The sequence below is a fragment of the Mammaliicoccus sp. K-M42 genome (assembly GCF_022386375.1).
Classification (GTDB): domain Bacteria; phylum Bacillota; class Bacilli; order Staphylococcales; family Staphylococcaceae; genus Mammaliicoccus; species Mammaliicoccus fleurettii.
Window position 1 is genome coordinate 1 of record NZ_JAJNIS010000009.1, and the last position, 57,671, is coordinate 57,671.

General features: G+C 31.6%; 57 protein-coding genes, 1 tRNA gene and 1 pseudogene (1 of these 59 running past the window's edge). 5 read left to right on the forward strand and 54 right to left on the reverse strand.

Translation table 11 applies throughout. The features are described from left to right. Positions 1-454 precede the first annotated feature (454 nt). The 4 genes from priA to gmk form a co-directional block, all read right to left on the reverse strand. The gene (priA, locus tag LQ668_RS06660) at positions 455-2,863 is read right to left on the reverse strand and encodes a primosomal protein N' (protein WP_078356095.1); all 2,409 of its coding nucleotides are present in this window, start codon (positions 2,861-2,863) and stop codon (positions 455-457) included. Further along, positions 2,860-4,062: a bifunctional phosphopantothenoylcysteine decarboxylase/phosphopantothenate--cysteine ligase CoaBC gene (coaBC, locus tag LQ668_RS06665; RefSeq protein ID WP_078356094.1), complete on the reverse strand. Its 1,203-nt coding sequence runs from the start codon at positions 4,060-4,062 to the stop codon at positions 2,860-2,862. Before coaBC ends, priA begins: the two co-directional genes overlap by 4 nt. A gap of 166 nt (positions 4,063-4,228) precedes the next feature. After that, positions 4,229-4,429, reverse strand: a complete 201-nt coding sequence (gene rpoZ, locus LQ668_RS06670) for a DNA-directed RNA polymerase subunit omega (RefSeq protein ID WP_016911048.1) — start codon at positions 4,427-4,429, stop codon at positions 4,229-4,231. Continuing rightward, positions 4,429-5,052, reverse strand: a complete 624-nt coding sequence (gene gmk, locus LQ668_RS06675; RefSeq protein ID WP_078356093.1) for a guanylate kinase — start codon at positions 5,050-5,052, stop codon at positions 4,429-4,431. The genes rpoZ and gmk overlap by 1 nt, the downstream gene beginning before the upstream one ends. A 172-nt stretch (positions 5,053-5,224) precedes the next feature. Between gmk and LQ668_RS06680 the strand changes: the two genes are divergently transcribed. Then, the gene (locus tag LQ668_RS06680) at positions 5,225-6,916 is read left to right on the forward strand and encodes an Rqc2 family fibronectin-binding protein (protein WP_208143953.1); all 1,692 of its coding nucleotides are present in this window, start codon (positions 5,225-5,227) and stop codon (positions 6,914-6,916) included. 60 nt (positions 6,917-6,976) lie between these two features. On the opposite strand, the gene LQ668_RS06685 is transcribed toward LQ668_RS06680, so the two are convergent. The 33 genes from LQ668_RS06685 to bshC all read right to left on the reverse strand — a co-directional run bounded on the left by LQ668_RS06685 (position 6,977) and on the right by bshC (position 43,164). Then, positions 6,977-7,384: a VOC family protein gene (locus LQ668_RS06685; RefSeq protein WP_078356091.1), complete on the reverse strand. Its 408-nt coding sequence runs from the start codon at positions 7,382-7,384 to the stop codon at positions 6,977-6,979. Positions 7,385-7,755: 371 nt separating this feature from the next. Further along, on the reverse strand, positions 7,756-9,288 hold the full coding sequence (locus LQ668_RS06690; RefSeq protein ID WP_078356371.1) for an SLC13 family permease: 1,533 nt from the start codon (positions 9,286-9,288) through the stop codon (positions 7,756-7,758). Between the two features lie 257 nt (positions 9,289-9,545). Then, positions 9,546-9,824, reverse strand: a complete 279-nt coding sequence (locus LQ668_RS06695) for a hypothetical protein (RefSeq protein WP_078356090.1) — start codon at positions 9,822-9,824, stop codon at positions 9,546-9,548. A 25-nt stretch (positions 9,825-9,849) separates the two neighbouring features. Further along, a complete protein-coding gene (gene pyrE / locus LQ668_RS06700; protein WP_208143957.1) occupies positions 9,850-10,458 on the reverse strand; it encodes an orotate phosphoribosyltransferase in 609 nt (202 codons plus the stop codon). A 5-nt stretch (positions 10,459-10,463) separates the two neighbouring features. After that, positions 10,464-11,156: an orotidine-5'-phosphate decarboxylase gene (gene pyrF, locus LQ668_RS06705; RefSeq protein WP_078356088.1), complete on the reverse strand. Its 693-nt coding sequence runs from the start codon at positions 11,154-11,156 to the stop codon at positions 10,464-10,466. Continuing rightward, the gene (locus LQ668_RS06710; RefSeq protein WP_107509138.1) at positions 11,157-12,083 is read right to left on the reverse strand and encodes a dihydroorotate dehydrogenase; all 927 of its coding nucleotides are present in this window, start codon (positions 12,081-12,083) and stop codon (positions 11,157-11,159) included. Further along, positions 12,080-12,838 (reverse strand): dihydroorotate dehydrogenase electron transfer subunit, encoded by a 759-nt coding sequence (locus LQ668_RS06715; protein ID WP_078356086.1) that lies wholly within the window; start codon positions 12,836-12,838, stop codon positions 12,080-12,082. Before LQ668_RS06715 ends, LQ668_RS06710 begins: the two co-directional genes overlap by 4 nt. Before the next feature lie 12 nt (positions 12,839-12,850). Continuing rightward, complete coding sequence (carB, locus tag LQ668_RS06720; protein WP_208143959.1) at positions 12,851-16,024, reverse strand: carbamoyl-phosphate synthase large subunit; 3,174 nt, start codon at positions 16,022-16,024, stop codon at positions 12,851-12,853. After that, on the reverse strand, positions 16,017-17,117 hold the full coding sequence (locus LQ668_RS06725; RefSeq protein WP_078356084.1) for a carbamoyl phosphate synthase small subunit: 1,101 nt from the start codon (positions 17,115-17,117) through the stop codon (positions 16,017-16,019). The genes carB and LQ668_RS06725 overlap by 8 nt, the downstream gene beginning before the upstream one ends. Position 17,118: 1 nt before the next feature. Beyond that, positions 17,119-18,393 carry a dihydroorotase gene (locus LQ668_RS06730; protein WP_239775952.1) on the reverse strand — a complete coding sequence of 425 codons (1,275 nt, stop codon included), beginning with the start codon at positions 18,391-18,393 and terminating at the stop codon, positions 17,119-17,121. Next, positions 18,381-19,283 carry an aspartate carbamoyltransferase catalytic subunit gene (locus tag LQ668_RS06735; RefSeq protein WP_078358600.1) on the reverse strand — a complete coding sequence of 301 codons (903 nt, stop codon included), beginning with the start codon at positions 19,281-19,283 and terminating at the stop codon, positions 18,381-18,383. Before LQ668_RS06735 ends, LQ668_RS06730 begins: the two co-directional genes overlap by 13 nt. A gap of 19 nt (positions 19,284-19,302) precedes the next feature. After that, complete coding sequence (locus LQ668_RS06740) at positions 19,303-20,604, reverse strand: solute carrier family 23 protein (protein ID WP_107509135.1); 1,302 nt, start codon at positions 20,602-20,604, stop codon at positions 19,303-19,305. Between the two features lie 142 nt (positions 20,605-20,746). Continuing rightward, positions 20,747-21,274, reverse strand: coding sequence for a bifunctional pyr operon transcriptional regulator/uracil phosphoribosyltransferase PyrR (gene pyrR / locus LQ668_RS06745; protein ID WP_078356883.1), 528 nt, complete (start codon positions 21,272-21,274; stop codon positions 20,747-20,749). 214 nt (positions 21,275-21,488) lie between these two features. After that, the gene (locus LQ668_RS06750; protein WP_078356882.1) at positions 21,489-22,412 is read right to left on the reverse strand and encodes an RluA family pseudouridine synthase; all 924 of its coding nucleotides are present in this window, start codon (positions 22,410-22,412) and stop codon (positions 21,489-21,491) included. Continuing rightward, complete coding sequence (lspA, locus tag LQ668_RS06755) at positions 22,409-22,888, reverse strand: signal peptidase II (RefSeq protein WP_115337568.1); 480 nt, start codon at positions 22,886-22,888, stop codon at positions 22,409-22,411. The genes LQ668_RS06750 and lspA overlap by 4 nt, the downstream gene beginning before the upstream one ends. A 158-nt stretch (positions 22,889-23,046) precedes the next feature. Continuing rightward, positions 23,047-23,988, reverse strand: coding sequence for an LPXTG cell wall anchor domain-containing protein (locus tag LQ668_RS06760; RefSeq protein WP_208143962.1), 942 nt, complete (start codon positions 23,986-23,988; stop codon positions 23,047-23,049). Between the two features lie 572 nt (positions 23,989-24,560). Further along, positions 24,561-27,311, reverse strand: a complete 2,751-nt coding sequence (gene ileS, locus LQ668_RS06765; protein ID WP_078356876.1) for an isoleucine--tRNA ligase — start codon at positions 27,309-27,311, stop codon at positions 24,561-24,563. Positions 27,312-27,510: 199 nt separating this feature from the next. Next, positions 27,511-28,095 (reverse strand): DivIVA domain-containing protein, encoded by a 585-nt coding sequence (locus LQ668_RS06770; protein WP_208143963.1) that lies wholly within the window; start codon positions 28,093-28,095, stop codon positions 27,511-27,513. Between the two features lie 18 nt (positions 28,096-28,113). Next, a complete protein-coding gene (locus LQ668_RS06775) occupies positions 28,114-28,887 on the reverse strand; it encodes a YlmH family RNA-binding protein (protein WP_239700309.1) in 774 nt (257 codons plus the stop codon). 70 nt (positions 28,888-28,957) lie between these two features. Beyond that, a complete protein-coding gene (locus LQ668_RS06780) occupies positions 28,958-29,254 on the reverse strand; it encodes a YggT family protein (protein WP_078356873.1) in 297 nt (98 codons plus the stop codon). Positions 29,255-29,266: 12 nt separating this feature from the next. Further along, positions 29,267-29,845 carry a cell division protein SepF gene (locus tag LQ668_RS06785; protein WP_078356872.1) on the reverse strand — a complete coding sequence of 193 codons (579 nt, stop codon included), beginning with the start codon at positions 29,843-29,845 and terminating at the stop codon, positions 29,267-29,269. An 11-nt stretch (positions 29,846-29,856) separates the two neighbouring features. Continuing rightward, positions 29,857-30,528 (reverse strand): YggS family pyridoxal phosphate-dependent enzyme, encoded by a 672-nt coding sequence (locus LQ668_RS06790; protein WP_078356871.1) that lies wholly within the window; start codon positions 30,526-30,528, stop codon positions 29,857-29,859. A gap of 8 nt (positions 30,529-30,536) precedes the next feature. Continuing rightward, positions 30,537-31,328 carry a peptidoglycan editing factor PgeF gene (gene pgeF / locus LQ668_RS06795; RefSeq protein WP_218702750.1) on the reverse strand — a complete coding sequence of 264 codons (792 nt, stop codon included), beginning with the start codon at positions 31,326-31,328 and terminating at the stop codon, positions 30,537-30,539. A gap of 59 nt (positions 31,329-31,387) precedes the next feature. Continuing rightward, entirely contained in the window at positions 31,388-32,545 is a 1,158-nt protein-coding gene (gene ftsZ / locus LQ668_RS06800) for a cell division protein FtsZ (RefSeq protein WP_078356869.1), read from the reverse strand. Between the two features lie 28 nt (positions 32,546-32,573). Further along, positions 32,574-33,953 carry a cell division protein FtsA gene (gene ftsA, locus LQ668_RS06805; RefSeq protein ID WP_078356868.1) on the reverse strand — a complete coding sequence of 460 codons (1,380 nt, stop codon included), beginning with the start codon at positions 33,951-33,953 and terminating at the stop codon, positions 32,574-32,576. 109 nt (positions 33,954-34,062) lie between these two features. Further along, entirely contained in the window at positions 34,063-35,007 is a 945-nt protein-coding gene (locus tag LQ668_RS06810; protein WP_198644246.1) for a cell division protein FtsQ/DivIB, read from the reverse strand. 26 nt (positions 35,008-35,033) lie between these two features. Next, positions 35,034-36,383, reverse strand: a complete 1,350-nt coding sequence (murD, locus tag LQ668_RS06815) for a UDP-N-acetylmuramoyl-L-alanine--D-glutamate ligase (RefSeq protein ID WP_107509129.1) — start codon at positions 36,381-36,383, stop codon at positions 35,034-35,036. Between the two features lies 1 nt (position 36,384). Then, complete coding sequence (gene mraY / locus LQ668_RS06820; RefSeq protein WP_218702749.1) at positions 36,385-37,350, reverse strand: phospho-N-acetylmuramoyl-pentapeptide-transferase; 966 nt, start codon at positions 37,348-37,350, stop codon at positions 36,385-36,387. A gap of 73 nt (positions 37,351-37,423) precedes the next feature. Beyond that, positions 37,424-39,637 carry a penicillin-binding protein gene (locus LQ668_RS06825; RefSeq protein ID WP_239700308.1) on the reverse strand — a complete coding sequence of 738 codons (2,214 nt, stop codon included), beginning with the start codon at positions 39,635-39,637 and terminating at the stop codon, positions 37,424-37,426. Continuing rightward, a complete protein-coding gene (gene ftsL / locus LQ668_RS06830) occupies positions 39,624-40,004 on the reverse strand; it encodes a cell division protein FtsL (protein WP_078356864.1) in 381 nt (126 codons plus the stop codon). The genes LQ668_RS06825 and ftsL overlap by 14 nt, the downstream gene beginning before the upstream one ends. 19 nt (positions 40,005-40,023) lie before the next feature. Further along, complete coding sequence (gene rsmH, locus LQ668_RS06835; protein WP_078356863.1) at positions 40,024-40,959, reverse strand: 16S rRNA (cytosine(1402)-N(4))-methyltransferase RsmH; 936 nt, start codon at positions 40,957-40,959, stop codon at positions 40,024-40,026. A gap of 11 nt (positions 40,960-40,970) precedes the next feature. After that, positions 40,971-41,402 carry a division/cell wall cluster transcriptional repressor MraZ gene (gene mraZ, locus LQ668_RS06840; protein ID WP_078356862.1) on the reverse strand — a complete coding sequence of 144 codons (432 nt, stop codon included), beginning with the start codon at positions 41,400-41,402 and terminating at the stop codon, positions 40,971-40,973. Between the two features lie 145 nt (positions 41,403-41,547). After that, complete coding sequence (gene bshC, locus LQ668_RS06845) at positions 41,548-43,164, reverse strand: bacillithiol biosynthesis cysteine-adding enzyme BshC (RefSeq protein ID WP_208143965.1); 1,617 nt, start codon at positions 43,162-43,164, stop codon at positions 41,548-41,550. Between the two features lie 134 nt (positions 43,165-43,298). Between bshC and LQ668_RS06850 the strand changes: the two genes are divergently transcribed. Next, positions 43,299-43,745 (forward strand): N-acetyltransferase, encoded by a 447-nt coding sequence (locus LQ668_RS06850; protein WP_078356860.1) that lies wholly within the window; start codon positions 43,299-43,301, stop codon positions 43,743-43,745. A 49-nt stretch (positions 43,746-43,794) separates the two neighbouring features. Here the strand turns inward: LQ668_RS06850 and LQ668_RS06855 are convergent, their stop codons facing one another. Next, a complete protein-coding gene (locus LQ668_RS06855; RefSeq protein ID WP_078356859.1) occupies positions 43,795-44,787 on the reverse strand; it encodes a YdcF family protein in 993 nt (330 codons plus the stop codon). A 164-nt stretch (positions 44,788-44,951) separates the two neighbouring features. Between LQ668_RS06855 and LQ668_RS06860 the strand changes: the two genes are divergently transcribed. Then, positions 44,952-46,019, forward strand: coding sequence for a branched-chain amino acid aminotransferase (locus LQ668_RS06860; RefSeq protein WP_107509574.1), 1,068 nt, complete (start codon positions 44,952-44,954; stop codon positions 46,017-46,019). Between the two features lie 179 nt (positions 46,020-46,198). Here the strand turns inward: LQ668_RS06860 and LQ668_RS06865 are convergent, their stop codons facing one another. The 4 genes from LQ668_RS06865 to LQ668_RS06880 all read right to left on the reverse strand — a co-directional run bounded on the left by LQ668_RS06865 (position 46,199) and on the right by LQ668_RS06880 (position 50,193). After that, on the reverse strand, positions 46,199-46,435 hold the full coding sequence (locus LQ668_RS06865; protein ID WP_115337577.1) for a hypothetical protein: 237 nt from the start codon (positions 46,433-46,435) through the stop codon (positions 46,199-46,201). A 671-nt stretch (positions 46,436-47,106) separates the two neighbouring features. Next, a complete protein-coding gene (locus LQ668_RS06870; RefSeq protein WP_239700306.1) occupies positions 47,107-48,321 on the reverse strand; it encodes an NADH:flavin oxidoreductase/NADH oxidase family protein in 1,215 nt (404 codons plus the stop codon). 4 nt (positions 48,322-48,325) lie between these two features. Beyond that, positions 48,326-49,171: an alpha/beta fold hydrolase gene (locus LQ668_RS06875; protein WP_239700305.1), complete on the reverse strand. Its 846-nt coding sequence runs from the start codon at positions 49,169-49,171 to the stop codon at positions 48,326-48,328. Continuing rightward, positions 49,171-50,193 carry an NADP-dependent oxidoreductase gene (locus LQ668_RS06880; protein ID WP_115337579.1) on the reverse strand — a complete coding sequence of 341 codons (1,023 nt, stop codon included), beginning with the start codon at positions 50,191-50,193 and terminating at the stop codon, positions 49,171-49,173. Before LQ668_RS06880 ends, LQ668_RS06875 begins: the two co-directional genes overlap by 1 nt. A 48-nt stretch (positions 50,194-50,241) precedes the next feature. On the opposite strand from LQ668_RS06880, the gene LQ668_RS06885 reads away from it, so the two are divergent. Continuing rightward, positions 50,242-50,790 carry a TetR/AcrR family transcriptional regulator gene (locus LQ668_RS06885; RefSeq protein WP_115337580.1) on the forward strand — a complete coding sequence of 183 codons (549 nt, stop codon included), beginning with the start codon at positions 50,242-50,244 and terminating at the stop codon, positions 50,788-50,790. A 34-nt stretch (positions 50,791-50,824) separates the two neighbouring features. Here the strand turns inward: LQ668_RS06885 and LQ668_RS06890 are convergent, their stop codons facing one another. Together LQ668_RS06890 and LQ668_RS06895 are read right to left on the reverse strand one after the other, a co-directional pair. After that, positions 50,825-51,346, reverse strand: a complete 522-nt coding sequence (locus LQ668_RS06890) for an alpha/beta fold hydrolase (protein ID WP_239775953.1) — start codon at positions 51,344-51,346, stop codon at positions 50,825-50,827. A 9-nt stretch (positions 51,347-51,355) separates the two neighbouring features. Next, entirely contained in the window at positions 51,356-51,664 is a 309-nt protein-coding gene (locus LQ668_RS06895; protein WP_239700303.1) for an alpha/beta fold hydrolase, read from the reverse strand. Positions 51,665-52,079: 415 nt separating this feature from the next. Between LQ668_RS06895 and LQ668_RS06900 the strand changes: the two genes are divergently transcribed. Next, positions 52,080-52,718 carry a hypothetical protein gene (locus tag LQ668_RS06900; RefSeq protein WP_239700302.1) on the forward strand — a complete coding sequence of 213 codons (639 nt, stop codon included), beginning with the start codon at positions 52,080-52,082 and terminating at the stop codon, positions 52,716-52,718. Between the two features lie 437 nt (positions 52,719-53,155). Here LQ668_RS06900 and LQ668_RS06905 read toward each other — a convergent pair whose 3' ends face one another. The 10 genes and pseudogenes from LQ668_RS06905 to LQ668_RS06950 all read right to left on the reverse strand — a co-directional run. Then, entirely contained in the window at positions 53,156-53,761 is a 606-nt protein-coding gene (locus tag LQ668_RS06905; protein WP_239749799.1) for a phospholipase A2 family protein, read from the reverse strand. An 18-nt stretch (positions 53,762-53,779) separates the two neighbouring features. Further along, positions 53,780-54,049, reverse strand: coding sequence for a hypothetical protein (locus LQ668_RS06910; protein WP_078356853.1), 270 nt, complete (start codon positions 54,047-54,049; stop codon positions 53,780-53,782). Positions 54,050-54,162: 113 nt separating this feature from the next. Then, positions 54,163-54,315, reverse strand: a pseudogene (locus tag LQ668_RS06915) (hypothetical protein); the annotation flags it as partial. Positions 54,316-54,595: 280 nt separating this feature from the next. Then, positions 54,596-54,805, reverse strand: a complete 210-nt coding sequence (locus tag LQ668_RS06920; RefSeq protein WP_078356852.1) for a hypothetical protein — start codon at positions 54,803-54,805, stop codon at positions 54,596-54,598. A gap of 101 nt (positions 54,806-54,906) precedes the next feature. Further along, positions 54,907-54,980, reverse strand: a tRNA-Arg gene (locus LQ668_RS06925). A gap of 122 nt (positions 54,981-55,102) precedes the next feature. Further along, positions 55,103-55,318, reverse strand: a complete 216-nt coding sequence (locus LQ668_RS06930; RefSeq protein ID WP_078356851.1) for a hypothetical protein — start codon at positions 55,316-55,318, stop codon at positions 55,103-55,105. Between the two features lie 183 nt (positions 55,319-55,501). Then, a complete protein-coding gene (locus tag LQ668_RS06935) occupies positions 55,502-56,008 on the reverse strand; it encodes a YfcE family phosphodiesterase (protein ID WP_239700237.1) in 507 nt (168 codons plus the stop codon). After that, on the reverse strand, positions 56,005-56,589 hold the full coding sequence (locus tag LQ668_RS06940; protein WP_107509584.1) for an XTP/dITP diphosphatase: 585 nt from the start codon (positions 56,587-56,589) through the stop codon (positions 56,005-56,007). Before LQ668_RS06940 ends, LQ668_RS06935 begins: the two co-directional genes overlap by 4 nt. A 12-nt stretch (positions 56,590-56,601) precedes the next feature. Continuing rightward, a complete protein-coding gene (racE, locus tag LQ668_RS06945; protein WP_078356848.1) occupies positions 56,602-57,399 on the reverse strand; it encodes a glutamate racemase in 798 nt (265 codons plus the stop codon). Continuing rightward, positions 57,396-57,671: the 3' portion of a MarR family winged helix-turn-helix transcriptional regulator gene (locus LQ668_RS06950; protein ID WP_078356847.1), read on the reverse strand. Its footprint extends 159 nt past the window's final position; the window shows 276 of its 435 coding nt (coding positions 160-435); its start codon lies beyond the right edge, outside the window; its stop codon occupies positions 57,396-57,398. The genes racE and LQ668_RS06950 overlap by 4 nt, the downstream gene beginning before the upstream one ends.

Sequence of the window (57,671 nt, forward strand, 5' to 3'; positions counted from 1 at the left end):
TAAAAACCAAGCATATATATTTTGTTAATACCATAGAAAAACCAATGGTTGATTACATCTAAAGATATTACACAAAATTATGGACTTGACTCTAACGCCACTCTTATCACCAATTTCTACTCATATTGCTTTTAACACCACTCTTATCAGCAGTTTCTTCTCAATTTGCTTCTAACGCCATTCTTATCAGCAATTTCTACTCAAATTGCTTCTAACGCCATTCTTATCAGCAATTTCTACTCAATTTGCTTTTAACACCACTCTTATCAGCAGTTTCTTCTCAAATTGCTTTTAATGCCACTCTTATCAGCAGTTTCTTCTCAAATTGCTTCTAACGCCACTCTTATCACCAATTTCTACTCATATTGCTTTTATAAAACACGTACTAAATACTTTTTTATCCTTAAAATTAAGAAAACCCGTGAAAATCCTCGAATTTTCACGGGTTTTCTACTTACATCATCATTTGCGGATTAATATCTATTTCTAATGAGAGTTTGTCTTTCATATATTGTTCATGGTAATAATCATCTAGATATTTCAAAGCTGTTAACAAGTCTGGTTCATTCTTGAACTTTATGAGTATTTGGAATCTATGTTGGTTGTTTATTCGTGACAATGGACTTGGTGATGGTCCTAATATGAAGGACTGTGTTGTTACGTGTTGTACAAGTATGCCATGGATATGTTTGGATGCTTGCAATACTTTCCTTTTATCGACATGACTGATTGTTAAATTCACTAGATAGTAATAAGGTGGATATTTACCGACTTGTCTAAATTTCATTTCTTTTTGATAAAATGACAAGTAGTCATTCTTTGTTACATCTAATATAGCGTAATGATCAGGATTATATGTTTGAATCATTACTTCTCCTTGTTTCTTATGCCTACCTGCTCTACCTGCTACTTGTGTGAGTAATTGGAATGTCTTCTCACTTGATCTAAAGTCTGGTAAATTGAGCATTGTATCAGCGTTTAAAACGCCTACTAATGTAATATTTTCAAAATCTAATCCTTTAGCAATCATTTGAGTGCCTAATAAAATATTTGCTTCTTGATTACCAAAAGCTGTTAACAATCTTTCATGTGCACCTTTTTTAGACGTTGTATCTACGTCCATTCTAATCACTTTAGCGCGATCAAATGTTTCATATATAATTTCTTCTACTTTTTGAGTTCCGACACCCATTTGTCTAATATGTTCGCTTTCACAACTTGGGCATTTTTGTGGCATAGGTTCACTATAACCACAGTAGTGACATTTTAAGTCATCATGTGTTTTATGATATGTAAGCGAAATATCACAGTTGGGACATTGTGGTACGTGTCCACAATCTCTACATAACACGAAAGATGAATGTCCTCTTCTATTTAAGAAAAGTACAATTTGTTCACCTTTATCTATTCTTTCTTGAATGGCTTCTGTTAAATGATGAGAGAACATAGATCTATTTCCTTCTTGTAATTCTTCTCTCATATCGATTAATTCAATTTCTGGCATCTTCTGTTGATTAACTCGATCAGGTAATCCTAAATATTGATATACATTTTTTTCTGCTCGAGCAAATGTTTCTAAACTTGGTGTTGCTGATCCTAATACTACTGGACAATGGTGATATTCACTTCTCCATATAGCAATTTCTCTTGCATGGTACCTCGGATAGTCTTCTTGTTTGTAAGTTGATTCGTGTTCTTCATCAATAATAATGAGGCCTAGCTTTTCAAAAGGTGCAAACACACTAGATCTTGCTCCTACTGAAACACTCGCTTTACCATCTCTGATTTTTTGCCATTCATCATACTTTTCACCTTTTGATAGTCCTGAATGCAGTACTGCAACTTCATCACCAAATCGTGCTTTAAAACGATTGACCATCTGCGGTGTTAATGCAATTTCAGGTACGAGCATGATAGCTTGCTCACCTTTTTTTAAGACATTCTCAATTGTTTGTAAATAAACTTCTGTTTTACCTGAGCCTGTTACACCATGTAATAAAAATGTCTTAGATTCATTTGCTTTAACCGCTTCATCAATTTGAGTAAAAGCTTCTTGTTGCGCTTCTGTTAAAGCTTTATTGTGTTCTTTTTCAAAAATTCTATGCTCATAAGGGTCTCTATTTACAATGGCTTCGTATTTTTCTAGAACTTGATTTTTAACTAAAGTATTAATACTAGAATTAGAAAACCCTTCTTCTTTTAATGTTTTTAACAATACATCTTCATGTCTATGTTCTATTAAATAATTAAGGATATCTAATTGTTTTTCTCTCGTACGTAAAGATTCGATAATTTCATCCAGTCTATCTGTCGGTATAATTCTTACACACGTTGCGTACTTTCTCGTTAATTGTTGCCCTACAATCGTATCTTTAGTTAAGGCTTCTGTTTTTGCATAGCTTTCTAATTCTGCTACGATTTGTAGTGTTTGAGCTTGATCAAAAGTTAACATACCTTCTTTATTAAAATGATTTAAATATTGTGCAGGAATATCATCCGGATCTTTTATGATATATACTTTTTGATATTTAGCTTTAATAGCACTAGGCAACATGATTTCTAATGCTGAAATTCGTTTAACTAAATGAAAATTAGACATCCACTCACTTAGTTTGATTAATTCAGAAGTTAATTCTGGTTTAAAGTCTTTAACTCTAATTAAAGACTTTAATTTAGACTCGTCTATATCACTTGATAATTTTTCACTAATACCAATAACAAAGCCTTGAATTTTCCTTGAACCAAAAGGCACTTCAACTCTAACACCGACTTTAACAATATCCTCTATATCTTGAGGTATAATATAATCAAAAATTTTGTCGACGTTTTTAGCTGGAATATCCACTACAACATTTGCGATCAATCTTCCCACCTACTAGTGATTTCATTTAATATTTTAAAAGCTATTTTCTGTTTTGATTCTTTAGCTAAAGGTACTCTATCTCCATTTGCAAAAAACATTTCGACTTCATTGTCTGATGATCTAAATCCAATTTCTTGGTTTGCTACATGATTTGCAACAATAACATCAGCATTTTTCTTTTTCAGTTTGCCCATAGCATAAGTTTCCACATTATCTGTTTCAGCTGCAAAGCCAACCAAATATTGTTTATCCTTATGTTCCCCTAAATATTTCAAAATATCTGTCGTTCTTTTAAAAGTAAGCTCTAAATTACCATCTTGTTTTTTCATTTTATTATTTACAGTTTTAACTGGAGTATAATCAGCTACAGCTGCTGCTTTAATAATCATATCCATATCATCCATTCGTTCTTTAACTGCCTGAAACATTTCTTCAGCGCTAGATATTTGAATAAATTCTACTCCACTTGGTTGTGATAAACTCGTTTCACCACTTACTAATATGACATTTGCCCCTAAATTTCTAGCAGCTTCTGCTAAAGCATATCCCATCTTACCACTTGATCGATTTGTAAAATATCTTACTGCATCGACTTTTTCTACTGTTGGTCCAGCAGTTACGAGTACATTTTTGCCTTGGAGAGCAAAGGTTTGTGGATTTGATTGTTCTTTAAAATAATCATCTATAATAGTTAGTATCGTTATAGGTTCTTCCATTCTACCTTTTGCAACATAACCACATGCTAAATAGCCTTCTCCTGGTGCAATAAATTTATATCCATAATTTCTAAGTTGTGACATATTCTTAACTATTGATGGATGCTCTAGCATATGTACATTCATAGCTGGCGCAATAAATACTGGAGCAGTTGTTGCAAGCAATGTAGATGTCACAATATTATCAGCTAATCCATTTGCTAACTTGCTAATCGTATTTGCTGTTGCAGGTGCAACAATAACCGCATCTGCCCAATCTGCTAACGTGATATGTTGTATTTCACTTACATCTTTTTCATCAAAAGTGTCCGTATAAACATGGTTACGACTAATTGCTTGAAAAGCTAATGGTGTAACAAACTGTTGTGCATTCTCTGTTAACATGACACGTACAGTATAACCACTTTGAGTTAATTTGCTCGTTAAATCTATTGCTTTATAGGCAGCTATTCCACCAGTTACAGCTAGAAGTATATTCTTCATTTGTGTAATCCTCCGATAAATTCGATTCTAAATCTTTATATTTATTATACATTCTTTAAAATAGACTGTCATGAATATAAACTACTTACCTTCATTTAAATAAAAAGACCTTTTATGAAGGGATTATATTTCCCATACATAAAAGATCTTTTTTAGATAATGATAATTAGTCTTCTAGTTTAGCATATACTTTATGTGCTGCTATTTCTTCAAGTGCTTGACCTACATTTTTTAATGAACGATATTCATCTAATAATAAACTATCAGGGTGTTCTTGTAGTTCTCTGGCTCTTTTAGCTGCAGTCGTAACGACTAAATATTTAGAATTAATACTGTCTTTTAATTCATTTTGTGGTGGGTATAACATTATTTTTTTGCCTCCAATATCATTTTTCTATAGCGCGCTTCAACACGTTCTCTTTTTAAATGTTCTGCTTCTACGATTGATTGAATACGTTCTTTAGCTAATTCAACTTCATCGTTTACAACAACATAATCGTAAAGGTTCATCATTTCTACTTCTTTACGTGCTTCTAAAATACGGTTTTGGATAATTTCGTCTGATTCAGTACCGCGTCCAACTAACCTTTCTTTCAAGTGTTCTAAACTCGGCGGTGCTAAGAAAATAAATAAAGCTTCAGGAAATTTCTTCCTAACTTGTTTAGCACCTTCAACTTCGATTTCTAAAAATACATCATAACCGTTATCCATTGTATCTCTAACGTATTGTACAGGCGTACCATAATAATTACCTACATACTCAGCATACTCTATAAATTGGTCATCAGCAATTAAAGCTTCGAATTCTTCTCTTGATTTAAAGAAATAATCTACACCATCTGTTTCACCTTGACGCATTTTCCTAGTAGTCATAGAGATAGAATATTTAAAATCCGTACTAGGATCATCAAATATTGATTTACGTACCGTTCCTTTACCAACTCCAGATGGGCCAGAGAGCACTATCAGTAACCCTTTTTCAATGTTCATGTCAAACGACCTTTCCTAATGAATACTAACAATTTATTATCATTTTGTTTTTTATATCTTACCATATTTCAATTATATATGGCTAGAGAGGTTGTAAGATTAAACAGAATTATACTCATTTAATCCCTTACATGTTACAATAAATTGACTTTTGATAAAGGTGTGAGTGCAAATGGCTTTTGATGGCTTATTTACAAGAAAGATTGTTGAAGATATTCAATCGCTCGTTTCTGGGCGAATTCATAAAATTGCTGAACCAAGTTCAGATACGATTATCTTAACAATTCGTAGTGAAAGAAAAAACAAACAACTATTATTATCAACACATGCAAATTTTAGCCGTTTTCATTTAACAACGGAAAAGTATGACAATCCTTTTGATCCTCCAATGTTTTTAAGAGTATTACGAAAACATTTAGATGGAGGAATTATACAAAGTATTACTCAAATAGGAAATGATAGATTAGTAGAGATTGATATACATTCAAGAGATGAAATTGGAGATTTAAGAAAACGAACAATTGTATTAGAAATTATGGGACGACATAGTAACATTATTTTAATAGATGGAGAACGTAAAATTATCGATGGCTTTAAACATCATACTCCAAATACAAATACTGCTCGTACAATTATGCCTGGTTTCAAATATGAATATCCTCCTACTGTTAAAAAATTAAATCCATTTGAAGTAGACGATGTAAATAAATATATCAATTATAATGCAGGTAAAATAGACCGACAATTATTACAACAATTTGAAGGTTTTAGTCCACTGATTACAAAAGAAATTGTTTCTCGAAGACCATTTATGAATCAAGAAACGTTAGTAGAATCTTTTGATGAAGTAATGAACGAAGTAGATCAAACGCCTAAACCTGTAATTTATAGTGATGATTCAACAAATAAAGAAATCTTCTATTTCATGCCATTACATACTTATGGAAATAATTATATGGCATTTGATACAATTCATGAATGTTTAGATAGATTTTATGAATCACGTGGAGAGAGAGAACGCGTTAAACAACGTGCGCTAGATTTAGTAAAAATTATAGATCAACATTTACAAAAAAATAGAAATAAATTAGAAAAATTGATTAACGAAAAAGAGGCAGCTCGTACTAAAGATGAGCAACAATTATATGGTGAACTGATTACCGCTAATATGTATCAAATCAACCAAGGTGATAAAACGTTAGAAACAATCAATTACTATAATAATGAACCTATTTCTATACCATTAAATCCAACTAAATCACCTTCAATGAATGCACAATATTATTACAAACAATATAACAGACTCAAGACAAGAGAAATAGAATTAGAAAAGCAAATTAAACTTACTCATTCTAACATTCTATATTTCGAGTCATTAGAACAACAACTTGCTCATATATCAGTAGAAGATATAGACGATATAAGAGAAGAATTAGAAGACCAAGGTTTTGTAAAAAAACGTAAAAGTAAGAAAAAGAAAAAATCAAATAAAATAACAATCACGACATTTGTTTCTTCAGATGGGCAAACAATATTACTTGGTAAAAACAACAAACAAAATGATTATCTTACTCATAAAGTAGCAAGAAAAAATCAATTGTGGTTCCATACGAAAGATATTCCAGGTTCACATGTTGTTATACAAGAAGACGAACCAACAAATAGAACAATTGAAGAAGCGGCAATGATTGCAGCTTATTATTCTAAAGCAAGTCAGTCAGCACAAATACCAGTAGATTATACTGCAATAAGAAATGTCCACAAACCAAGTGGCGCAAAACCAGGATTTGTGACTTATGATAGTCAATCAACTCTGTACGTTACAACAGACTATGATGATATTAAAAAATTATTAAAACAATAAATAAGACGAAGTGCTATGTTGATTCAATAGCACTTCGTTTTTATTTTGAAAGAAAGTTTATTATTGTTGTTCTGGTAAAGCTAATTGGAAATTAACACCGTATTTATCTTGTACCCATGCAAATTCTCTGAATGTTGGTGGTAATTCAGTTTTAGGCATTAATATTGCACCACCAGATTTTAATTTAGAATATAGAGTCTCCATCTCCATAGCAGATTCACATGTTACATACAATGACATAGCTGGATTCATTTCTATTTCCACACCATTTCCTTGATCAATAGCCATAAATATTTGTCCGTTTATTTTAAAAATAGAATGTTGTACAGTACCAGGTTCCCCTGGCCCTTCTTCTCCATATTTAACCATAGTTAAAATTTCACTATCTTGAAAAATTGATGTATAAAATTTAATAGCTTCTTCAGCTTCACCGTTAAACATTAAAAATGTTGTAATTTTTGGTATCATGTAATAAACACTCCAATATCATATTTTAAAAATTTCTTATATCTTATATAATTTAGTATAATATTTATAAGAGACAAAGACAAAGGAGAGATTTTATGTCAATTTCATTATTGTTACCTATTGTTATTATGTTAGCCGTTATTATCATTGGGTACGTCTTTATCAAACTATTTATGGACTAATTCTTATGAAAATTCTTTAATTTATAAAATGGGTATCGTGCGTTTTACCTGATTTTGAACGGAATCGCACGATATCTCGAAAGTCTTCGTGCGTATTAACCTGATTTAATCCTAATTACTCAAAATAAAGACTCTCCTTGCCGTTATATGTAGTTCCACGGTATGGGAGAGTCTTTTTATTAATTATTTTTATTTAGTTGCTACAAATTCAATTCCAAATAACCATGGTACCATAAACCAAACGAATCCTACTATGATGACACAACTGATTAAGTTTAACCAAAATCCTGCTGTTGCCATTTCTCTGATTGTTACTTTATCTGTACCAAACACAATCGCATTTGGAGGTGTACCTACTGGCAACATAAATGCACAGTTTGCTGCCATTGCTGCTGGAATCATTAAAGCTAACGGATGTAAATTAATGCCTACAGCTATTGTTGCAAGTATCGGTAAAATCATTGTTGCTGTTGCTGTATTCGATGTAATTTCTGTTAAGAATAGTACAAAGAGCGCTACAATAGCAATGATTAGAATAATGTTTACACCTTCTAATCCAGAAATTTGTTTACCCATCCATTTATCTAAACCACTTTCTGTAATAGCTGAAGCTACTGCTAAACCACCACCAAAGAGTAATAAAATACCCCACGGTAAATCTTTAGCAATCGACCAATCTAAAATTCTAGCAAACTTTCTTTTAGCTGGTATTAAGAATAATATAACAGCAATAAACATTGATATCGTTCCATCTTTAACTAGCTCTGTAAAAGGTAACTGTGATAATAAGAATTCTCTTGATACCCATAAAAATGCTGCTAAACAGAATAACGTAAATACGACTTTCTCTTCATATGATGTCTTTCCTAATGCTTTTAATTCTCTAGTAATAATTCTTTTACCACCAGGTAATTCTTTCATGTCATGTTTAAACATGACAAAATTCAAATATGCCCAAGTAATTGCTAATAATATAATTACTGTTGGGACACCCATTACCATCCATTGTCCAAATCCAATTTCTTCACCAAATATTTTTTCATATTGACCTTTTAAAATAATTAAAGGTGGCGTACCAATTAATGTTCCAAGTCCACCAATTGTACCCGCATAACCAATACCTAATACAAGTGATTTTTCAAATTGAGTTAAACTATCGGAATCATTCCCGTCAGCTGTAAGTTCATTAGCTTCTTTAATAATCGCCATACCGATTGGAATCATAATCATAACAGCCGCTGTGTTTGACACAAACATTGACAATGCACCAGTTGCAATCATAAATCCTAATAAAATTCTACCAGTACTTGTTCCTATACTATTAATAATGACTAGTGCAATTCTCGTATGTAAATTCCATCTTTCCATTGCAATTGCAATAATAAATCCACCTAGGAATAAGAATACAATATCATTACCATAGGCGCTGGATACTGTTTCACTATCCATAACTCCACCTAATGGAAATAAGAATAAAGGCATTAAACTAGTGGCCGGAATCGGAATAGCTTCTGTAATCCACCATACTGCTATCCATAAAGTTGCTGCCATTACGTATACTCCAGTTTGGCTTAACCCATCCGCTTTGAAAAATAGCAATATTACTAAAAATAATAGTGGCCCTAAAATTAATCCGATTAATTGAGCTGTATTATAAGCTTTTAATTCAGGATCTGGTTTGTTTTGAGATTTTAATGCATCTGAAGAAAAGAATTTTAACATTTCTTTAGTTCTACTACTTTCTTTCCAAAGCTTTTCTGTAAATTTTTTATCTTGTTTACCCATATTATTACGCCCCCTTTTAATGTGTATTCGTTTACATTTTAACAAAGTTTATACAAAAGTAGTACTATTTTCTGAATATTCTATAATATTTATGCATATATTTACTAATTATATTTTTTGTAGTATTTTATCTAACTACCGCAAAAAAAGAAGCTAAGACAAATTAATTGTCTTAACTTCTTGTTCACTTCCCATTACTTATCAGAGTCTTTTGTATTAAAAACTCCATTTTCTTCAAGCTCTTTTTTTATGCTTTTAAATATATTTTTATCGTCTAAATCATAACTTCTCTGTCTATTTACATTAGTGTTATTCGTGTATCCAGTACGTTCATTTAAATTATGATCTCTTACTTTATAATGATTAAAGTCAGGTTTTTTATTAGTATCTTTTTTTAGAAAATCATTTATATGTTCCCATTTTTTTATCTGTTCTTTTTGTTGTTCAACAGATAGTTTATGCTGGCTACTCATAAAGACCCCCCTTATCTAGACTTTATTATAAAGTATCTTTCCATTCTTTTAAAGTTTTTATATCTTTATTTTGGATATATCCTTCTTTTTCTGCAACAGAAATAAGTTCGTCATAATTTGATAAAGTATAGTAAGGAATATCTTTTGATTCGAAAGCTTCTTCTGCCTTCTTGATTCCGTAAGTAAAGATTGCAAATACACCTATTACTTCTGCTCCGTCTTCAATTAATGCATCAACTGCATTAATTGAAGATCCACCTGTTGAAATTAAATCTTCTATAACAACTACTTTTCTCCCTTTGCTTAATGCACCTTCGATTTGATTCCCTTTACCATGCCCTTTACTTTTAGACCTTACATAACTCATTGGCAATCCTAATTGATCAGCAATGAAAGCAGCATGTGGAATACCTGCTGTAGCAGTTCCTGAAATGATTTCAACATCATGAGCATGTTCTTTAATTAATGATATAAGTCCTTTGTAAATCATTTCTCTAATTCCTGGATAAGCTAATGTGACTCGGTTATCACAATATATTGGAGATTTAATACCTGAACTCCATGTATACGGATCTTCTGGAGATAATGTTACAGCTTTAATTTCTAGTAATGATTGTGCGATATTTTGAGTCATATGAATTATCCTTCCCATCTATGTAATATTTCATGATATCTTGAAACTGGATTTTCATGCTGAGTTATAGAACGACCAACTACTATATGTGTTGATCCCAACTTTTTAGCTTCTTCTGGTGTTGTTACTCTTTGTTGGTCATGCGTTTTGTCGGATTCTAATCGTATACCTGGTGTTACTTTTAAGAAATCTTCTCCGATATTTTCTCTAATGAGTGTCGATTCTAACGGTGAACAAACAACGCCATCAAGTCCTGCTTGTTGAGTGATCTTGGCATAATGAACTACAGCATTTTCTATTGATGTTTGAATGTTTTGTTCATCTCTCATTTGTTCTTCAGTCGTTGATGTTAACTGTGTTACAGCGATTAATTTAGCTCCAGGATTTGTAGCACGTAGTCCTTCAAGTCCTGCAGCCATCATTTTCTTACCACCAGCTGCATGTACATTAATTAAATCGATATTAAATTTACCTAATCCTTTTAATGCGCCTTTAACAGTATTAGGAATGTCATGTAATTTTAAATCAAGAAATATATCATGCCCTCTATCTTTGATGACTTTTAGCGTTTCAGGACCATTTTGTAAATATAATTCCATACCCACTTTTACAAAAAGAGGTTCGTTAAATAAATCAAGAAACTGTTCAACTTCACTAAGCGTTGCAAAGTCTAAAGCTATTATTGGTGTGTTTTTCATTTATTTAACAACTCCTTGTTGATTATATGTTCGACCTTTAAGTTCTGAAATATGTTGAACACCTAAGTTATCGAGTAATGTAGGTAATTCATCTATAATATCTTTACATACAGTAGGATTCTCAAAATTAGCTGTTCCTACTGCAACGGCATCTGCCCCAACAGAGATATAATCAATTACATCTTGAGCAGTTCTAACGCCACCCATAGCAATAATCGGTATATCAATATTTTGGCTAACTTCATAAACCATTCTTAATGCTACTGGTTTAATTGCAGGACCACTTAAACCTCCAATAACATTACTAATGATAGGTTTGCCGGTTTTAGAATCTATTCTTAAGCCAACGAGCGTGTTAATCATCGTAATACCATCAGCATATTCTGAGATAGCTTTTGCCATTTCAACGATATTCGTAACATTCGGTGATAATTTCACATATACTGGGACTTCAGAAACTGCTTTTACTTTTCTTGTTAACTCACGTGCAACTTCTGGTACAGTTCCAAATTGAATACCACCTTCTTTAACATTTGGACATGAAATATTTAACTCTAGCGCATGAACATTTGGTGCGTTAGAAATATGTTTTGCTACATATACATATTCTTCTTCAGTAGAACCTGCCACATTTGCAATAATCGGTACATCGAATTGCTCTAAATATTTAAGTTCATGTTCTAAAATATGATGAACTCCCGGGTTCTGTAGACCAATTGCATTAATCATACCGCTAGCAGTTTCAGCAACACGAGGTGCCTCATTACCATATCTAGCATGCTGAGTTGCAGCTTTAATCATAATAGAACCCAACTCAGATAAATCATAAAATTGACTAAATTCCTTACCAAAAGCAAAACATCCACTTGCTGGCATAACTGGGTTTTTTAAATTTAGACCTGGTAAAGTTACATTTAATCTACTCATATGATCACAGCTCCTTTTTCAAATACTGGTCCATCTGTGCATACTTTTACATAGCCCGCTTCATCATTCGTATGACAAACACATGCATAACAAGCTCCAATTCCACAACCCATACGTTCTTCTAATGATATATAACCTTTAATATCACTTAATTGTTCTGTTAATGCTTTAAGCATTGGTTTTGGTCCGCAGCTATAAAAAATGTCGAAGGGTGTTTCAATATTATCAATAACAGTTGTAACAAATCCTTTTGTACCTAAACTTCCATCAACAGTTGCGATATACGTGTCACCGAGTGCTTTAAATTCTTCAATATAGAAAGCATCTTTAGCACTTTGGAATCCTAACACATGGATTGTCTTTATACCTCTTTTATTTAATTGTTTAGATAACTCATAAAGTGGTGGCACACCAATACCACCTCCAACTAACAAGGCAGTATTTTGTGCTTCTTCTACAGGGAAGCCATTCCCTAAAGGTGCAATCACATCAATTGGATCTCCAGATTTCAAAGTAGAAATCATTTCAGTACCATGACCTTCTTTTCTAAAAAGCATTGTGAATGTCTCTTCTTCATGGTTTACTTCACAAATAGATATTGGTCTTCTCAACATATGTTCAGTACCTGTACCTGCTTTAATATGAACGAATTGTCCTGGGTTTTTCATATTTTTCGTGAGATTTCCATGTACTTTTAATTCAAAGATAGCATCTGCTATTTGATTGTTTGATACAACTGTCATTATTTTAGACATAATACTCCCCCTCTACATTTGTTCGGTTTTGAAAGTCATACTTTCAATTACATCTGCAAGTGCATTTGCAGTATCAAGTGAAGTCAAACATGGTATGCCATTTTCAACTGATTCTCTTCTAATTTGGAAACCATCTCTATCATATAATTTCCCTTTCGTCATCGTATTCACAACTAGTTGAACTTCACCTTTTTGAATAACTGAAAGTAAGTCATGTTCTCCACCAATTTTTCCTACTGTGTATACTGGAATGTTTTGTTCGTTAAAGTATTTTGCAGTACCAGCTGTGGCAAAAATACGATACCCAATTTCATGGAATCTTTTCGCTATTGCTAAAGCTTCTGCTTTATCTTTATCACTAACCGTAAATAATGCTGTGCCTTGATCTTGTACCTTTAACCCGCTAGCTGTTAAGCCTTTGTATAATGCTTTTTCTAAAGTACTATCTTTGCCCATTACTTCACCTGTTGATTTCATTTCAGGCCCTAATGTTATGTCTACATTTTTAAGTTTGCTAAAGCTGAATACTGGTGCTTTTACGTATACACCTTCTTTATAAGGTGCTAATCCACTTTCATATCCTTGTTCTTTTAATGAAATGTTAGCAATTGCTTTTGTAGCAATTTTAGCCATTGGGATATCTGTGATTTTACTTAAGAAAGGTACAGTTCTACTTGCTCTAGGGTTTACTTCTAGAACAAATACCTCACCTTTAGACAATACAAACTGAATATTGATAAGACCAATTATGTTTAAGCCTTTAGCTAATCTCGTTGTGTAATCTACTAATAAATCAATTTCTTTATCAGTTAAAGTTTGAGGTGGATAAACTGCGATTGAATCACCTGAATGAACTCCAGCTCTTTCAATATGTTCCATAATACCTGGGATGACAACTGTTTCACCATCTGATATTGCGTCCACTTCTATTTCTTTGCCTGTTAAGTAACGGTCGATTAATACAGGATGTTCTGGACTTGCTTTAACAGCTTGTTCCATATAATTTTTCAATTCTGGTTCTGCATAAACAATCTCCATTGCTCTTCCACCTAATACGTAAGAAGGTCTTACTACAACTGGATAACCGATTTCATTTGCATTGTCTATTGCTTCTTGAACTGAAGTAGCTGTTTTACCATGAGGTTGCGGAACATCAATTTTTTGTAATAATGCTTCGAATTCTTTTCTATCTTCTGCTCTATTAAGATCTTCTAATGACGTTCCTAGAATTTTAACACCTTTTTTAGAGATTTTGTCAGCTAAATTGATAGCGGTTTGACCACCAAATTGAACAACTACACCTTTAGGTTGTTCATGATTAATAATACTCATTACATCTTCTTCAGTAAGTGGTTCAAAGTATAATTTATCTGATATAGAGAAATCAGTAGAAACTGTTTCTGGGTTGTTATTAATAATAATTGCTTCGTATCCAGCTTCTTGTATTGCCCAAACTGCATGAACAGTAGCGTAATCAAATTCAACGCCTTGTCCAATTCTTATTGGTCCGGATCCTAGCACAATAATTTTTTCTTTTTCAGTCACTACAGATTCATTTTCTGTTTCGTAAGTGCCATAAAAGTATGGTGTTTCAGATTCAAATTCAGCTGCACATGTATCAACTGTTTTATAAACTGGATTAATTTCATTTTGTTGTCTTAACTCATATATCTCTAGCTCTGATTGTTCCCATCTATGTGCAATTACTTTATCACTAAAGCCATATTGTTTTGCCCATAGTAATGCTTCTAAGTCACCTTTATTATTTTTTAAGTCATGTTCTATTTCGATGATGTGTTTAAATTTATTTAAGAAGAAATAATCAATTTGAGTTAATTCATGAATTCTTTCTAAAGAAGTTCCTCGTCTTATTGCTTCACCAATAAAGAATAATCTTTCATCATCTTGTGCTTTAATTCTTTCTTCAATAAAATCAAGTTCAAATTCATCACCATTTGGTAATCCTAAATGGTGTACACCATATTCTAATGAACGAATGGCTTTTAATAGTGACTCTTCATAGGTTCTACCTATTGCCATTACTTCTCCAGTAGCTTTCATTTGTGTACCTAAATGACGTTCCCCTTTTTCAAATTTATCGAATGGGAATCTCGGTATTTTAGATACGACATAATCAAGAGCAGGCTCAAATGCAGCATAAGATGTTCCTGTAACTGGATTTAACATTTCGTCTAAAGTCATTCCGATTGCAATCTTAGCTGCAAGTTTAGCAATTGGATAGCCTGTTGCTTTTGAAGCTAAAGCTGATGATCTTGAGACACGTGGATTTACTTCTATAATATAATAATCTAATGAGTCTGGATCTAGTGCAAGTTGTACGTTACATCCACCTTCAATTTTCAATGCACGAATAATTTTTAATGAAACATCTCTTAACATTTGATACTCAACATCAGATAATGTTTGACTCGGCGCTACAACAATTGAGTCCCCTGTGTGAATACCAACAGGGTCGATATTCTCCATGTTACAAACAACAATAGCATTATCATTTTTGTCTCTCATCACTTCGTACTCTATTTCTTTAAAACCTGCTATAGATTTTTCTAATAAACATTGTGTAACAGGGCTGTATTTCAAACCATTCTGAACGATTTCACTTAGTTCTTTTTCATCGTGACAGATTCCGCCACCAGTACCACCCATTGTGAATGCTGGTCTAACTATTAGTGGGTATCCTATTTCATTAGCAAATTTTAATGCGCCTTCTAAATCATTCACAATATCGCTTTCTGGTACCGGTTCATTTAGTTCATTCATTAACGTACGGAATAAGTCTCTATCTTCAGCTTGTTCGATTGAAGTAAGTTGTGTACCTAGTAATCGGACATTATTTTCTTCTAGTATACCATTTTCGTGCAATTCAATTGCCATGTTCAAACCAGTTTGTCCACCTAATGTTGGTAATAATGCATCTGGCTGTTCTTTACGAATAATGCGACTTACGAAGTCTAAAGTTAGTGGTTCAATATATACAGTGTCAGCTATTTCAGTATCAGTCATAATTGTAGCTGGGTTTGAATTCACTAAAATAACTCTATAACCTTCTTCTTTTAATGCTAAGCATGCTTGTGTACCTGCATAGTCAAATTCTGCTGCTTGTCCAATGATGATTGGACCTGAACCAATTACTAAGATGGATTTGATATCTGTTTGTTTAGGCATTGATTGTACGCTCCTTCGCTTTATGTAATTTAATCATTTCAATAAATTCATCGAATAAATAGTTAGAGTCATGTGGACCTGGTGAAGCTTCTGGATGATATTGTACTGAAAATGCTGGGTATTTTTTATGTCTTAACCCTTCGATAGATTTATCATTTAATGCTAGATGTGTAACTTCTAAATCTGTATTTGCAATTGAATCTTCATCTATTGCATAACCATGGTTTTGACTTGTTAAATCAACTTTACCTGTTTGTAAATTTTGAACTGGATGATTAGCACCTCTATGTCCAAATTTCATTTTGTAAGAAGTTGCACCTTGAGATAGTGCAAAAAGTTGATGACCTAAACATATCCCGAAAAATGGTATCTTGCCAATTAATTGTCCAATTGTTTGTATTGTTTCTTGAACACTTTCTGGATTACCTGGACCATTAGAAACCATGATACCATCAGGTGAAATATTCATAATTTCTTCAATTGATGTTTGATAAGGTACTACCGTTACATCACAGCCTCTTCTATTTAATTCTCTAACGATATTTTCTTTTTTTCCGTAATCAATTAATACAATTTTATAGCCATCTCCTGTAGAAATATAAGGTCTAACTGAAGATACTTGTTCAACTTCATCCGTTCTCAATGTTTCATTATTCAAACGTTGTACTAATGCATCAATTTCGTTAGCATTATCTGTGAAGCCTGCTTTTAGAACACCATATTTTCTTATTTTACGTGTTAAACTTCTTGTATCAACACCTGAAATACCAGGTATTTGATAAAATTTCAACGTTTCATCTAATGACTTGCTTGATCTGAAGTTGCTTGGATAGTCACATACTTCTCTTACGACAACGCCATTTAAAGTAGGACTTAATGATTCGAAGTCATCTCTATTGATACCATAATTACCGATAAGAGGATAAGTAAACGTAATAATTTGTCCAGTGTATGACGGGTCTGAAATCGTTTCTTGATAACCTGTCATAGCTGTATTAAATACAATTTCACCTAAAGTTAATTCATCAGAGCCTAAAGCATATCCTTTATATGTAGTACCATCTTCTAATACTAAGTATCTTTTATTTTTCATCTTATACTTCCTCCTTATAGACGATCTCACCATCACAAATTGTTAAAATTGGATAGCCTGACACGACTTCTCCAATAAATGGTGTATTACTACTTTTAGAAGCAAATTCTTCAGCAAGTATCGGTCTTTCTGTATCTAAATCAATAATCGTTATATCTGCATAACTTCCTTCTTCTAAACGTCCATAAGGTAAATTAAACGTTTCGCATGGTTTAGTCGTTAAGAATGACACAAGTTGTTCTAAAGTAAATTTACCGGTTTTCACGAAGTTTGTATAAAGTAATTGGAAAGCTGTTTCACTTCCTACGATACCAAAAGGTGCATCTACCATTGGCACTTCTTTTTCTTCTTTAGCATGTGGTGCATGATCTGTAGCAATACAATCAATTGTTCCATCAAGTAATGCTTCTATTAATGCATCTCTATCTTCTTTAGCTCTTAATGGTGGGTTCATTTTATAAATAGCATCATCACCTGGTACATCTTCTTCTGTAAGTAATAAGTGGTGCGGTGTAACTTCAGCTGTAACTTTTATACCCGCTTTTTTAGCATCTCTTATAACTCTTACACTTTCTTTAGTAGAAACATGGCATACGTGATAATGACAATTAGCTGCTTCTGCTAATAGAACATCTCTCGCTATTTGAACCGCTTCACAAATGGCCGGTATACCAGGAATATTTAATTCTTCGCTACGTTTACCTTCGTGCATAGCGCCACCATATATTAATGAATTATCTTCACAGTGTGCGACGATTGCTTTATCTATTTTAGCTGCTTCTTGCATTGCTTCATACATCATAGATGCTGTTTGAACACCTACTCCATCGTCAGTAAATTGGAACATGCCTCTATCTTTTAAAGCTTTAAAATCAACATGTTCTTTACCTGCTTGTCTTACTGTTATTGAAGCGTAAGGCAATACTCTAACAACTGCATGTTCGTCTATTATTTTATGCAGTCGATCTAAATGTTCAACTGAGTCAGGTACAGGTTTAATATTTGGCATCGGGCAAACTGTTGTAAACCCACCTCTTGCAGCAGCCTTAGTGCCTGTCTCAATCGTTTCTTTATGTTCTCCACCAGGTTCTCTTAAATGCACATGTACATCTACAAACCCCGCAGATATAAAATGTCCTTTCGCATCAATTATTTCATGATTTTCAGCATCAATATAATCATTTATTCGTTTAATTTTACCGTCTTCGATTTCAACTTCTTTATGAACTAATTGACCTTCTAATAAGATTTTTCCATTTTTGATTATAAGTGACATTTTACTTTTTCCTCCTTGTGATTAAGTACATCATAAATACATGCCATTCTAATAAATACACCATTCTCCATTTGCTTAAATATCCTTGACTTTGGACTTTCAACTAATGAAGAATCGATCTCTACACCTCTATTTACTGGTGCTGGATGCATAACGATTGCTTTATCAGATAATTTATTATATCTATCAATTGTTAATCCGTATGCCTCATGATATTTCTCAGTATTAAAAGTCATACCTGATTCGTGCCTTTCATTTTGCACTCTTAATAACATACAAACATCAACTTCATCTATGACATCATCAATTTCAGCGTAAGGTACATTTGAAAAATCAGACTTCCATTGTTCTGGTGCACTGAACATAACTTCTGATCCTAATTTCGTTAAAGCTTCAGCATTACTTCTTGCTACTCTTGAATTCTTTATATCTCCTGAAATAAGTATTTTTAATCCTTCAAAATAACCATATTCCTCATAAATTGTCATTAAGTCTAAAAGACTCTGTGTTGGATGTTGTCCACTACCATCTCCACCATTTAATACAGGAATGCTAAGTCCTTTTAAGTTATCATAATAGGCATTTTCACTATGTCTAATGACGAGTGCATCAACACCAATTGATTCTAGTGTTTTGCATGTATCATATAAAGATTCTCCCTTTTGTACAGAAGATGTACTTGTTTCAAAAGGAATTACCTCTAACCCTAACTTTCTTTCAGCCATTTCAAAGCTACATTTCGTTCTAGTGGAATTTTCAAAGAATAAATTCGCTACTGTCATACCTTGTTCAAAAGGTTCTATACCATTTTGTTTGATTTTCTGTGCTTTTTTAATGATTTTCATTATGTCTTCTTTAGTTAGATCAGTCATAGTTAATAAATTTTTCAAGTGACACGCCTCCTTGAGATTATTTTATTTTCTTAGGCAAAATAAGATTGAGCAAGATACCAACTGTTGCAGCTAAAGCCATACCTTCAATATTCAAATGAATACCGATACCTGTGAAATCTAAATGTGCTTTACCAATTCCTAATACAAGAATGACTGAAGCAATAATCAAGTTTCTGTTATCTCCGAAATCAATATTGTTCTCTACTAACATTCTTAAACCACTTGAAGCAATGATTCCGAATAATAGTATAGATACACCGCCCATTACAGGTGTAGGAATTGTAGAAATCATTGCTGTAAATTTACCAACAAATCCTAAAATTAATGCGAGTGTAGCTGCACCACCTATCACCCATATACTATAAATTCTAGTAATGGCTAATACGCCGATGTTCTCACCATAAGTTGTGCTTGGTGGTCCACCGATGATTGAAGACATCATAGTTGATACTCCATCACCAATTAATGATCTGTGTAAACCTGGGTCTTTAAAAAAGTTTTTACCTACTATTTTATTAATTACAATTTGATGCCCAATATGCTCACTTACTGTTACAAATACAATTGGAAGCATGATGAGTATAAGTCCCCATTGTATAGATGGTGTGTAATCATGAAATGGCATGTATATGTCTGGCATTTGTAACCATTTTGCTTTTGAAATTGGACTTAAGTCAACAATTCCAAATAATAATGATGATATATATCCAACAATTATACCGATTAGTACTGGAATAATTGATAAGAATCCTTTAAAGAATACTGAGACAATAATTGTCGTTATTAATGTTATAAGTGCCACTGTAATGTAAACTCCGCTATACCCTTGCATGGCATTTGAATCCGTGTACATTGCCATATTAACAGCTACAGGTGCTAGACCTAATCCAATCACCATAATTACTGGACCTACTACAACTGGTGGTAATAAGTTTAACAACCAATTCGTTCCTGTAATTTTTATTATTATTCCGATGATGACGTAAAGTATACCACTCATGAATAAAGCGACTAACATTTCACCTAAGTCATGTGTTTTGAGTCCTACTATAATCGGTGTTATAAAAGCAAAGCTTGATCCGAGATAAGCAGGAATTTTGCCTTTCGTAATCATTATATAAAGCAAAGTTCCAAGTCCCGATGCTATAAGTGCTGCCGAAACAGGCAAACCTGTTAAAAATGGTACAAGTACTGTTGCACCAAACATTGCAAATAAATGTTGTGAGCTTAAGAAAAACCATTGTGAAGCTTTAGGTTTTTCATTTACATCTAGTATTGGCTCGACTGTTCGTTCAAACATTTCTTCGTTGTGTGTCATTTTCCTTCTCCTATTCAAAAAAAGATCCCTTTACACAATTTGCAAAGGGATCTATGGGTACAGTTATACCTATGCTGATATAGATATACTGTCTCATATATACTCCTTTGCCAGTCTCTCGTACTGATTTAAAAGGATTTATTTAATTTAATGTTACTGCTGTTTGTTTATCAAACTCTTCTAATTCTACGACTATAGATTCATTAGAAGATGTTGGTATATTTTTACCAACATAATCCGCTCTTATTGGAAGCTCTCTATGTCCTCTGTCAACTAATGTAGCTAAACTAATTTTTCGTGGTCTTGCATGATCTAATATAGCATCTAATGAAGCTCTTACAGTTCTTCCTGTATATAATACGTCGTCAACAATAATGACATGTTTATCATTAATATCAACATCGATATTAAATGATTTCACTTTAATTGCATCTTGTTGATTTTGAACATCATCACGATAATGCGTCACATCAATTTCGCCAGTTGGTACTTGAACTTGTTCAATAGCTTCGATTTTTTGTTCGATTCTATTCGCAAGAAAAACGCCTCTTGTCTTAACACCTAACAAGACGATATCTTTCGTGCCTTTATTCTTTTCCAATATTTCATGTGACATTCTTGTTAATGCTCTATTAACAGCAGCATCATCCATGATTAATCTTTCAGCCATATCCAATCTCCTTCCACAAAAAAAATACTCACGCCTGTAGAAGACATGAGTATATACTAGTACCATTAAAATGGTCTACACGTACATATTATGTCTTCTCAGCCTCTCTGGACTGTCCGTTAAAGACGCTTTAATTGTTAAATCCATACTATCGTTTTTTTCTGTTGATGTCAAAGTTTATATAAAATTAATTAAGTATTATTACACGTCTGAATTATTTTTTATCTTCGTGATTTCTTAATTTTTCTAACAACGTTTCAAAATACTCAGGTAACGGTGCTTCTTTTTCAATGTATTCACCCGTTACTGGATGTTCGAAACCTAATAAACCTGCATGAAGTGCTTGTCCATCTAAATTCAAAGTTTTCTTAGGTCCGTATTTAGGGTCTCCTACTAAAGGAAATCCAATATGCTTCATATGAACTCTGATTTGATGAGTACGTCCAGTTTCTAACTGACAATTTACTAATGTATATTTTTCGAATTTATCAACAACATTAAAATGTGTCACTGCTTCTTTACCATCATCAACAATTGCCATTTCTTGTCGCTCTTTAGGATTTCTTCCTATTGGTGCTTCAATCGTACCAAATTCATGTGGTATATTACCATGAACAAGTGCAGTATATTCTCTCGTTACAGTTTTATTTACTAATTGTTCAACAAGCCCTCTATGAGCAATGTCATTTTTAGCAATCATCAATAAACCTGAAGTATCTTTATCAATACGATGAACGATACCTGGTCTAATTTCACCATTAATTCCAGACAAATCTTTAATAACATGCATTAATCCATTTACTAATGTACCTGTATAATGCCCTGGTGCCGGATGAACAACCATACCCTTAGGTTTATATACTACCGCTACATCTTTATCTTCATAATATACTTCAATACCTAAATCTTCTGCCACGATGTCTACTTCTTCTACAACTTTTTCAGTAACAACAATAACATCATTTAATTTCGTCTTGTAATTTGCTTTAATAACATTACCATTTACTTCAACTAAACCTAATCTAATCCAATCTTGGATTTGGTTTCTAGACCAATCCGGGTTTAACTCAGGTAATAACTTATCTATTCTAACGCCTTTTTCATTTTCTGTTTCAATCTTAAATTCAAATGTATTCAAGCTTTCTCCTCCTTACCTTCAAATAAAATCACAATAATTAATACGATTACACCTATTGTTAAAGCAGCGTCTGCTACATTAAATATCGGAAAATTATAGCCAAAGATATATGTGTCAATAAAATCAACAACTTCGCCTCTAAACAATCTGTCTATAAAATTACCAATTGAACCAGCAATTAACAAACTTAAACCAAGTTGCATAACAGGTTGACCATATCCCTCATTTTTAAAAAACATAAATAAAATAACAAGTACAACAACAGTTACAATATAAAACAACCACATTTTTCCTTGTAAAATACCCCAAGCAGCACCTTGGTTTCTGTGAGATGTAATATATATAACTTTACTGATTACTTTTACAGATTCACCAACTTCTAATGATTTAACAATCATAAACTTAGTTAGTTGATCAAATACTATCAATAATACAATAAAAGTACTCCATATCGGTATATTGTAACCTTTACGCATCTATAGTTCACTCCAATCTTGATTATTTTACCACATAAACAGACATGTTTGTTAATATGAATTTTTAAAATTATGTCCAATTTAAAAAGAGATTAAGCAACATTAAGTTACTTAACCTCTAAAAAATAATTCATAAATCTAATTATTGATACTTTTAATTATGATTTAACTTTTCTAGATAAACTAAATATACCAACTGCAGATAATACCGCAAAAGTAAATAATACATAACGTAATATCACGTTATCATTTTCACCTGTTTTCGGTAATTCTTTTTGCGATTTATTAGATTTGTTTTCTTTTGATTTAACCTTATTTACAGATTCTTCCTTAGACTTTACATCTTTATTATTATCTTGTTTAGCTGTTTCAGAAGATTTAGGTTCAGATTTATTTGTATTCATATCTGTTTTATTTTGCTCATTAGCTGATTGTTTAACTTTCTTATCATTTACAGCCACTTTGTTATCTTTATTTACGACTGTATTTTTAGGAGTTTCTGCTTTTTTATCATATTTTTTTCCTGTATTTGTATTTACTTCTTTGTCATCATTTTTATCTTTATTTGGATCTTTTTTAGTCGGTTTATCTTTGTTATCAGAAGCTAGTTGATCTGGACTAGGTGGCTTTTCTTGATTGCCATTAGGGATTTTTGTATTACTTTGTTGTCCAGGTTGTTGCATATTTGTTTGATTATATGAATAATGATTGTCAGCACTAGGGTCAAAATTAATACCATCTAAAGGTCTAGGATGTTCACCTACAAACAAGTCATTTACTCTGCCTTTCGAAGCATAAAATTCAAAGTATCTCCATTGATCAGATATATGTTTATATTTTGGATTTACTTCATTTGTTTTGACACCATTCTTAATAATATAAAAATCCTCTGGATCTGGAGTCTTAACTTCTAATATTTCTTTTTCTGGAATACTCATTGAACCATCAGAATTAATGTATATAGGAGCAGCCTTACCACTTGATTTAAATACATATTTAACAGGTTTATTCTCCTTCAATTCCTCAGCATTCACTTTCCCTACAATAGGAGCACTTACAATTGTACATAACAAAGTTGATAAAAATACTTTCTTTAACATAAACATCTCTCCTTACATGAATAACATTTATAATATTTTTACTGCTTTGTTCTCAATATAACCAATCCAATTATCTTTATTATCGTATAATGAATAATAAGTTTTCCCATTACTTAATTTATATTGAGCTTTTGCAAATAACTTTTTATTTATATATTTGTCAGAAGATTCTCTTTTAGTATCAATTAAATATCCATAAAAGTTATAATTTTTACTTATTTATCTAATAAAAATGTTCAACGATACTTACATTAATTTAAAAATAAAATGATGTTTATTCTCTAGTTAATGACATTCACTTCTTGGCGTAGATGTATATATCACTCCTTTGCATATTTTAACCTTTCATATAACTTTCTCATATTTAGGTTTGGTCTTTATATATCCTATATTTTGTCTCTCTTGAAGAAGCTTATATCGCAGATTAATTACTTTCATTATATTATGTAAATTTTTTTACTAACAATACTTTTTTTAATGAATTTTATATTAAATATAACAAAAATATAAACATACAAAAAACGCCCAATCCGAAATAAGTACTACGGATTGGGCGTTTATAAAACTTCATTCTATATTAATGTTTTAACTACTTCTTGGCAACGTGGACATAAATGATCAAGTTCACCTACTGAACCTAATTCATCTGAGTAATTCCAACAACGTTGACACTTTTCTCCATCTGCATGTTTAACTGTTACTTTAACATACTCATATTCTTCTCCATCTGTTAATTCATCAACTACATCAACTTTTGATACGATAAATAGTTGTTGTAAGTCTTGGAATTGACTTAAGAATTCTACTGTATTAAAGTCTTCTGAATTTGAAAGTGTGATATGTGCTTCTAATGATTTACCAATAACTTTTTCGTTACGTGCAACTTCTAAAGCTCTATTCACATCGTCTCTTAATTTCATAAGTTTAGACCATTTTTCAACTAATTCAGTATCAACTTCATGTGGATTAGGCATATTTGTTAAATGAACACTTTCTTCTTCTACGTGTGGAATGTGTCCCCAAATTTCATCTGCAGTATGTGGGATAATTGGTGCTAATAATTTAGTTAATTTAACTAATGTTTCGTATAACACTGTTTGCATACTACGACGTTTCAATGAATCATATTGTTCGATATAAAGAATATCTTTACCATAATCTAAATAGAAGTTACTTAATTCTACATTGATAAAGTTTTGAATATCTTGATAAATATCTAAATAATCAAATGCTTCATAATGAGATAAAGTTCTACCAATGAATTGGTTTAATCTATTATGCATGTATTGATCAATTTCAAGCATATCTTCATATTTAACGTTGTCAGTTGCTGGGTTGAAATCATTAACATTTCCTAATAAGAAACGGAATGTATTTCTAATTTTACGATATACGTCAGAAGTTTGTTTTAAGATGTCATTTGAAATTCTAACATCTGCTAAGTAATCTACACTACTAACCCATAATCTCGCGATATCAGCACCCATTTGTTTAACAATTTTATCTGGAACGATTACATTTCCTAAAGATTTACTCATTTTCTTACCTTCTCCATCCATAACGAAACCGTGTGAAAGTAACATTTTGTATGGTGAGATACCTTTAGTTGCTACAGATGTTGTAATTGAAGAGTTGAACCAACCTCTATATTGGTCACTACCTTCTAGATAAATATCAGCTGGATAAGATAATTCAGGACGTGTTTCTAATACACCTCTATGTGTTGAACCAGAATCAAACCATACATCCATAATATCAGTTTCTTTTGTAAACTCACCATTTGGACTACCTTCATGAGTAAATCCTTCAGGTAACAAGTCTTTCGCTTCTCTTTCAAACCAAATATTTGAACCATGTTCTTCAAATAGATTTGCAACATGATTAATTGTTTCATCTGTCATGATGATATCGCCATTTTCAGCATAGAATACAGGTAAAGGAACGCCCCATACTCTTTGACGAGAAATAACCCATTCTCCTCTATCTCTAATCATGTTATATAATCGCGTTTTACCCCAATCAATTTTGAACTTCGTATTATCGATTGCATCTAAAATATCTTCTCTTACTTTACTGATAGACGCAAACCATTGTTCAGTTGCTCTAAAGATAACTGGTTTTTTAGTGCGCCAGTCATGAGGATATGAATGTTTGAAGAAAGAAAGTTTTAATAACGCGCCGACTTCTTCTAATTTTTCAGTAATTGTTTTGTTCGCTTTATCGTAAAATTGTCCTTCGAATTCACCAGCTTCTTCAGTGAATACACCTTTATCATTGATAGGACTAATAACATCTAGACCATATTTTTGACCAACTACATAGTCATCTTCACCATGTCCAGGTGCTGTATGTACACAGCCAGTACCTGCATCCGTTGTAACATGATCACCTAAAATTAATAATGATGTTCTATCGATAAATGGATGTTGAGCAGTTATATATTCTAATTCAGAACCACTAAACTCTTTCTCTCTTACGATTGTTTCTTTATTCCAGTCTAATTCTTCACAAACTGTATCTAATAAAGCATCTGCAACTACATACTTTTTACCTTCAACATTAACTTGAACATAATTTAATGTAGGATTTACAGCTATTGCTACATTAGATGGAATAGTCCAAGGAGTTGTAGTCCAAATAACAAATGCAGCATCTTCGTCAACAATACCTTTACCATCAAGAACATTAAATGCTACATAAATTGAAGGAGATTTTTTATCTTGATATTCGATTTCAGCTTCTGCTAAAGATGATTCACTTGAAGGAGACCAATATACTGGTTTTTTCCCTTTATAGATTAAACCTTTTGCAGCCATTTCACCAAACACTCTGATTTGCGCCGCTTCAAATTCAGGTTTCAAAGTAATATATGGGTTATCCCAATCACCATTTACACCTAAACGTCTAAAGTCTGCTTTTTGTAATTCAATTTGCTCTAATGCAAACTCTTTACATTTTTCACGGAATTCCGCGATTGTCATTTCTTTTCTTTTAACACCTTTATTTGTTAATGCTTGCTCGATTGGTAAACCATGCGTATCCCAACCTGGAACGTATGGTGCATAATAACCAGACATTGATTTTTGTCTCACAATTATATCTTTCAAAATTTTATTCAATGCGTGTCCCATATGCAAATTACCATTAGCGTATGGCGGTCCATCATGAAGAATAAATGGTGTATTTCCTTTATTTTTTTCTAAAATTTTATTGAATAAGTCTTTCTCTTTCCACTCTTCTTGGATTTGTGGCTCTTTGTTTGGTAAACCACCTCTCATTGGAAAACTTGTTTTAGGCATTAGTAACGTATCTTTGTAATCCATAAGTCTTAATCTCCTTCTTCATTTAAATTAAAATAAAAAACTCTAAGTTGAAATAATAGGGACGACTTTAATCGCGGTACCACCCTCATTAACTCAACTTAGAGTTCACTCATCAAAAATATATAATTTTGTAAACAGGTGATACCTAAAGAATTGAAATCGTCAGGCTCACACTATCCCTAACTCGCTTAGCAAATCATTATTCTTTAGACTTGTCCTCTTCACTATTTACTATTTGATTATTTATCTGTTCTTGATTATTTTCTTCTTCTTTATTCAAAATGTCAATATTTTCTTCAGTAACTTGTTGTTGATCAATATCATAATTTAATAAATAATCCCAATCATCATTCTTCAGTAAATCTAATTGAGCTTCAACTAACATGCGAAAACGAGAGCGAAACACTTTAGATTGACGTTTCATATCTTCAGTTTGGAAACTGATATGACGCGCTTTTTGGAGTGCATCATTAATAATTTGATCCGAACGACCTTCAGCTTCTTTAACAATAGCATCTGCTTTTAATACAGCAGTATGTTTTGTTTCTTCGCCTGTTTTTTGTGCTTGTAACAATGCTTCAGATATTGTATTTTCAACCGCTTTAAAACGATTAATATTTTCATCTTTGTCATTAATTAAAGTTTGTAACTGATCTTTATCGGATTTTAATTTTTCAATTTCATCACTTAAAGTCTGTAAATATTGACGTACTTCTGATTCATCTAATCCTTTATGGACTCTACTAAACTCTTTTTGTTTGATTTCTTCTGGGGTAAATGCCATAAGTTTTCCTCCTTAGCACTATTTAAACAAAGTTTTATAAGTTATTCTTAACTTCCCTTTTTTTGACTCTCCATTGTTTGCTATGATCAATGCTCGACCATATCCTTTAATAGATAATAAGTCATTCTCTTCGACTATAAAGTCTACTACTTCAATTTCTCTATGATTGACTTTAACACGTTTACTTTCAATTAGCTTTTTACTTATCGTTCTACTTGTATTTGTTATATGTTTTACTATAACATCAAGTCTCATTGCACTAACTGTTGCATCGTGACTATTCCAATTCTCATTCGATTGTATCATATTTTGGAAAGGAATAGAACTCAATTTAATTCCTGCGCCTTTAATCTTTGTTAATTCCATCATAATATATGATTCAAATCTTTTTGTCAAAACAAACTGTATTCGGCCATTTACGATTATATCGCCAAGTTGATTTCTATCTATTCCAAGAGACATAATCGTCCCTAATACGTTGCGATGCGTCAGATTAACAAATTTAGAAGGATACGTAAGTTCAATTAGTACAATTTCATAATCTTCATCAGTTGGAACAAAGTAATCTGGTGCAACAATTGCACGTTTTCTTTCAGATTCATTATTACCTCCAAAAAAATGAACTTCTAATTCATCAAATCCTCCAACTATAGTTTGTAAAATAAACTGTTCTCTAGGATCTAAAAAATCAGTTAATAAATGTTGATAATTTCTTTCTGCTATTTCACATTTATTTAAAAATAAATCAATTTCTTCTTTTTCTTCTTTTCTAAAGTGCTGATATATATCCATTTTACACCTCTAATTATATAAAAAATAGGATGTGACATTTCGTCCCACCCTACTGTCATTCATTGTTCATTTATAATATTGGTACAACAGGTACAATCATATTAAATATATTGATTAAACCAACGTAGAATAAACTTAGTGTAATAAATGCCACAATTGATGATATGTCTAGCATACCTAACGGTGGAATAATTTTTCTAAATGGTTCTAAAAATGGTTCATATATTTTTCCTAAAAATTGTCCAAATGCGCCTTCTCTAAGGCTTGGTAACCAAGATGTAAGGAAATAAACAATCATACCATATTGATAAATTTTAACTAGGAATAATATAAATCCTAAAATTGTACTTAATAATCCACTATCCATATCTTAATACCTCTATTCTTGATAAGGTTCAACTTGTTCTAACTGTTCAGTAATTGATCCTGCTACTTCAACATTATCAGGTGTACATAAGAAAATATCTGTACCTACTCTTCTTATATCTCCACCTATTGCATAAACAGTACCACTTAAAAAATCTATAATTCTTTTAGCTGATACTTTATCAATGCGTTGTAAATTCACTAAAGTAGTTCTTCTGTTTTTCAACTCATCAGCGATATCTTGAGTATCAGAAAATACTCTTGGTTCAAATAAGCACATTTTTGAACTTTGCGCAAAATCCATATTACCACTCATGCTTACAACATTCGTTTGAGATGAATTTGTACGTTTTTCAGTCATGGCCTCTTTCCTTTCAGGTTTTTTAAAATCACGTGAACGTTGTGATTGATATCTTGTAGTATTTGCTTTTTGTGTTGGTACACTTTTAATAGATTGTTGATTCATTTTTTTCTCTTGTGTAGAAGGTTCTTGCTGTGGTGTTTGTTGTTTTTGTTCTCTTTGTGGTTCTTCGTATACCTCTTCTTCTTCATCAACTACGAAAAAACCTTTAAATACATCTTTAATTGCCATAATTTACACTCCTATTCACCAACTAATTTAGTACCAATTCGTACATATGAAGCACCCTCTAAAATTGCTTCGTTAAAATCATTACTCATACCCATGGATAATTCAGTACATGGCGCATAAGATAAATTCAATGATTGTACTTTATCTTTTAAATTTCTTAGCTGATTAAAATATTGTCTTAATTTCGTTTTATCTTCAGTCAAAGGTGCCATAGTCATTAATCCAACTACTTCAATATGTTTAAAAGTTTTAAACTCTTCTATAAATGGAATCAATTCTTCCGGTGAAATACCATGTTTAGATTCTTCACCTGAAACATTTACCTGAATAAAACATTTTATAACATGATCAGCACGTTTATCAATTTCTTTAGCTAATTTCAATCTATCTAATGCGTGTAAGTAGTCAATTTCATTGATTACTTCTTTAACTTTTCTCGTTTGTAATGACCCTATAAAGTGCATTACAGCATCATCAGGTAGATGTTTTTTCTTTTCTAAGAAACCTTCTATTCTATTTTCGCCAAAATTTTTCAATCCAGCTTCATAAGCTTCTATAGCTCGGTCTATTGTAACATATTTTGTCACAACAATCACTTGAGGTGTTGTGTCAAACTGTGATTTATTACAGCTGTCACAAATTTGTGAATTTATTTCTTTTAAATTTTCTTCTACTGATTTCAAAACTTTACCTACTTTCTGCCTATAAATGCAAGCATTCTACCAGTATTACCTTTTTCAACTCTGTATGAAAAGAATAAATCTGTTTCACTTGCTGTACAGTGGCTCGTTTTAACAATATGCTCTGGACTTATCCCATAATGTATTGCCAACAATTCGTTAGCACGTTTCAAATCAATACCATATCGATCTTGTTCTCTTTTTTCTATATATAAACTAGCATCTATTGGTAAAGAATTGAATTTATTGTATATATCTTCATTGATTTCATAAGTATTAGAAGTAGACGGACCTATCACAATTCTGAGATTTGCTAATTCACCATTGTATTGATCTATCATTTCTTTCAATATTTGAGTGTATGTGCCTCTCCATCCAGCATGACAAAGACCGATATATTTATTTTTAACGTCGTATAAATATATTGGAACACAATCTGCAAAACACATTGTTAAAAGTAGATTAGATTCGTAAGTAAATAGCCCATCAATTCCATGTAATTCATTTGTTAAAGCTTTTATATTCTTACCTTTATCATCTGAAAATACCTCTTGAACTTTGTTTTCATGCGTTTGTATTGGCAACACCCAATTTTCACAATTGAAACCAATTTCATCAGCCAATATTTTTTGATGAGCAGTAATATTTTCTTGATTGTCATCAATATAACGTGCCATGTTAAAGGCATTTTCTGGGTATGAACTGTAACCATCTTTACGTGTTGTAATACCTAGCGTTATATCTTCTCTACTATCGATGTCATACTCTAAATAATGATTTCGCTGACTAAATATCTCTTTCATTTCATCTCTCCTAACAAAAAAAGTCATCAGGACTTAGCCTGATGACTTTTTAAGTTCATTTATCGTCTAGAGCGTCTAGAACGTCTATCTTCTCTATTTCGAATGAAACTTGGAATATCACTATCATCAGTTGATTCATTTGCTGATTTATTTTCAAATGAAGCTTTTCTACCTAGTGATTCCCCTTCTTCTCTATTAGAAGTAGGTTCTTCTGTAGTTCCACCAAATGCTCCACCACTTTGAGGTTTGCGAGCATTAGAAGGTTTGTCATTGAAACCTGTTGCAATTACAGTAACGACTAATTCGTCTTGTAATTCTGGGTTAATAACAGTACCAAATATCATATTAACATCTTCATCAGCTGCATCTTGAACAATATCTGCTGCTTCTTGAGCTTCAAATAGAGATAATGACTCTCCACCTGTAATATTCATTAAGACACCTTGAGCGCCAACTATAGACGTTTCTAATAATGGTGAAGAAATTGCTTTTTTAGCAGCTTCGATTGCTCTGTTTTCACCTGAAGATACACCAATACCCATTAATGCTGAACCTTGGTTAGACATGATTGTCTTAACGTCAGCAAAGTCTAGGTTAACTTCACCTGAAACAGCGATTAAATCTGAAATACCTTGTACACCTTGGCGTAAAACATTATCTGCTTCTTTAAATGCTTCCATCATAGGCGTTGATTTATCAACGATATCTAATAAACGGTCATTAGGGATAACGATTAACGTATCTACTGCAGCTTTCATTGATTCTACACCAGCAGCAGCTTGTGTTTGACGTTTACGACCTTCAAAGCTAAATGGACGTGTTACAACACCAACTGTTAAAGCACCCATTTCTTTAGCGATTTTAGCAACTACAGGTGCAGCACCTGTACCTGTTCCACCACCCATACCTGCAGTTACGAATACCATATCTGCACCTTGGATAGCATCTTCTATTTGTTCACGTGATTCTTCTGCAGCTTTTTTCCCTATTTCTGGGTTAGCACCAGCACCTAATCCACGAGTTAATTTTTCACCAATTTGAATCTTAGATGAAGCTTTTGATAAGTTTAAAGCTTGACCATCTGTATTAATAGAAATAAATTCTACATTATTCATTCCATGATCTATCATACGGTTTACGGCGTTATTACCTCCGCCACCAACACCAATTACTTTTAAAGTAGCTAAATGATTAAACCCTTGTTCAAATTCTAACATTTATTATCCTCCTAATCTTTATGACCCATCAATCAAATAACGATTTCATTAATTTTTTGAATACACTAGGCTTCTCTTCTTGACTTTCCGAATCATAATCTGTTTCGGCGTAATTGTCGTTATCAGAATTTGAAGCTTTTACGTCATTGTTTTTGTCTTTGTTTGTTTTTTTCTTAAACCATTGTTCATATGGTTTAGCTTTAGTTTCTTGATTTACATCTTCATATGTTTCTTCTTCAACATTATCCACATCATAATTATTCATTGTAACATAATCTAGTAGCTCATCAAAGTTAATTCCACTAGATATTGTAGATATACTAGATGTAAACTCGGGTTTACGTATACCCATTTGTGATGGAGTATGTACGCGTACTTTTTCATTTACCATATCTTGTAGAAGTTCTTTTATACCTAGTAAATTCGAAGTTCCACCAGTTACAATAAATCCACCGTTAACATTTGTTATACCCATGTCTTGTAGTAAATCGAATATTTCAAAGAATATTTCTTCTGCTCTAGATTCGATAATCTCACTTAACTCTTTCTGAGTGAATTGTGCATGTCCATCTTCGTTGATTTGTTCTACACTAAAAACATCTTGATCTGATGCTGAATCATAAAAAGCATGACCATATTGTTGTTTAATCTTCTCAGCGTTGTCATATGTAGTATTTAACGATTTAGCTATATCTGTTGTAATACTTCTACCTGCCATTTCAATCGTATCAGCATCAACAAGATTGCCTCTCTCATAGAAACCGACTTGAGTTAAATCTTCACCTATATCAATGACACAAGCTCCTAACTCAACTTCTGTTGGAGATAGGATAGATTGATAATTGTACGCATCTGAAAATACGTCTAATACATCCACTCCACAAGATTCAACACATTTAATTATATTGATTAATAGTGATTTTGATGTTGCGATAACGCCTGCCTCTACTTTTAATGATTGAGTAGCAACCATTTCTTTAGGGTCTGACACTTCATGCAAATCATCCACAATGAATTTCATTGGAAATACACCAATTACTTCAGTTTCAGGTACATCATTTAAATCTCTGATGCCTTCTAATACCGATTCAATGTGACTTCCATTAATTTCAGTTTCTGTTCCTTCAAAAGGTATTTCAAATTTCTCGTCATATATTTCTGTATTCACGATAGGCATTTTTAAAAATACTTCTTTAATATCTACCCCAGAAGCAATCGCCGCTTTTTTGATTGTATCTTTAATCGCTTGTTTTGCGATATCAAAGTCATCAATACAGCCATTTCTTATACCATTTGTATACGTTTGCCCTGTACCTATCACGTTAATGCCATTATGAAATTTTTCTCCTACTATTACTTTTACACTCGATGAACCTATATCTAAACTAATATAATAATGTTCCTCCATCGATAGGCACCTCCTCTAACACATGATAATCAAATTTACACTATTATTAGTTTACATGATAGATGATTTAATGTGAACTAATTATAGGTTTATTTATTGATTTTTTTACTTATTCTTGCGATTTTTCAGATGATTTTGGTTCTTCACCTGATTTATCCAATTCTTTAGATAAATCTTGAAGCGCTTGGTCTAATTTTTTTTGTTCTGTTTTAGCACTTTCATCTTGTTTTGCCTCTTTTTCAGAACGTTCACTTTGTTGTTCTTTTGTTTCGTATGGTAAAAATGTCACACCAACTTGCAAATCTACAAATCCAGGTGTTTTTAATGCTCCTGAATTATCTCTCTCTAATTTATCAGAAATACTAGGATAATAGTTGATTTTATTTGCAAAAGTTTGAATATCACCAACAACTTCAACATTATCTGTCATAAACAATTGTATCCTATTTTGATTATTTTCACCTGGTTTATAATTGACTTCAGAAATCATTGCTTTTACTTTCGGTTTAACTTTCTTCAATTCAGGAATAAGTTTATCTAATTTTTTCGAACTAAAATCATTCAAAATAGGAACATCAATTGGGAGATCTGTTGATAAGTTTTTTATAGTTGATCCATTTTCCAACAAAGGTACATACCCCTTTTTATTTTTAATCAAACCAATTGGTTCATACTCAGTGACCTCGACTGTCATATCATTAGGAAAATGTCTCTTGATTGTGACACTTTTAACACCTTCAAGTTTTTCAATCTTCGTTTTCATATCACTAATTGGTAAATTATAAATTCTCGAGTCAGATTTAATATTCAAGGCTTTATTTATATCTTTTTTTGCTACAATTTCTTCACCTTTTATGTCTACTTGATCAACTTTACTTATATCTGTAAACATATACAGAACAATCAAAATGACAAGGAGTATAACACCTATGAATACACCTAATTGAATTTGACGTCTACGCTTTCTTTTATTTCGCATCATTTTCAAACGTTCATCTTCAGTAGTCGTTTCAAATTGCAATATATCCTCTTTATTTTCAGAACTTTTATTCACGGTTGTCACTCCTTTTTATACAATTTCTAAAAAGTTGGTAAATGTTTTTGGAAGCTTTTAATGAATTCTTCTCCACGTGCTTCAAAAGTATCATATTGATCCCAACTCGCACATGCTGGCGATAATAATACAACATCATTAGATTGAATATAATCTTGTATTATATTGACAGCATCTTTCACATCATGTGCTTGTATAACTTCTTTACCTTGACTCGCACCTAATGTTTTAAGTTTATCTTTTGTTTCACCAAAAGTAACCATCAATCTAACATTGTCCATATATGGAATCAAATCATCAAAATCATTACCTCTATCTAATCCTCCACATAGCCATATTATTGGCGTGTTAAATGAGCTTAATGCAAATCGAGTAGCTAAAGTATTTGTTGCTTTTGAATCGTTGTAATATTTATTTCCACGATTATTGCCTACGTATTGAAGTCTATGCTTAATACCTGAGAAAGTTGTAAGTGTATGAACAATAGATTTAACATCTACTCCAGAAATTAAAGCAGCTAGAACTGCTACAAGTACGTTTTCTAAGTTATGTTTACCTGGTAAAACAATATCATTAATATTGATAATTCTTATTCCATTATAAACAACATATCCGTCCTCAATATAGATGCCATCAACTTGTTGTTCAGTTGAAAAGTATAAAATTTTAGATTTAATTTCATCCTTATTTATAAGATGTCTTTGTTCATAATTAAAAATTAAGTAATCATCTTCTGTTTGATTGCTAAAAATATTTTTTTTAGCGTTTTGATATTCTTCTAAAGTTCCGTGATAATCTAAATGAGCAGAGTATATATTCGTTACTATTGCGATATGTGGGCGATATTTAATCGTTCCTAACAGCTGAAATGATGATAATTCAGTAATTAGATAATCATCTTTAGTAACATCTTGTGCAACTTTTGATGCAACTACCCCAATATTCCCAGAAACTTGCCCATTTACTTTACTATTCCCAAACATATCTCCGATTAAGGAAGTCACCGTAGTTTTTCCGTTTGTACCCGTGATACCTATAATCGGCGCTTCAGAAATATAATAACTCAGTTCAACTTCAGTAATGATATCTAACCCTTTATTTACAGCTTCTTGTAACAAAGGAATACTATAAGGAATACCCGGGTTCTTAACGATTAACGGATTATGATTTAATAAACTAATAGGATGTTCTCCGCTAATTACTTTAATACCTTGATTCTGTAATTCAATTGCATGAGGATCGGTAGATAAATCTTTACCATCGTTAACAGTGACATATGCACCAAGTTTGTTACATAATTTCGCGCTTTCATATCCACTTTTTGCTAATCCTAATATAAGGACTTCTTTTCCTTTTAATGCATCATATTCCTTCATATCACATTACTCCAATCCATAGACCAATTGCACCTGTAATGATACCAGTAGTCCAGAATACTAAGACAATCTTCCATTCACTCCAACCTACTAACTCAAAATGATGGTGCAAAGGACTCATTTTAAATATTCTTTTACCCGTAAGTTTAAATGATGTTACTTGTAGCATCACAGACATTGTTTCAATTACAAATACTAAACCTATAAATAACAACGTAATTTCTTGATTAAGCATAATTGAAATTGTTGCAAATATACCACCTAAAGCTAAACTTCCCGTGTCTCCCATAAATACTTTTGCTGGGTATTTATTATAAATTAAGAATCCAATTAAACTTGCTAACATAACTAAACAGAACAAGCCAATTTCTGGTTTATCTAATGTAAATGATAAAATGGCATAAAAACCAAATGCAATAATAGATAAGCCTGTAGATAATCCATCTAAACCATCTGTTAAGTTTACTGCATTACTAAATCCAACTTGCCAGAATACAATGAATATTATATAAAAAACAGATAAAGGTAATGACCAATCTGTAAATGGTATATTAATTGCTGTTTCAAAATCATAATTCGGCATCAATATACTTACAATATAAAATACGATCGCGATTCCAATTTGTGCAAAGAACTTTTGTTTACTTGTTAACCCTTGGTTATTTTTTTTAACTACAATAATGTAATCGTCGATAAAACCAATTAAACCAAATCCAATTGTTACAAATAACAATAGAATAAGAGGACCTACTTGTTCAACATAGAATAATGCAATTATTGTAACAACAATAGTTGCAAGCAAAAATGTTAACCCTCCCATTGTTGGTGTTCCTGTTTTTTTCATATGACTCTTAGGTCCTTCTTCTCTTATACTTTGACCAAATTTTAATTTTTTAAGTGTTGGAATTAAAACTGGCACAAGTATTAAAGTCAATAAAAATGCAATGACAGGTAGCAAGAAATTCATAATTGTTCACCTTTTCTTTTATTTTTTATAGAGTGAGGTTAGGACAAATTTATTGTCTCAACCTCTCATTCTCTTAGTTATCATTATCTTTATTCTTGTCTTTAGAAGTATCCTCTTCTGGTACTTGTCCAATAGAATTGTCACCATTTGGATGATTATTTGAAAGCGTAAATGTCACTTTTGTGCCAGCTTTTATCGTTTGATTTTCATCAATAGATTGTTCTGATACATAGCCTGAACCTTCAGTTTCTACATCAATACCAGTAGCTTCTTGTAATTTTAATAGATCTCGTTTAGTCCAATTTTCAGTATTAGGCATCGTCATTTCTCCATCAGTAACAAGCAAGATTCTCTCTTTATCTTGTACATTTTTACCTTTAAGAGGTAATTGTTTTTTAACTTTATCACCTTTACCAATTAAAATTGGATCCAATTTTTTACCTTTAATTGCATCAGTTGCTTTTTGTACATTCATATTCACAACATCAGGTACTTCTGAAGAGTTATTTTTCGCTTTGCCTTCAGTTTCTTCAACATCTAAATATTTCAAAGTATTTTCCATAATAGGATTAAATCCTCGAGAAACACCATATTCATATGCTTCTAAATCTCTTTTTTGAGCTAATGACATACCAGCGTAAACAACTACTTCTGGATCTTTTGCTGGTGCATAACCCATGAAACTTACAAAGTAAGGGTTTGCTCCGTCAACATATCCGCCACCTTTTGTATCTGGAACTTGTGCAGTACCAGTTTTACCTGCTACACGATAACCATCAATTTGATAATTGGTTGCGTGACTCTCTTTACTATTCACTACTTTATCTAATTCATCCATCGTCTTTTGGGCAGTATCTTTAGAGACTGGATTACCGACAACTTTTTTCTCACCTTTTTTGATAGTTTTATTCTCTTCTCTATTTTCTATAGATTTCACATAATAAGGTTCCAACATATTACCTTGATTCAATATTGCCGTTTCAGCTTGCAACATTTGTACAGGTGTTACTGTAGTTGATTGACCAAATGCTGATGTTTTTCTTTGAAGTTCATTGTCAAATGCAATATGTCCAGGTGCTTCACTATCAAATAGACCACCTGTTTTCTTACCGAATCCAAATTTTTCGTAATAAGCTTTTGATTTATCTTCTCCAACTAAGTCTTGTAGTTTCATCATTAAAGTATTAGCTGAATAAGTAAAACCTGTTGTCATTGGTATATTGCCCCAACCATCATCGTTCCAATCATAAATCTTGAATCCGTCAATTTCTCTATTACCTGACTTAAATTTCTTCTTAGGATCAAACTTGCCTTCTTCTATAGCTGCAGCAAGTCCGTATGTTTTAAATGTTGAACCTGGTTCATAAGTATTCTGATATAAATCATTTGCCCATTTTTTACCGAAATCTTCTTTAGTATCCGGATTAAATGTTGGGCGTTGACTATAACCTAATATTTCTCCAGTCTTAGCATCCATTACGACAGCAAATAAATCTTTAGGTTTATAGCGATCAACCATTTCATCTAGTGAATTTTCAACGAAGACTTGTATATTTGAATCTAAAGTCAAATGAACATCATCACCATTTTTTGCTTTAATGCTATCTTCACTGTTTGGTACTAACATTCCCCATATATCTTGCTTGTATGAGTTTTTACCAGTTTTCCCACTTAAATAGCTATCAAATACTTTCTCAGCACCAGAAACACCTTTTAACTTATTCGTTTCATGGTCTTTGTCTGCTAAACCTATTAGATGAGATGCAAAGTTTCCATTAGGATAAAATCTTTTTTTCTCAGTTTCAAAAGTAAGTCCTGGTAATTTAAGCTTTTCTATTTGAGTCTTTTGTTTATAAGTTAAATCTTTACCTTTTTGTCCAAATTCAACTTGGAAAGCTTTTTTAGTTTCAAGTTTTTTTAATATGTCTTTTTCATCCATATCAATAATTTTCGATAATTCTTTAGCCGTTTTTTTCTTGTCTTTAACATGCAATGGCTTATCACTATCTTTACTCATTTTTTTATCTAAAATTGCTACTAATTTATAGCTGTCAGTATCTTCAGCTAGAACTTTTCCATTTCTATCATAAATCTTTCCACGTTCTGGTTCTGCAACAGATTGTCGTAAATATTTTTCACTCGCTCTATAAGCTAAATCTTCACCAGCGGAATGTCCACTGATCATTAAATATGAATATCTTACGGCCAATATAAAAAAGAGCAGTCCGAAAAAGCTTACTAAGAGGACTGCTCCTATTTTATTTTTCTTTATTTTAATTTTGGGCATCACTACGCACTACCTTTACATTGTCATTATTCAACTTCAGACCGTAATCTTCAGCTTTTTCGTAGATACGCTCATATGACGACTGTTTCATAGATTCTGTCTTCAAATCACTATTTGTCGTTTGTTGCTGCTCGATTTTACTATCTAATTCCGCAATTTGAGTTTTGTTGTTATACGCATCCATTTTTAAAGATAGCATATAAATACTTATCAACGCAATCATAGTTATTAATGATATGTATACAATTTTTTCGATTCTTGATATTCTTACAACTTTGGTCTTTGTAACTTTTTTCTTCTGTGGTTCGAGTTGTGGCTCTTGCCACTCATCAGGTCTATAATTTGGATATATTCTTTCTACTGCCATTCAATTGCCACTCCTCTGCTTACTTCAAAATTTCTGCTACTCTTAACTTTGCGCTTCTAGCTCTGTTGTTCTGTTCTAGTTCTTGATCATCAGAAATAATTGGTTTTCTATTTACTCGTTTCAATTTCGGTTTGTACTCTTCCGGTATAACCGGCAATCCCCTTGGTACATCTGGTCCTTTTTCATATTCTTGGAAGACTTGTTTACACAAACGATCTTCTAAAGAATGGAAAGTAATTACCGAGATTCTTCCTCCTACTTTCACGTTCTGTATAGCTGCTTCAATTGATTCTTCAAAAGCACCTAACTCATCATTCACTGCAATTCTAACCGCTTGAAATACACGCTTAGCAGGATGTCCGCCCTTTCTTCTTCTAGCGGCTGGAATACCTTCTTTAATTAAATCCACTAATTCGAAAGTCGTTTCTATAGGTACTTGTTCTCTTCTTGCTTCAATCTTTCTAGCTATTTGTTTTGAAAATTTTTCTTCACCATATCTAAAAAAGATTTTCACAAGTTGTTCATATGACCATTCATTTATCACTTCATAAGCAGATAATGATTGGGACTGATCCATTCTCATATCCAACTTTGCATCATAGTGATAACTAAAGCCTCGTTCTGGTGTATCAAGTTGTGGACTAGATACACCAAGGTCATATAGTACGCCATCTACATCATTAATTTGTAGTTCTTCTAATATATGTTTTAAATTTCTAAAGTTGTCTTGTACAAAAATTATTTTGTGCATGTGGTCTTTCAAAATCTCTTTAGCATGCTCAATTGCTGTTTCATCTTGATCGATTGCAATAAGTCTGCCTTCGTCATTTAATTGTTCAACTAGGTATAAACTATGCCCAGCTCCACCTAATGTACAATCAACGTATGTACCATCGGGTTTAATATCTAATTTATCTACAGTTTCCTTTAATAGTACGGATACGTGATGAAACATTTACTCCACTCCTAAAAATCAAAATCAATGAGATCTTCCGCAATGTCCTCAAAATTGTCTTCAGATTCATCATAAAAATCATTCCACGTAGCTTTATCCCAAATTTCAATTCTGTTAGAAACACCAATTACTGTACATTCTTTACTTAAATTAGCGTAACTTCTTAAATTTTGAGGGATATTTATACGTCCTTGTTTGTCTAACTCAACTTCAACAGCTCCTGAGAAGAACATTCTCATGAATTTACGGGCATCTTTTTTTGTAATAGGTAAGGTTTTGAGTTTTTCTTCGATGCGCGCCCACTCTTCAAGTGTGTAGCCAAACAAACATTTATCTAGGCCTCTAGTGATAATAAAACGTTCGTTCAAATCATATCTGAATTTAGAAGGCACAATCATACGCCCTTTAGTATCCAATTGATGTTGATATTCACCCATGAACATTTTATCTCACCTCACCTTATTTATAATTTACCACATTCCCCCACAATCCTCCACTATTTATACAATATTTATTAAAATTTGTGTAAATAGTAAAAAAAACACCCAATTTACGATTTCGTAAATTGAGTGTTAAACCTTGCTATAACTATAGTTCCACCGTAATATGTTCAAAAGTATAACAAAGTGGTGGATAAGTGGAGGGACTGAACATAGTAATCCCAAATTGATTCATCAATTGTATAGGATTCCATACTCTTTCTTGTAATCCTTGGTGAGGATGTAAAGTATTCTCCACTGTTTCAAAATGTCTCATGCTTATTTCATTTTCTCTTTCTATGTTCAATAAATATCTATCTATTAAGTACTGGTACTGATGTTGATGTATTTGATTGTTCTTTTCAATCAATTTTCTATTTTGATAATTCTCACCAATTTCACTAATGAGTTTTTGATGAAAACTTGTTTGTACTTCTTTTATTCGGTCAATTTCTCTTAGTACTTCATCAGATGCTTTTTCTCTAATAAATTTATCTTTATCTTTTTTAACACCATTTAGAAGTACTGAATCTAAATCAAGATTATAGGTGTCTATACATTTCTTACTCTCTTGAGTTAAGTAACTAATGCGCATTCTTGGGGTAACAATAGGCATTTCAATATTCAATTCATCAAATATACCTTTGAGTTCACCCCAATATATAATTTCACTTGGTCCACCAATAAAGCTTAAAGTATTAAATAAATATTCCTCCATTAATGGTCTTGTTACAACATTATTAGAGAACCTTTCAGGATGTCTTTCTAACATATTAATTAATTCATCCTTACTAAAAGTAACGTCATTGTCCTTACTTAAATAAAATTGTCCTTCTTCATACATTAACAATTGTCTTTTATCATTGTAGTCAAAAAATAAATGTACATTACTATCAGTTAAAATCATACGTTTTTTAATAACTTCTGAAAATTGATCTTGTGTATTTCGAAACGCATCATCAATTTTTTCACGGTTCTCTATTATTTCTTTAAACAATGGAATTTCGATTTCTCTTAATTTTGAATAGTTCGCATCAATTAATAATAAACCATGTTCTTTAAACACTTCATTAGTTATAACCTTAAACATGTCACTCCAAGATTCAGATGATTCTATTGCTTCTATGACCATGTTTTTAATATCTTTTGAATGTTCTGTTTCCCCTATAGAACGATACATGTTGCTTAATGCATCCATGACAAGTTCTTTATCAAAATCATACTGTGATACACTTTTTTCTGGTGGTTCTAAAGTGTTATACTTCACTTTATTTAACTGTCTTGAAATGCGATCATAAGCGTATGTATGATTTACCTCATCAAAATCATGATCTTCTCCCGCTATCCAAAAAACCGGAACAACTGGTGTATTTAACTTTTCACTTTGTTCATTCGCTAAAATGATAATAGAAATAATTTTATGAAATGTATAAAGTGGTCCAGTAAATAACCCTGCTTGTTGACCACCGATAATAACTTTGTGACCATCTCTTAAACTCTCAATATTCTTAAGTTGTTTGTCTGATAAATTTAAATCAGCCATATAACTATGAATCACTTCTGATAGTTCTTTTTCTCTACCATTAGATTTTAATTTAGAACGTCTTTCAAATTCAGATTGTTGGCCAGGCTTATATTCATAAAAATTCAAAATTTCATCACTTTGATTAGTAAATCTATCTATAAAGCTATTTTGTTGATCAATTACAGTCTTCATACAGTCCATACGAGTCTTTCTCCTTCGAAATTAATTACTACCAATAGTATAAAGATTGTAGGTTAATAAAACAATCTAACGGCTTATAATTTAAAATTTTATGTAAATGAAGTATAATTAAGAAAAGATTAAGGGGGATTATCATGGCAAAAGTAGAACATTTACAAATTAATTACAAGACTGAAGAAGCATTCGAACAATTCCGTAACTTCGGCAACGAAGGTTTATATATGGTTGAAGAATTAAAAGGAAGAATGATAGATGCTAGCTCAGATTCACCATTTTATGGTATTTATGTTGGTGATAAGCTCGTAGCTAGAATGTGCTTATTTAAACAAGATGAAGTTGAAAAAACATACTTCCCAGAATTTAATGATTACCATATTTTATGGAAACTCGAAGTGCTTAAAGATTATCAAGACAGAGGATATGGTAAACAACTACTAGAATATGCTAAGAAATTTGATTTACCTATCAAATGCATCGCACGTAATCAATCTAAAGACTTCTTCTTAAACCATGGTTTCCAAGATATAGAACAACAAAACCAATCTGGTGAAGACATTGTCATTTGGACACCCGATAAATAATATCAAAAAACTACCAACAAAGTATTTACTTTGTTGGTAGTTTTTATTATTAACCTGCTAATAATGTATATGAAATAACCAATGCTAACATGACTATAATTGCTATTATATGTGTCTTCTTATACATATATAAAATAGCTAAATACTCTCTTATATATGCATTCGGATAAAAATAAGACTTTGATGAACCACCCGTTACAGTAGCATTCATATTAAGTTTTTTCGATAAAAATGCAGCTCTTAATATATGGAAATGGTTTGAAACTATTGTAGCAATTGCTTCTGATTTATATTTGTCCATTATTTTATTTGAAAACACTAGATTCTCTTCTGTATTTGTAGACTTGTCTTCCATAATGATATCTTCATTTCGAATCCCTTGATCTACTAAATATCGTCGCATTGCTTCAGCTTCACTAATTTTTTCATCGGGTCCTTGCCCACCACTCACAATAATCAACGTATCTAAACTTTTCTTTTTTAATTTAATTGCTTTATCTAATCTTGCTTTTAGTAATGGCGTTACTTTTTCACCAATAATACCTGCTCCGAGAACAATAATAAAATCACTTTTCTTCCTTTTAGCAACACCACTCAAAATCCAAGAGTACAGATTATGAAGAATAAATATCAAATTCAAATAATAAAAGAAGAATGAAATCACGATTACTATTAATCCATTAAAATAATCTACAAATAAATGTGGTTTAAATAAAATTATCATGAAGTTTAAAAAGATAAATGTACCGTATCCTAAGACAATCATGTTCGTTACAAATCTGCCTTCGTTTGCTATCTTTTTCTTTAAATTCAAAAGTGACAAGAGCATAACTACAATAACTATTAAACCATATATTATATTAGTCATTAAAAGATAATTTATATTCATATGCAAATTTAAGAATGGTATCAGTAATCCCACAACGATACTACTAAATAGGCTAATAAGAAACATACCTAACAAAAACACATTCTTATATTGTCTAAAATCTACTATATAACTAATAACAAACAAAATTAACAAACCCAAAGTAATAAACATGATTGTCACCTCCAAATAAAATTTTAACAATAAAAGTATATCATCATCGTAAATAATAAACACTTTTATTAATTTTCAGAATTTTCGAAATATATATTGAATTAGGTCAATCTAGCTGATATAATATTTCACATTAGTAATTTATAATCAGGAGGCAATTTATAATGAATAACAAAACTTTAAACAAATCAACTTCAGTAGAAAGATCAGATGAAAGTGAGTCCCAATTTGGTAATAAAATGTTGTGTTTATCATATGAATCAACAACCGGTTGGTCATCACCTCAAATTAAACCTTACGCTCCAATCACAATATCTCCAAGTGCACAATGTCTTCATTACGGTCAAACAGTTTTTGAAGATATGATTGCCTTCAATATTAACCATTCAACACATATATTCAAACTACATGCACACTTAGAAAAATTTAATACGTCTTTAAAAAGAATAGAAATGCCTGAAGTGGAAATTGAAAGTTTAATCTCAGGAATCAATCAACTTATTAATGATGAGCAAGAATTTTTCCAAAATGATAATAATAGTTCAATTTATATTAGAACTGTCATGTTTGCTTCTGAAAGTAAATTAGGTGTTAGTAAATCCGAAACTTATGAGCTTATAACATTTATATCTTCATTACCTACTAATTCAAATTACAATCTACCTAGCCCTCTTAAAGTTTATGTTGAAGATAACTATGTTAAATCAGTACCAGGTGGTGCCGGCTATACACAATTTGGTGGTAATTATGCTTCTTCATACTTAGCAACTTTAAATGCGTCACAACTGGGATACGATCAAGTATTATGGTTAGACGGTATAAATAGAAACTATATTCAAGAAATAGGCAATATGAATGTATTTCTTGTCATAAACAATCAAATCATTACACCAAGCTTAAACGGTAGCATTGTCCCAGGAATTACACGACAATCCGTAATCGAACTTGCAGCAGATTTAGGTTATCAAGTAACAGAACGCCAAATTAGTATAAAAGAAGTATTTGAAAGTTATAAAGAAGGAAAATTAACAGAAATATTCTGTACAAATACATTGCATACCATAACGCCCGTTAGTGAAATAAAATATAATGAAGATATATTAACAATAAACAATCATAGTGCAGGAAGCATAACACAAGATTTATTTAATACTTATACCTCTATCCAAAATAGAACACTTCCAGACAAACATAATTGGAACTATTCAATAGAAGAAGCCGTTAAAATATAATTTAAAGTTCTGATCGAATTTGAGCTGAATCGCACGATATCTTTGGAGTCTTCGTGCGTTTTATTCTATCTAAATTTTGCCAAAAAGAAAAACCTCTCCCAACCTATTAAATTTAATAGATTGGGAGAGGTTTTTTGCATAAAGAACTATTATGTAGCTCTTTATTTAATAATATTTAACTATCTATAGTTTCTAATAACTCTTACTATCATAGCAATCATAGGGAAAATCATTAATAATAAAACGATATAATATAAATCAACAATAGTATTTTCCCATTTGAATGGCACAATAACTCCAAGAGCCATTATTAAAATTAATATTACAATATTTATAAACAAACATGTTATAAGATCTTTAAAACTAGATTTACTCTTATAATCAAAAGTTTGTTTCCAAAAATTCATATATGTCATTAGCAACCCTCCATTCCTTTACAGAATATACCAAAATTTAAAGTTAATTTCAATATATATTTTCTCAAATTTCCTATAAAAATTTAATTTAAAATATACAAAATTATGATTTTTTTAAACACGATAATAAAAATGACAAAACTGTCATATTATTATATTATTTATCACTTGATATAGTTCTGAATTGCTTTAAAAAGATAAAGAAAAATAGCCGATTGTGTTAGATCACAACCGACTAAAGTGCCTAAGTGTTTTTTAGAGAACTAAATATTGATACTAGAGTCAAACTCTACTGAATTATTCTCAATAATTTCTTCATTAGATGGGTTTGTTATTGTTAAAACTATTAATATAGTTTTCAAAATTTACTTTAGTATGTGTAATAAATGCTCTTTGTTCATCTGTTAAATCTTCACGTTTTTGTTGTTCTTCTATAATAGAAAATGCTTTTAGAATATCTTGATCATATTCTGACTTTAAATGCTTTCTTTGAAAGTAGTATAACTTCTCTGCATAATTAAGAGATAAGTTTGTAACTTTACTTTATATATGAGAATGATTTTACCAAATAAATAAGAAAAGCAATGTGCACTAGTAAAGTATACATTGCTTTTCTTATTTATGATTACCTACATCTGAATTATCCATTAACATTTATTTGATTTATATGTTTACTCTCTTAAACGAGTTAAGGCAGTCTTGCCATGTTGGCTAAAACTAGATAATAAAGGAAGCCATGCATTTTTCTTTATTATGATACTTTTATTATTGCCAATTCTTTTCATTTGTTGATTGTAATAACTATTTGCTAATATTGGGCCTAGCGCTTTGTCCATATTTTTAATACCGGTAGTTAATCTTGGGAGAGTGATATTCGAAAAATCATTGCTTTTAATATCATTAACAATGTTTGGTTTCAATATAAACGGTCTTGCCATTCCTATAAAGTCCGTATTATTTTGAATAATTACACCTTCCATCGATGCTACAGAGCGAAAGCCACCGGTAACGACAATAGGCGTGCTCACTTCTTTTTTTAATAAGGATGCATAACTAATAAAATAAGGTGCTGCTTCTTTGTCGCTACCAGCCATTTTAGGATCTTCATAGTTACCACCAGATATCTCTATTAAGTCTATCTTTAACTCATTTAGCTTTTTAGCAACGTCAATAAAATCTTCTTTCGAAAATCCTCCAACTTTAAAGTCTTCTGAATTAAGTTTTAAACTTATATTAAAGTCTTCACCTAATTCAGTTCTAATTCCTTCATAAATTTCGACTAATAATCTCATTCTATTTTGACTGGAACCACCATATTTATCCGTTCGTTTGTTTTCTATAGGTGATAGAAATTGATTTACTAAGTAGCCATGCGCTGCATGTATTTGAACACCAGTAAACCCTGCTTCTTGAGCAAGAACAGCACTTGTTATAAATTGCTGAACTATAGCTTTAATTTCCACTTCATGTAATGCTCTTGACTGGTTAAATCCTTTTGCGATTGACCCTTTCATTGCTACACCACTTGGTGAAACAGGTTGCTTAGTCAAAGATTTAGGTGACTGCTTTCCTGGATGATTCAATTGCATCCAAATTTCAGTATCATTTGTTCTTCCTGCTTGTGCCCATTCTTTAAACTTTTCTAAATGTGATGCACTTTCTAAAACCACATTACCTGGTTCACCAATATGATTACTATCCACCATCACATTCCCAGTTACTAAAATACCTGCGCCACCTTGTGCCCATTTTTTATACAAATTAATCAATGTATATGTTGGAACGCCTGTTTTAGAAGCTAACGTCTCGCTCATTGCTGATTTAAAAAACCTATTCTTAATAATATTACCGTTAGGTAATGTTTTTTCTTGAAATAAAACAGACAAATCGTCACTCTCCTATAAATTCATTTACACTTTCACAAAAATCTATTGGTTCTTGGAATAAAGAACCGTGTCCAGCATTTTGGTATATCTTTATATCTGAATATGAAATTTCATCTGCCAACACAAAGCTATTTTGAGTAGGTACCATCTTGTCATTGTCTCCGTTGACAATGAGTGTAGGCATATCAATATAATTTAAAGACTCTCTATTCGCATTACCCCATTTTTTTATCGCCTTTAATTGTTTGATGTATGGAGATAATGTTATTTTTTTATCTCTATTTATTTTTCTTTCTTTTAACCTTTTAAGATATTCAGTTGCCTTAGTTCTTCCAACATCATCTTGGTTAAAAAATAAATAATACTTAGGATCTTTAGCGTGAAGTATTGCTTTGAAGCTTAATTTATTAGCAATTGGAATGATTTTTTCTATACCTTCTCCACCTCTTGGTCCTGTCCCTACTAAGATAAGCTTATCTATCTTTTCAGAAGCAATTTTTACTAACTCTTGAGCAACCATTCCACCCATCGAAAGCCCTAGTACATTAATGGTATTCAATTGCAGTGCATCTATAAATTCTAAAACGTCTTCTGCCATTTCTTCTATCGTATTAGGAACTTTTCCTTTAGATAATCCGACACCCTTGTTGTCAAATACAATCACTCTATATTTTTCACTTAAAGTATTAATAAGCTTCGGGTCCCAATTTTCCATCGTCGCAGCTAGATGTGTTAGTAATAGTAGTGTTTTATTATTATCTTCTCCTAAAATCCTGTAGGCGAATTGCGTATTTTTGTTAGATGTTACAAATTTATTAGGTACATTTTGATATTGTAATGATTTCATCATTATATATCTCCTAGTGTCTCATCAACTTTTATTAAAACTTTACCATTTGTATGGTGATTAAATGTGTAGTCTAATGCTTTATTGATTTCATTTATTGTAAATATTTGATCATCTACATCTGGGACAATGTGATCGCTTTCGATAATTTTAGTTAGTTCTTCCAGTTGTTCACCATCAGAACGTACAAAAATGAAGCGATAATCTATAGATTTTTGTTTGGATTTTTTATCAAATTTTTTACCTGCAACTGTAAATAGTGTCTTCTTAAACAATGAGAAATTATTTTTTTCTGCAAAATGCTTATTTGGCGCATTAATTAAACTGACTATTGTTCCTCCTGGTTTCATTACAGATAATTCTTTATCAAATTCATTTGCACCTAGCGTATCAATCACATAATCCACATTAGCTAAAGTGTCCCAATAATTTTCGCTTTTATAATCTATATATTGATTTACACCTTTTGCGATAAATTGTTCTCTTAATCTTGGACTACCTGAAACAATTACTTTTAATCCTAAATATTTTGCAATTGGCACAGCCATTTGACCAAAACTGCCCGATCCACCTGGAATAAATAATGTTTTTCCAGATTCTGCTTGTAATTCTTCAGTAATTGCTTGATATGCTGTTAAACCTGTTAATGGTGCCGCTGCTCCTGTTTCAAGATTTAAATTGTTTGGCAGCGTAGAAATAGCATTGGCATCGACTGCAACATATTCTGCAAATGCACCTATTTTATCGATAGGGAGACGACTGTAAATCTCATCTCCTATATGGTAGTCCTTCACCTTATTACCAAGCTTAGTAACAACGCCTGTCAATTCATTTCCCAAAGTTACAGGCATTTTATAATCTTGTATTAATTTTACACTTCCAGTTATAATCAACTTTTCTAAAGGATTAATAGCTGCATATGCAACTTTCACTAATACTTCATTAGGTTTAATTTCCGGAACCTCTATGTCTCTAACCTTTACTTCTAAATTTTTATTATATTTTTCAATTTGTACAGCTTTCATTTAGCCACTCCTCTTTATATTTTAATAATATGTGATATTATTATTGTTATGAAAAAAATAACTCAACGATTAATTATTGATACAGCTCGAAATCTAATTCAAGAAACTCAAAAACCTGAAGTATCTCTTTCTAAAATAGCCTCATCACTCGAAATTACACATGCAGCAATTTATAAGCATTTTAAGAATAAAAAAGAGCTTTGGACTGCTGTATGTGAAGATTGGTTTAATGAGTCTATTATTAAAAATATAGGTATAGATGATAATCAGTATACTGATAAACAATTATGGCTACATGATTATCTTTGGCAATTCGTAAATGCGAAAAAGGAGGCCTATAATAGTAATCCTTTAATGTTTGAACTAAATACTTATTATGTTGAAAAAGATCCTTACGTATTGAAAGAAATTTTAAATCCTTGCTTTATACGTGTTCAAAATAAAATGGATTATAAAACAGACCCTTTATATAAAGTAGAAGCCATTTTTTCAGTATTTTCGACTTTTACCCTTCCAATGTTTAAAGAAACATGGAATCAACCAGACTACAAGCTAAGATTCGAAACCCTTTGGGATTTAATAAAATACAATGTATAAAATAAGCGATGATTAATAATCACCGCTTATTTTATTATTCATTTAAAAATGTATTTACATGGTTCGCAAATCTTACAGGATGTTGAAATAGATGTCCATGTCCCGCGTTAGGATATATAATTAACTGCGCATCCGATATATTTTGACTTAACATAAAACTATTTTCGGTAGGGACCATAATATCATTATCTCCATTAATTACTAATGTAGGATTTTCTATATTATTCAGTTCTTTTTTAGCATTATCAAAATCCTCATTCGTCCATTGAGCAATTGCTACTAACTGTGCATCTCTTACTTGTAACGTACTGTCCTTGGTTTTTTGAGAAAAAATTCTCTTTAATGATTGTTTACCCAATTCACGTCCTTTTTCTGTTTCTGGATAAAAAAGAAATAAAAACGTTTCAATCGCATCTTCTTCAGATCCTTCTGATTTATACATCATTTCCTCCATTTTAGGATGTGATGGGCCAATTCCACCGGCAGGACCTGTTCCTGATAATATTAACTTTCTTACTAAACCTGGATGATGAATAGCTAGCGATTGCGCAACCATACCTCCAATTTAAAATCCTAATATATCAACTTGTTGATAACCAAGACCATGTATAAATTTATACGTATCTTCCGCCATTACATTGATAGAATTCGGTGTTTCTCCATTTGTATATCCTACACCCACATTATCAAATAAAATTACTGGGCGTTCTTTAGCAATATTCTCTATCATTAAAGGATCCCAATTATCCATTGTTCCTCTAAAATGGATAATAAAAACAAGAGGTATGCCTTCTTCTTGTCCTAGCTTTTTATATGCAAATTCAGTACTTCCAACTTTTAAATATTCATTTTCAGGCAATTTAAACTGTGCCATAAAATTCCTCCTCGAAGTTACAAAATCATTATTTTGTAACTTCAATTTATCATAACCTTTAAAAAAAATCTATAATTTAAACTTAGAGAGTGTGCAGAAAATGGTGACTAATGGAACTTCGACGTAGTATCTTTATTTATATAGTCATACATGTTTATATAAAAAAATTATTAATTACTAAAGATGATGTATTATATTTACTATCATTCATCATATTCTTATAGAATGATTTTTCTTCATCAGTTCTAGGCATACTTGTCATAGTAGTAATAGCAAAAAATTTACCATTTTATATTTCTACTGCTACACCATGAACTCTATTTTAGAGTATATAAAGTTTTTGAATCTCAACAAAAATAATTAATCGCACCACTTCGGTGGTGCTTTAATATAATAAAAAAGAGGAGAATGTAGAATGAAAAAGTTATTAGTTTTATTATTTGTATCTTTATTAGTATTAGGGGCATGTGGTCAAAAAGAAGAATCAACAAAAGAAGAAAGTACTAAAGAAGCTAAGAAAGAAGTTAAGAAGGACAATCCTAAGAAAGAAAATGCTAGCAAGAAAGAAGATAAGGATAATAAATCTGAACCTAAAACAGAAGAACAATCAACAGAAGAAGTAAAAAGCACTGAACAGCAACCAACAGAAGATATTAATACTACTGAACAACCTACACAAGAACAATCGCTAACAAAAGAAGAAATGGTTCAAAAGTTTAAAAATGGTGAAAACGTTGCTGGCCAAGTAGATGCAGAGGGTAACACTTATGTTCAAGGACAAGGTGGTGGAGATGCAATGGGTTATTACAAACCTGATGGCTCATTCTGTACTGTAGGTGGTTGTGTAAGTCCGGAGTCACAAGAGCAACAAGATGTTCCGAGTGATAATTCATACATTCAAGAAGGTCAAGATTGGAGAAATAATACTGGAACTGGTTTATCATCTGGAGAAATGCAATTAAAACAACAAATACTAGATGGGACATACGAAGGTCAAGATGAAGAAGAAGTATTAGAAGCCATAGAATATTACGAGCAGCAATATGGTCAATAACATTAGTTTTTTAACCGTCTCTATAATCATGATTTTTAGTGAACCGTTTATTTTAATAAAAAGTATATTGCGATGGCTAATACACTAATACCAATTGCATAATTTAAAAATGTTCTAATTCTTATCTTTGTTAGATTTGTCATTTTTTTCACCTCGATATACAATAAAGTGAAAGGGGATTAAATCCCCAACCAATATTTTTGTAGTGAAGCAATGGTTGTATACTTAAGCAGTAATTTCGGAAGGTTCTGCTTTTGGTTTCTGCAATCTTTGCTTCTTTTTCTTTCCTTTCTAAACAGTTCACATTAACTAATAACATTAATGATAATAATTTATTCTCTTTATACGCAAGGAATACAAATAAAAGATAAAATATAAACAGTAATATTAGATTTACTAGAATCAGTATTATTTATTTCACTTTTAGCAAAAATAGATTAACCTTTCTTATAAAGTTTTTTAACAGCTATACAAGAAGTAGACTTCACACCAAATACATATGCTGCTCCTTTAGCTCTAAGTCTATAAGCTTTTCTGTATTTTTTATTTTTAGCAATACTTAATGCAGATAAAACAAATGGATAATCACATTTGCATTTTCCCCATCCATGTTTCGCATAGCATTCATCATGTTTCTTGCACGCAGCGTCTAACCTATCTTTAGGTTTTCCACCTAGATTTCCTTTACCACAATATCTACCATGATACATAGGAAATGTTTTTGGCGTGTATTTCTCTTGGTTATCAAAAGCATTATAACTTAATGATATTTCTTTAACTAATAATTTTTCATCAGCATTCAAATTATCTTTCAACATTAACGAATCATTTGGATATTTATGACCAAAATAATTTTGATTTATGTATTTTTCATATTTACCCATTTCATTTATATCTTCTATCTCTTCATTATAAAGATTTTGGTCTTTGAGTATTTTATCATTACTTACGTCTGTTTCTTCAGCATGAACACTTTCAATAGTATGTGAAATGGATATTAAAACTGCTAAAGTAATAGCCAATATTTTATTAAGTATTTTCATATGCATTCCCCTTATCGATTAAATTACAAAAAATAAAAGAAATATTATAAAGGGTATTAAAAACAAAATGTTTGCAATATTTACCACAAACCATATTAAACCTGTATATCTAACTTTTTCTATTTTTGAAAAAACAAATACTAGAGATATCACACCAGCTATTACAGAAGTGATTCCAAAAAATATTAAGAGATCTGCAAAGTCATTTTTGTTTAAGTAAATATAAAATACACCAACTATAAAGACTAAATAGTTAATTATATTTACTGTATAAATTGTTTTAAGCATTATTGTAGCAACCTCCTTTTTTTGCATTATATAGCAATTATCCAAAATATGTAAATAATCAATAATAAATAATTTGATTTTTCACACCATAAACAGCATTACGAGGTGTTCTAAAACCCCCAAAACCTATTAAAAATATAGTTAGGTAAATCCCAACACTGCGCACCATATCCTGAACCAGGTAAATCAACACGTTTACCAATTTGATTAACAGCCCAATCTGCTACTTGTGAGGCTGTGGGTATACCATTTGATGGTAGTGACATTTACTCACCTCTTATTCCACCTTAACACCTCGCATCATTCTAATTAGACAACATTTATATATTGTGTTAATTTATATATAGAAAAAGAGTGACACACTTATTGTGTATCACCCTAGTTAGCCCGTTAAAAAGACGGTGGCCATGTTAAAAAATGATTAAATAACCATCTTACTCGCCAAAGTTAGTGATGGTTATTTTTTATGCCTTTCTTTAATCATGACTAATCCAATGACAGTAAATACTATCATTAAGATTTCATAGTCTGCCATGCTAATCTTTTCTAGGAGTAACAACTATAATCATAGGTATCACCACCTGATGAAATTAACAATTCTTTTTTGCTACCATACTCCTTCGCAAAATAATTTTGTCCTGAAATATAAACTACTTCATTACTGTTATTATTTTCCTTAGCATCTTCTTGTATTTCTTGATTTATTGTATTATGCGCTCGATCCATCCAATATTCTAGAGACTTTTCTTCATTCATCTTTATCAACTACATTTTGAGTAGATGAATATCTATATACAAAAAAATCCCGTTATATCATCGTTACAAATAACGAGATACAACGGGATATTGGTAATTTACGTCCTGGGAGGGATTCGAACCCCCGACCGACGGCTTAGAAGGCCGTTGCTCTATCCAGCTGAGCTACCAGGACATTTTCAACACAAGAATAATTATATCGAATAGAACCTGATTTATCAATACTTTTTAAAAAGAAAAAGGTTTATTAAATCGCTTTCGAAGTATTATTACACGTTTATTTAAATTATTTATACTTTATTCAGCGATTACGATGTCATTCACTTTAACTATATTGGCTTTTTCTGCTTTACATACTGATTTTTCTTCAAATATTTCTAATACACTTGCATGTACTAGCCCATTTGAAGTTAATACATATATGTTTTCGTTTTTATGTAATTCATGTTCTTCAGTTTTATTAATACAAAATTTGTCTTGATTAATAACTGATGTTACGTGTGTTCTACTCATTTTAACACCCTCCTGATTACATTACAGTTCTTACTTCTTTACATTAAATTTACGACATTAATAATTATAAAACATTTTCACTTTAATTGAAAGTTTATTCTAATTATTTAATAAAATTGAGATATTCATATGAATATCTCAATTAATAAAAGCTATTAAAAGTTTTGGTTGTGTGAAACTTTATTATAAAGCTAAAGATTGTTTTTCAATTTCTTCATGATTTCTATTTAAGAAAGTTAAACTAGCATTGTTAAGCTCACTATCAAAATCTATTACAGCATAGGTTTCTTCCCATTTCCCTCGAGTTTGAGAGATGCTACCTGGATTTATACAATATACGCCATCAATTGATTCACATAAAGCAACATGGCTATGTCCATAGAAAGCAAAATTAGCATTTGCTTTCTTAGCATGTGCACTTAATACATCTCTAGCACCTTTAACTTCATATCGATGTCCATGTGTATAGAAATATCCGATTCCTTTAACTTCTCCTTGCTCTTCTATTGGAAAACGTGGATCAAAATCACAATTACCTTTTACTCTTTTATATAAGGTTAATTCAGTATCATCATAATCAAACTCTGAATCTCCTAGATGTAAGAATAAATCCGCTTCTTTATATTTATCATATATTTCATGTAGTATTCCTTGTTCTCCGTGATTATCACTGACAATTATCCATCTCATTGGAATCTCTCCCCTACATCTTCATTCATTAGTTTAATTGCATTACCACGGTGGCTAATTGCACTTTTTTCTGCTACTGTTAATTCGGCCATCGTTCTGTCTAATGAAGGAACGAAGAAAATCGGATCATATCCAAATCCATTTTCTCCTCTCTGTTCATCTATTATTTCACCTTGTGCTTTACCTACATAAGTAAGTGTTTCTTTACCTGGTTCACTGACAGCTATTGCACATACAAACTCTGCCTCTCTATTCTCTATACCTTGCAGGTTACTTAATAATTTATCAATATTATCTTGATCATTTTTTTGTTCTCCAGCATATCTTGCTGAGTATATACCTGGTTCACCATTTAAAGCTTTTACAGATAAACCACTGTCATCTGCTATAACTATTTTATTTAATTGTTTTGATGCTGTTTCTGCCTTTAATATAGCATTTTCTTCAAATGTCATACCTGTTTCTTCTACATCAAAATCAGGAGCAATTTCAGAAATACCTATAACATTCGCTTTAGGAAAAATTGCTTTAAAGTCATTTATTTTACCTTTGTTGTTTGATGCGATAATGATATCGTTCATAATTATCTCTCCTTACAATGTTATTCTTTCAACTTTAGCGTCTTCTATATGCAGCCATTCTTTTATAGTTCGTGTAATATGCTCTACATCACCATTTGCAAAAAATTTATGCTTAGGTTTAGGTGTGTAATAAGAGTGCTCATTACTAAATGTTAATAAGGCACTGACCTCTCTAGCAGTTTCCAAACCTGAAGAGATAATGGTCTTTCCATCATCAAAATATTGATGGATAGCATCATATAATAATGGGTAATGAGTACATCCTAATATCACCGTATCGGAATCATCATAACGCCATTGTTTAAGTGTTTGATGTATGACAATGCTTGTAATAGTTGGATCTTTATACCTCATTTGTTCCACTAAAGGTACGAAGCCTGGGCATGCAATACCCTTAACTTCTACTTGTGGGTTTATAGACTTTATACTTCTTCTATATGCTTCAGATTTAATTGTGCCTTCTGTTCCTAATACGAGCACACGATTATTATTAGTCGTCATTATAGCTGTTCTAGAACCTGGGTCAATTACACCTATAACAGGAATTGATAATAATTCTTGTAATGGTTTTAATGCTACAGCAGTTGCTGTGTTACAAGCAATTACAAGCATTTTAATATCTTTTTCTACTAAAAAGTTAGCCAGTTGTATAGTAAATGTTTTTACCTCTTCTTTACTTCTTGGCCCGTAAGGACATCTACCTATATCACCTAAGTAATAAATCGTCTCGTTAGGCAATTGCCTCATTATTTCTTTAGCAACTGTTAACCCACCGATACCTGAATCAATTACGCCTATTGGTTTATTCATTTATCTTCACTTCTCATTCTTTTCAGCATAATCTCTAGAGCTTCATTAAATTTAATTTTGTCTTCTTCGTTCATCACTGATAAAAGATCTTCAGTATAAGATTGTCTTGCATAAACTACTTCATCGATTAGAGCTGTACCTTTTTCTAATAACTTGACATGGAATACTCTTTTATCTTCTTCAGATTGAATTCTTAAGACTAATTCTTTTTGTTCAAGTTTATCAATTATGTCTGTAGTCGTAGAATAAGCTAAATATAATCGTTTAGATAA

Bases quoted from the DNA above. Each gene is read 5' to 3' on its own strand.
- coaBC (WP_078356094.1), bottom strand. From the start codon at position 4,062: ATGAAGAATATACTTCTAGCTGTAACTGGTGGAATAGCTGCCTATAAA.
- rpoZ (WP_016911048.1), bottom strand. From the start codon at position 4,429: ATGTTATACCCACCACAAAATGAATTAAAAGACAGTATTAATTCTAAA.
- gmk (WP_078356093.1), bottom strand. From the start codon at position 5,052: ATGAACATTGAAAAAGGGTTACTGATAGTGCTCTCTGGCCCATCTGGA.
- LQ668_RS06680 (WP_208143953.1), top strand. From the start codon at position 5,225: ATGGCTTTTGATGGCTTATTTACAAGAAAGATTGTTGAAGATATTCAA.
- LQ668_RS06685 (WP_078356091.1), bottom strand. From the start codon at position 7,384: ATGATACCAAAAATTACAACATTTTTAATGTTTAACGGTGAAGCTGAA.
- LQ668_RS06690 (WP_078356371.1), bottom strand. From the start codon at position 9,288: ATGTTAAAATTCTTTTCTTCAGATGCATTAAAATCTCAAAACAAACCA.
- LQ668_RS06695 (WP_078356090.1), bottom strand. From the start codon at position 9,824: ATGAGTAGCCAGCATAAACTATCTGTTGAACAACAAAAAGAACAGATA.
- pyrE (WP_208143957.1), bottom strand. From the start codon at position 10,458: ATGACTCAAAATATCGCACAATCATTACTAGAAATTAAAGCTGTAACA.
- pyrF (WP_078356088.1), bottom strand. From the start codon at position 11,156: ATGAAAAACACACCAATAATAGCTTTAGACTTTGCAACGCTTAGTGAA.
- LQ668_RS06710 (WP_107509138.1), bottom strand. From the start codon at position 12,083: ATGAGTAGATTAAATGTAACTTTACCAGGTCTAAATTTAAAAAACCCA.
- LQ668_RS06715 (WP_078356086.1), bottom strand. From the start codon at position 12,838: ATGTCTAAAATAATGACAGTTGTATCAAACAATCAAATAGCAGATGCT.
- carB (WP_208143959.1), bottom strand. From the start codon at position 16,024: ATGCCTAAACAAACAGATATCAAATCCATCTTAGTAATTGGTTCAGGT.
- LQ668_RS06725 (WP_078356084.1), bottom strand. From the start codon at position 17,117: ATGAAAAATAAAAGATACTTAGTATTAGAAGATGGTACTACATATAAA.
- LQ668_RS06730 (WP_239775952.1), bottom strand. From the start codon at position 18,393: ATGTCACTTATAATCAAAAATGGAAAAATCTTATTAGAAGGTCAATTA.
- LQ668_RS06740 (WP_107509135.1), bottom strand. From the start codon at position 20,604: ATGACACACAACGAAGAAATGTTTGAACGAACAGTCGAGCCAATACTA.
- pyrR (WP_078356883.1), bottom strand. From the start codon at position 21,274: ATGGCTGAAAGATTAATCATGGATGATGCTGCTGTTAATAGAGCATTA.
- lspA (WP_115337568.1), bottom strand. From the start codon at position 22,888: ATGCGTAAAGGTTACAATATACCGATATGGAGTACTTTTATTGTATTA.
- LQ668_RS06760 (WP_208143962.1), bottom strand. From the start codon at position 23,988: ATGTTAAAGAAAGTATTTTTATCAACTTTGTTATGTACAATTGTAAGT.
- ileS (WP_078356876.1), bottom strand. From the start codon at position 27,311: ATGGATTACAAAGATACGTTACTAATGCCTAAAACAAGTTTTCCAATG.
- LQ668_RS06770 (WP_208143963.1), bottom strand. From the start codon at position 28,095: ATGGCATTTACCCCAGAAGAAATCAAACAAAAAGAGTTTAGTAGAGTC.
- LQ668_RS06775 (WP_239700309.1), bottom strand. From the start codon at position 28,887: ATGGATATATATCAGCACTTTAGAAAAGAAGAAAAAGAAGAAATTGAT.
- LQ668_RS06780 (WP_078356873.1), bottom strand. From the start codon at position 29,254: ATGGATAGTGGATTATTAAGTACAATTTTAGGATTTATATTATTCCTA.
- LQ668_RS06785 (WP_078356872.1), bottom strand. From the start codon at position 29,845: ATGGCAATTAAAGATGTATTTAAAGGTTTTTTCGTAGTTGATGAAGAA.
- pgeF (WP_218702750.1), bottom strand. From the start codon at position 31,328: ATGAAAGAGATATTTAGTCAGCGAAATCATTATTTAGAGTATGACATC.
- ftsZ (WP_078356869.1), bottom strand. From the start codon at position 32,545: ATGTTAGAATTTGAACAAGGGTTTAATCATTTAGCTACTTTAAAAGTA.
- ftsA (WP_078356868.1), bottom strand. From the start codon at position 33,953: ATGGAGGAACATTATTATATTAGTTTAGATATAGGTTCATCGAGTGTA.
- murD (WP_107509129.1), bottom strand. From the start codon at position 36,383: ATGAAGGAATATGATGCATTAAAAGGAAAAGAAGTCCTTATATTAGGA.
- mraY (WP_218702749.1), bottom strand. From the start codon at position 37,350: ATGAATTTCTTGCTACCTGTCATTGCATTTTTATTGACTTTAATACTT.
- LQ668_RS06825 (WP_239700308.1), bottom strand. From the start codon at position 39,637: ATGCCCAAAATTAAAATAAAGAAAAATAAAATAGGAGCAGTCCTCTTA.
- ftsL (WP_078356864.1), bottom strand. From the start codon at position 40,004: ATGGCAGTAGAAAGAATATATCCAAATTATAGACCTGATGAGTGGCAA.
- rsmH (WP_078356863.1), bottom strand. From the start codon at position 40,959: ATGTTTCATCACGTATCCGTACTATTAAAGGAAACTGTAGATAAATTA.
- mraZ (WP_078356862.1), bottom strand. From the start codon at position 41,402: ATGTTCATGGGTGAATATCAACATCAATTGGATACTAAAGGGCGTATG.
- bshC (WP_208143965.1), bottom strand. From the start codon at position 43,164: ATGGACTGTATGAAGACTGTAATTGATCAACAAAATAGCTTTATAGAT.
- LQ668_RS06850 (WP_078356860.1), top strand. From the start codon at position 43,299: ATGGCAAAAGTAGAACATTTACAAATTAATTACAAGACTGAAGAAGCA.
- LQ668_RS06855 (WP_078356859.1), bottom strand. From the start codon at position 44,787: ATGTTTATTACTTTGGGTTTGTTAATTTTGTTTGTTATTAGTTATATA.
- LQ668_RS06860 (WP_107509574.1), top strand. From the start codon at position 44,952: ATGAATAACAAAACTTTAAACAAATCAACTTCAGTAGAAAGATCAGAT.
- LQ668_RS06865 (WP_115337577.1), bottom strand. From the start codon at position 46,435: ATGACATATATGAATTTTTGGAAACAAACTTTTGATTATAAGAGTAAA.
- LQ668_RS06875 (WP_239700305.1), bottom strand. From the start codon at position 49,171: ATGATGAAATCATTACAATATCAAAATGTACCTAATAAATTTGTAACA.
- LQ668_RS06880 (WP_115337579.1), bottom strand. From the start codon at position 50,193: ATGAAAGCTGTACAAATTGAAAAATATAATAAAAATTTAGAAGTAAAG.
- LQ668_RS06885 (WP_115337580.1), top strand. From the start codon at position 50,242: ATGAAAAAAATAACTCAACGATTAATTATTGATACAGCTCGAAATCTA.
- LQ668_RS06890 (WP_239775953.1), bottom strand. From the start codon at position 51,346: ATGGTTGCGCAATCGCTAGCTATTCATCATCCAGGTTTAGTAAGAAAG.
- LQ668_RS06895 (WP_239700303.1), bottom strand. From the start codon at position 51,664: ATGGCACAGTTTAAATTGCCTGAAAATGAATATTTAAAAGTTGGAAGT.
- LQ668_RS06900 (WP_239700302.1), top strand. From the start codon at position 52,080: ATGAAAAAGTTATTAGTTTTATTATTTGTATCTTTATTAGTATTAGGG.
- LQ668_RS06905 (WP_239749799.1), bottom strand. From the start codon at position 53,761: ATGAAAATACTTAATAAAATATTGGCTATTACTTTAGCAGTTTTAATA.
- LQ668_RS06910 (WP_078356853.1), bottom strand. From the start codon at position 54,049: ATGCTTAAAACAATTTATACAGTAAATATAATTAACTATTTAGTCTTT.
- LQ668_RS06920 (WP_078356852.1), bottom strand. From the start codon at position 54,805: ATGAATGAAGAAAAGTCTCTAGAATATTGGATGGATCGAGCGCATAAT.
- LQ668_RS06930 (WP_078356851.1), bottom strand. From the start codon at position 55,318: ATGAGTAGAACACACGTAACATCAGTTATTAATCAAGACAAATTTTGT.
- LQ668_RS06935 (WP_239700237.1), bottom strand. From the start codon at position 56,008: ATGAGATGGATAATTGTCAGTGATAATCACGGAGAACAAGGAATACTA.
- LQ668_RS06940 (WP_107509584.1), bottom strand. From the start codon at position 56,589: ATGAACGATATCATTATCGCATCAAACAACAAAGGTAAAATAAATGAC.
- racE (WP_078356848.1), bottom strand. From the start codon at position 57,399: ATGAATAAACCAATAGGCGTAATTGATTCAGGTATCGGTGGGTTAACA.